Origin of the sequence: Affinundibacterium amnicola, assembly GCF_014284275.1 — a bacterium.
In the GTDB taxonomy this organism is placed as follows: domain Bacteria; phylum Pseudomonadota; class Gammaproteobacteria; order Burkholderiales; family Burkholderiaceae_D; genus Undibacterium; species Undibacterium amnicola.
On sequence record NZ_JACOFU010000006.1, the window covers coordinates 229,667 to 277,861 of the forward strand.

Below are 48,195 nucleotides of genomic sequence, written 5' to 3' on the forward strand. Positions count from 1 at the left end.
CTCTTGAAATCCCGCTTTACCGAATTGTTCTTGCGGCGTTATTGTGACCTGTACTGGCGCACCGAAACCAGTTGATAAATCAGTTTGCAATAAACTTAGTAGCGCATCAGCTCCCGCTAACTTGGTCTGATTAAATGAATTCAGATAGAGCTTAAAGGATTTTGATTCGACGATATTGGGAGAATCCGCTGGCGCAAATACGCTGACAATCGCAACCTGAGGTTTGCCACGCATATTCAGCCACGAAACTTCATAAGCATTCCAAAAATCCATGCCGAAAAATGGCAAATTGATCGCTTTACCATCGACAATTTTTAAACCAATTTCGGCGCGTTTTTCAGCACGAGGAATTGGGAAAATTAGGCTAGGGTCATACTGTGTTTGATACGCAGAAGTCTTGCCTAGTTGTGATTGTTCAGGTGAATTATTGGAAGTGCTCATAGTGCGTGTGTTTCAATCAAAAAATAAAGCTGGATAATGAATTTTAAGTTTAGGTACTCATGTAGGGCGGGTGCAACCCGCGCCGCACATAGGTCGGTTAGCGTTGCGCTACGTTTTGGCGGCGCGGGTTGCACCCGCCCTACATTTCTTAACTCAATAAGTCATACCCAGCGTCCCAGTTTTCATCCCAGGAAAAGTTTATAAACAGGATTATCGCTCTCATCCCAATAGCGATATCCGAGACCATTCAGAAATTCTTTAAACGCCTTCATTTCTTTCTTTGGTACTTGTAGGCCCACCAAAGTACGTCCATAGTCCGCACCATGATTGCGATAGTGGAATAGGCTGATATTCCAGTTCGGTGCCATGCTATTCAAGAAACGCATTAATGCGCCAGGGCGTTCTGGAAATTCAAAGCGATACAGTAATTCGTTTTCGGCCAATTCACTCTTGCCGCCAACTAAGTGACGAATGTGTAGTTTGGCTAATTCATCGTCCGTTAAATCTAAAGTCGGGAAGCCGTGCTTGACAAAATTCTTGGCGATTTTGCTGGATTCCTCGCGGTTCGTGACTTGCACGCCGACGAAGATATGGGCTTCTTTTTTGTCGCTAATACGGTAATTAAATTCAGTCACATTGCGTGCGCCAACCAGTTCGCAAAAGCGTTTGAAACTGCCTTGCACTTCTGGAATCGTCACCGCAAAAACGGCTTCACGCGCTTCACCGACTTCCGCACGTTCCGCGACAAAACGCAGACGATCAAAATTCATGTTCGCGCCGCAGGCGATCGTTACCATCGTTTCATTTTTCAAGGGTTTCTTATTCGCCTTGGCACGTTCAATATAGGCTTTGCATCCCGCGACAGCCAGCGCACCCGCAGGCTCTAAGATAGAGCGCGTATCTTGAAATACATCTTTAATCGCAGCACAGACTTCATCGGTATCGACCAAGATTACTTCGTCAACATACTGTTTCGCCAAACGGAAAGTTTCTTCGCCGACCAGTTTGACTGCCGTGCCATCTGAAAATAAACCGACATCCGTCAAGGTCACGCGTTTGCCAGCTTTCAAGCTGCGATACATACCGTCCGAATCGACAGTTTGTACACCGATGATTTTGATATCAGGACGCACGGCTTTGACATACGCAGAAACACCAGCAATCAAGCCACCGCCACCAATCGCTACGAAAATCGCATGGATAGGACCAGCGTGTTGACGCAAAATTTCCATACCGACCGTACCTTGACCAGCGATCACATCTGGATCATCAAACGGATGAACGAAAGTGAGTTTGCGTTTTTTTTCTAAAGTTAGAGCGTGGTCGTAGGCATCGGAATACGATTCACCATGCAAAACGATTTCTACTGCATCACCACCATGGGCACGCACTGCGTCAATCTTGACGGGTGGCGTGGTGGTCGGCATCACAATCACCGCTTTGCAGCCAACGCGTTTTGCACTCAACGCCACACCCTGTGCATGATTACCAGCAGAAGCGCAAATCACGCCATGTTTTAATTGCGCAGGAGTCAGATGTGCAATTTTGTTATACGCACCGCGCAACTTGAAGCTGAACACGCTTTGCATGTCTTCACGTTTAAAGTGAATTTGATTGTCCATACGTTTGGACAACGTAGGTGCTAATTCCAAAGGAGTTTCAAATGCCACGTCATAGACGCGGGCGGTGAGGATTTTTTTGAGGTAATCGGTAGCCATGGATGAATTCTTTTTTAAAATAGGACTTACGCAAAACAGACGCTGACGTCGTTGGGTTCGCCTCGCCGTACAACCGTACTGTCTTCGGCTCCCCGCCTAGTCAGCGCAATTTTGTGTAAGTCCTAAAACTATAGTCAAATGTCAAATTCGGACATCATGCAACAGCGCTTTTTTAGCGGATGTAGCGATTCTGCGTTGATAAGTACAGAATCGACCGTGTTGCCAGCGCGATGGCACTGGCTTTCAACCTATTTCGGCCTGCTGGCAAGGGTAGTGCACGGCAATGGCGATGAAATAAGTGCAAATTATTTAAGTCCCGTTCGAACCATTATAATGTATCCCTCTTCATCCTTAATGAAAAAGCCATGATAGAAGCGGCTATTGCCTGGTTGTTTAGTGTTTTCGCTATTTCCAAAATCGGCTTGACGGCGGTTTTTGTGATTAGCTTTGTCTCAGCCACACTGCTGCCGCTTGGTTCGGAGCCAGTCGTATTTGCAATGATTAAGGCGAATCCAGAATTATTTTGGTTAACCATACTTGTAGCCACGGTCGGCAACACTTTAGGTGGAATGCTGAACTACTTCATTGGTTATGAGGCGAAACAAACCTTTGCGAAAGAACGCAGTAGTCGTTGGTTTGGCTGGTTAGAGCGCTACGGTGCCAAATCCATGTTGCTAGCCTGGTTGCCAGTGATAGGCGATCCGATTTGCGCATTGGGCGGGTGGTTAAAGTTGCCAGCTTTGCCTTGTATGTTGTATATGGCAATCGGCAAATTTTTACGTTATGTCACGATGACCTATTTGCTCCTAAGTGTTCCAGAGGGGTTCTGGCATGGCATTTCTTCATGGTTGGGCTGAGTCGATTGTGTTTGTTAGTTACAAAGCGGCTTTGAAAATAACTCATTAGTTGTTCTGCCGCGCAAAAAAGTCCCAAATTATTGCAGGACCATTTGGTGCCATAGGGGATGGACCAACTAGTCGCGGACGTTTCCAGTAGGGTTGCGGCATGCCGTGTCCACCGCCGTAGATCGTAACAAGCTCCACTTCCGTTTTACTCACATTTTTCCAAAGTGCGCGCTCAAATTTTGTTTTATCTTCACCATTCAGCAAGTCCGAACTTGTCACTGGATTGATCACAGGATCGCCGTCAATTTTATTCAGATCGGCAAAAAATTTTGCGGTATCTTGCGATGATCTGAGAATGCCGCCCTTGTAGAACAGACCCAATAGACTGGTTTCACCACCCTCATAATGAACGATGGGATCTTCCGTGCCATTCATAATCATGACCGATGTGCTCTGCCCGGTAATGGTGCATTTGAAATTATCAGCGACTGGTAAATTAGCCGAGACCGCGGCCACCGAGCGAAAGCGAGCAGGTGCTTCTATGGCTAGGCGCAAGGACATAAAACCACCGGACGACACCCCCGTTGCAAAAACGCGTTGCGGATCGAATCCATTTTCTTTAATCAGTTTATCGGTGAGCAGCGTCACAAATTTAACATGATCAAGCTCGTGCCCATCGACTTTAAAATCCCCGACTTTGCTACAGTCGTTCCAATCAAATGAACCTGCACTGGGGTAGACCACGCCAAAACCATATTGATCCGCTAAGCGGTCAAATCCATATCCAGTCTCCAAGCGAATCTGTGATCCATTTTGGCCTGAACCATGCATGACGATGATTAGGGGTGCACCTTTGGTCAAGTCTTTCGGCAGATAGGTGCGGTAAGTACGCTCTTTACCATCGATCTCAATGGTCGCTTTCGTCAGTACGCCAGACAGTTGTGGCATGTCGGGATCTGGCGTATAGAGGAAATAAGCGAACAAGCCAGCCGCTAGCGCGACCAAACCAAGCAAAGTAAACAAACTTCTGAGTAGGATTTTTTTCATGATTCTATTTCTTTAAATTGCAGGACTTACGCAAAATTGCGCTGGTTAAAGCTTCATTGCGTAGGGTGCGCCGTGCGCACCACACACATTAGCTGCTTCGGTGCGCGCGGCGCACCCTAGCTTATTCCACTTATTTTTGAGCCTCTCCTTTATCGAGCACTACAAAGGAACACAACAACGCCAGCGTCTGTTTTGCGTAAGTCTTAAATTGGATGAGTTATGGAAAAATTGCTTAAATTTTTTACTTCACTTTGCGCCACTGATCACCCTGCTTTTTGACGTAGTGACGATACACATAAGGCCAAGGTATGGCGGCATACACAAGAATCACCAAACCAATCGCAAATACATTGGGCAATAACTTATCATCGAAGGTTCCGTTTAACCAGAGTGGCAAAGGTACGGCAATGAGCCAAACGGTTTTCCATATTAATTCCCACATCAGTATAGGTAATAACTGTAAGGGATAACGAATACCCAAGACACACAGCAACCAAAACGCCGCCATCATAGCCGTTTCAACGCCACGGAAAAATTCCCAGGCTGCGAACGGTTTTTTGGATGCGATTACGTCTGGCCATAAGCTGAGTGCGAGCCCAACTACCACCAACAAGTACATCGCACGTAATACATAAAGACGGGTGAGTGAAACTTCATTCATCATTGTTCTCCAAGTGTTTTTTCATTAAATTCTGTGGAATAGAAATTACTTCAGTAGCTTCAATTGATCCTCTGCGTCAGCACGGGTTTTTGTGCCCAACGCTGGTGTGAAGGCCAGTGCTTTTTCGAAGAATGAAATAGCTTTGGCTTTATCGCCTAAAGCTTGCCATGTTTTACCGAGTCGATAAAACGCAGCGCCAGTTACTTCCATACTTAATGATTTTTCTAGATATGGCAGCGCCTCTTTCGCTTTTCCTTGCTCTTGCAATGACCTGCCAAGTCCCAGATAGGCGACTGAAGAATCAGGAAAGCGTTGTATCACTTCGCGAAACATTTTTTCTGCATCAACGAATTTTTTCTCTTTGATAAACGACTGTGCAATTTCTACAGCGATCTCGTTTTGTAACTGTGCGATGACAGCATTGCCGCCGCTATTGACTGCCAAAGCACCGCTTTTGGCTTTTTCTACATTCTCATCCTTGAGATCAAACTTCGCTTGCAATAAACTAGCCGCCGCTGGGCTAACTTTATGCATTTCAGCAATCACGTCTTTGGCTTTTGAATTGCTCCCGCCCATTAAACCAGGCACTTCCAAATAAAAGGTCATCAAAGAGTTCGCTGTATTAAAATTTCTTGGATCTAATTCGAGAGCTTTTTTGAAAGAATCACGAATTTTCCCCAGTGAACTAATGCCCGCCATCATGCCGCCTTTTTCTGCTTTGATGCCGAGCACATTACCAAGTGCTTCATGACATTCTGAGTTCTTAGGATGGCTTGCAATGCACTGTTCCGCAAGCTTGACGCCTTCATCGAGTCGAGCGACTTTTCCCTCGACTAGAATCAAATCGACTTTGGCTACTAAAGCATCGGCGTAATTCGCATCCGTCGCCAGTTTTGCTCCGATTGCGCGTTCTACCTCAGCATATTTTCTTGCCTTGATCAGCGCGCTGTATTCATGAGCTTGCGCTGACTGCATGCCAAGCAAGGGCGTGAACAATGGAGCGATCAAGATTGAAGCCGTGATGGCCCGGCGAATACGGGATGTTTGGTGAGAAAGGACAGTCATTTCATTTCCTTATTTAATTGGTCGGTATCAAGTGATCGAGACGATTTAAGCCGCAATCGATGATGAAGTATCGGCTCTACCACTCTACGCTTTCTATCAAAATCGGACGGATTACGGTCTGATCACCATGACTTGCGGTAGAAGTGCGGTGAGTTACATACGGAAATTGAATTGCGGGGGAGGATGAGAGACTGTTGGTGCCTGAACTTTTCAGTGTTGTTTGGCAGATGAAAATTTGCAATTCAATAAAGATCTCAATCCTCAGCACACCAGTATCTGAGTAAATTCATTGTTAGCGAATGGACTTTTGACGTAGGATGACGGGAGTCTATTTTCACATGCTAGTAAATGAGATTTAACGAGTTTTCTAGCCAATTAAGAATTGGAGTCCTCATGATGTATCACCGTGTTTTTTCTCTGTCTGCATTGCTGTGCGTACTGACAGCGCCATTCTGTCTTAATAGTGTTGCCGCGCCAGCAGTCGCTGCCAAACAAAGTTTTCATGCTGCGCGTTTACCTGCTAGTTTCTTCGCTGGAAATCGTGCACGTTTATTAGACGAACTCAAGAAAATGGGACCCGGCACGATTGCGGTGATTAAGTCGATGCCAGAGCAAAATCGCAATGGTGATAGTACACACATGTACCGGCAAGATTCTGATTTCTACTATTTGACTGGTGTCGAAGAAGCTGAAGCTGTGGCAGTTTTGGATGCTGATAGCAATCAAGCCTACACCTTGTATGTGCGCAAGCGCGACCCGCGTCGCGAAGCTTATGATGGCGCGCGGCTCGGCGTTGAAGGCGCATTAAAACTCGGCGCGAATAAAGCAGAATCATTCCCAGCAGCGGAAGCGAATCTAAAAAATCTTGTCAACAAAGCGCAGCGCGTCGTACTGGTGTCCAATTTTGATGAGGACTTCCGTAAAAAGATGTTGGATTGGGTCTACCCTTTCGGCAGCGACAATAATCACTCGTCTCACAAGCGTATCTTGGTCGATGGTCGCCACATCGTGGCAGAAATGCGCCTCATCAAACAAGCGGCAGAAATCGACATGTTGCAACGCGCAGTCGACGTCACTACTGCAGGGCATTTGGCCGCAATGAAAACGTCGCTCACTGCGACTAACGAGGGCGAAGTGGCTGGCAGTTTTCAAGGCACTGCCCGCAGCATGGGTGCGAGATTTACTGGCTACGACACCATCGCAGGGGCGGGGCGCAATAGCTGTGTTTTACATTATCTGACCAACGATCACGACATCGAAGCAGGTTCACTGATGTTGCTTGATGCTGGTGCGGAAGTGGGCTACTACACAGCCGACGTCACGCGTACCTGGCCAGTGTCGGGTCAATTTTCTAAGGAACAAAAAGCGATCTACGAGCTAGTTTTAAAAGCGCAAAATGCCGCTATTGATTTAGTTAAACCTGGTCGCGTACATCATGAAGGCTTTGATGCCGCGATGCGGATCTTGAGTGATGGCTTAGTCGATCTTGGCGTACTCCAAGGTGATAAAGACACCGTCTACAAAAGTGGTGCTTACAGCCGCTTCACCATGCATGGCATTAGCCATTGGATAGGTCTCGATGTGCATGACACGGGCGATTATCAAATGGAAACTGGCAAACGCGGAGGGCGACGTGTCTTGGTACCTGGTATGGCACTGACCGTAGAACCCGGCATTTACATCCCCAAAGATGCCAACGATGTAGACGCCAAATGGCGCGGCATTGGCGTGCGTATTGAAGACGTGATTTTGGTGACGCCAGAAGGTAATCGCAACATGAGTGAGAAATTGCCGCGCGCTGTGAAAGATGTGGAAGCGGTTTTGATGAAACGTAATTGATTCTCAATAGATGAGCATCCCACAAGACTAGTGGGATGCGATAAAACTATTAGCGTGCGTTGGTGCCGGTCTTTACGCACCTCGCGACTGACAGGGGCGTAATACAGGTCAAAATAGGTCGTGACGATGGTCTCATTTCGAGTGCTGGCTTGCAGTAGAAGGATAATCGGGATCACACGTTAGGCGCGCTGCGAACGAGCATTGTTTGTTTAATTACCAAATGAAAGAAACGTAGCATTTTTTTTCGAAATGGATAATTTTTGTTGCGCAATAAGATTGGCGAATTCAAATTAAAAATACCATTTACTTGCCTTTAATTCGCCAACGAAATCGCATTAATGGTGTGATCGAGACAGTTTTTTCTTTGCCATTTACATATGACTTAATTAAGACGTTCTCATCAAATGGCAGCTTCCCCTTACGTCCATTGTTAAATTGATACTCCAATTGTTTTCCATCTGAGTTTAGTGCCTCAATACCGTATGGACTTAAATCCCATTTGCTAGTTGATATTTTTGACAAAGCACATCGCAAAAATCCTTTTTTGTGAGTTGTTAGAATTCCCCACCTTGGCCAAATCGATACAAGCGTTGCCATTTGTTGGCCTGCTCCGACGACACCAACACGACTCGCATATATGTCTTCTATCGTTCGCGCTAACGTTCTCGTAGTACAAATGCAAGTATTTCTGTCCGACTCTGGTAATGTGTCAAAAGAAGTAGATGGCCCAAAGCATATAACTTTGTAAATTGGAATATGGCCTGAATAAAGTCGTTTTACTGGTACCCACGCTGCATCATTATCTATCAAGTCTTTTTTCATCCGCTCGGCTTTTTGTTGTAACTTAACTACTGGATTTGGAATCCATTTATTTGTCCGACCAGTCTGAATACATATTTTTTCGTCGAACAAATTAAAGAATGCAAAATTGCCGCCATATCGTTTTAGCTCTACAACAATCAGCACACTGTCAGTACAGCAAATCGCGTCAAATTCGCCTACGCCAGTTGGCGCGACGCGTTCTACGATGTGAATACCGAATTTGTGCTTTTTTGCTAAATCTCCCAAAATTTTTAAACCTGAATCCTCCGTTGAGGCACCTTTCTTTTCTCTCGGTGCGTCTTCAAATTCAAGGGAGTCAATTGAGCATAAATCAACTTTATTAATGTTATTCGTCATTCCACTTCTCCAAGTTAAACTTAAGGCTTCTCACCGAACGAGTAATAAAACAATTGGTCAGTAATTTCAATTCTACAAAAACAGGTGAATTGCTAAATTCAAAATATCAACAACACAAGGGATATCGACTTGGATATTTGTTCTATGTTGTGGACACTATTTAAGAAGTTGTACATAAGATAAAGTACCAAAAATCTTCGTCTTCAGCTGCGATTACTCTTTTACTTGATTGTAGACTTGCGTAATAGTTCTTTATGCGAGGTTGTATAACCTGATTAAATTCTCGATGGTGTAAATAGAGTGTTCTCGCCTGAATGGTGAACCCATGAAGCAGGAGTGTTTTGCTCACATCATCTGAAGAAGTTGCAGTATTTTTTCTACTTTCGTATATTTTTTTTGCTTCGTTGTTGAATTTTGCAATTACCAAATCGAATGCACCGATAATGCTAGGCCAAGCTGCCGCCGTGGCTTCATAAAAACGACTGTGTTTCCAAACTGTGCTGATTTGATTTAGAAATTGTGCCACATAGTCTCTTTCAAAAGCGTGATTGATAAGAAAGGCATGTATTGAATTGTCTGGAGGCTCCTTGTCGTAGAGCTTTTCCATCCATAGCTTACCAGCCTGTTGAATGAGTATTTTTTCGATGGGGGACTGTAACTTATCAATAACGTTGTCGAACAGCTGCTCAACTACGCGACGTGGTTTGCATCTTTCTGGTGATTTTGCTCGCCTTGTTTCTATTCGTGTCAACTTGAGTTCACAGAGCAACCCAATGCGGACAACGACTAATCTATGTTTTTCATGTGCTCTGGTGCCGACTTTATATTTTGCAGACGAGATCGCTTCTGCTTCAACGAACCATTTAAGAGCACTCATTGCGGCGTTCGGGAATTCGTAAACCATACAGCGTTCCGTTAGACGAAATCGCACGGTTGCAGGGGCAGTTCGAAATTCAATACATAATTCCGTAGCTATGGTAAGTGCTGACTCAGCAACGTGTTTGCCTGTGCTTTTAGCTTTCGCGTTCACCATCGCACTAAAAAAGATCTTATTGTATTTCAGAACTTTTTCGTAAGTCTCTGCCTCGGAAAAACCTATTGAGTCCCCATCGCTTAAGAAAATTTCAAGATAGCACAGAACGTAGTGCTTCATAATTTCAGCATCGATGCCAGACTGCCTCGTTGCTGCGACAGCAGCTTTGACACGTTCAAAAATCTTGCGAAGCCAGAAAACATCTTCTTCGCTGAAAACCGAATATACGAGTGCTTGGTTGAAGTGCAGCCAATCGAGTATGTCTAATGCTGCTGTTAGTTGTGGTGTTGGCCTAGCCATTGGGGTCGTTGCACGTCTCTTAGTCTGCGTAATCTTAGTAGCCTTTTTATCCTACAGAACGAATCGAATGTGCGCAAAGTTGCATATATAGGAACATGACGACGGGAAGTCTCGCAATCCTAAATAGCGTGGACTCCCTTCTTTCTTCTTGTGATTATCTCGCTAATTTTTCAGCCATTTATACAAACCGTAGGCTGCTGCGCCGACAGCTACAGGGGCGGCAGCGGTTATGATCAATCCCATTCCCATTCCTCCACCAACCACCGAACCGACGGCGGCAAGACCAGATGTAATCCCTGTCGCGCCCAACCCCGGTACGCCTAAGGCGGCTACAGCACCAACAGCCCCTACTCCACCAGTTGTCGCGCCGGCACCAACTACTTTTGTCTCGTTTTCCATATATTTCCTTTTGTGTCGTGAGTTGTTAATTGCAATACGTAAGTTAATTTTGTTGCTGAAAACTCGTTGTCAAAACAATCGCTCGATTGGCAACTTGGCGATTGAGATGTATTCTAATAAAAAAAGTAATGCTGCACACAATTAAATTTGTACGTACTTTTTGTGTACCAGTTCAAATTAGCGAGTCCATCATTTTCGCAACGTTGGTCGTAAAATGTTTTAGCGCAGGCAAACTATGCTCGCTCTTCCGAGTTCTTCGTATAACTGAACTCATTTATGTCGACATCTTATTACCACATTCGGGGCAAAACTTAACCGTAGTGTCTGGCAATATCGCACCACATTCTTTGCAACTCAATGCATTTAATTTTTTTCGCAACATTGCGACATGAATTACACACGGGATGGTAACCTTGAACGCTGGACCCGCCAGATCAATTGCTGTCCAAATACCTGAGATAGCCCAACCAATTGGCCCAGTTAATACTGATGCCCATCTTGCTATTGCAGCATTAGCTCCGATGCGTAAACCATGCCCTAAAATCATACGCGCAATTTGATTCGCAATAATTAATGTAAGTTGATATGAATAAAAACCACCTGCTCTGAATATAGCAATAAACGCTGCGGTACTAATTCCACCGCTATCAAGCCCACCTTTACTTCCCATCTCTTTAAGTAATTCTCTTTTTTCACCATCACTCATGTGATCAAGAGCTTTTTTTAAAATTGTCTCTAAAATGGCGTCTTCAATCTCATCAATTGAACGGTTTTCATTAAATGGTGCTTCCAGCTTTTTCGCAACATCACAGACTATTTCATGATATGCAGGGCCTTCTCCACGTAATACATTGACAAATGAGTTGCCGCCCATATCTCTTATTTCACGTGCAATTAGATCTGCGTATTGAGTATGATCAGGGTAACGCATCTTATACGCATCACTACTAGTTAAATTCTCTGAAATCTTATCTTTGACATAATCTACTAGTGGCTCAAGATCGTCCTTATCTGCTACTTCTAGAACGGGGTTTAAATTTTTGTCGAAAATAGATGTATTTTTCATGTTTATCATTGCTATTTAAGTTAGAAATTCAGAAACTATTTTTCTGATATATTTTCTTGTTGCCAGATCATTGTCGGAAAATACTAGCTCCGAACGAGAAGCAATTTTTTCTATGATTTCAGCAGACAATTCACCACCTTTTGCTAAGCTCTGAACCGCCAAAGCAATTCTTATGCGCTCATCAAACTCGCCACTTTCTCCTCTAACTAACAGGGGAGTCATTGATTCCTGCCTGAGCTTTGCGCGCCTTTTTTTCTGTCTTTCGGCTGCTGTCATTGCCATATTACCTCCGAAAACGTGACAGTCACGAAATAATAAGTGTGACTGTCACGTTTGTAAAGAAAAATTTTTCTATTTTTGAACATTTAATCCAAGAGTGATTCTTAAAAAATACAAATTACAACTCTAAACAATGGGAGATGCAGAATTAGAAAATTTGCTATGCTAGCGCCTCGCGATTATCCGGCAGTCTTGTCTTGGATAGTCAGCACTTATTTTATGAAAGCGTATTATGGCGTCATTGCAGGATCAATTTTTAAAAGCGGGCTTAGTTGATAAAAACAAAGCGAAGAAACTTCATCAAGACAAGACCCAGCAGAAAAAAATCGAGCGTCGGACTGGCAGCGAGAGCGTCGATGAGGCGCGTTTGGCGGCGCTTGAGGTGCAGCGTAAAAATGCCGAGCGCGCGCGGGAACTCAATGCGCAACGTGATGCTGCTGCCGCGCAAAAAGCAATTTTTGCACAGATCGTGCAGATGGTGCAAACGAATCGTCAGAGCAAAGGTGTGGGTGACATCGCCTATTACTATACGCATGGCACCAAGATCGATAAGATCTATGTGTCGGCAGAGGTGCAGAAACACGTAATTGCTGGCCGATTGGTGATCGTGTGCTTGGATGGCAAGACCGAACTAATTCCTCGGGCGATCGCCGATAAAATCGCCGAGCGTGATGAATCTTTGGTGGTGCGGGTGAAGAAGACATCGAACGAAATTGATGAGGATGATCCTTACGCTGCCTTTCAGATTCCGGATGACTTTACATGGTAGTGATTTGAGAGTTCAACAAGGTGCAATTTTTTTCGTAAGGTGTATTGCGCGGTATGACGCCTAATCAAGGGGAAAGTGATTTTCTTTACTTTGTTTAATCACGACGTAAATTGCTGTGCTGTTGAGTACATGACCGTCGGACGGTGTAATACGCCTGTGGCACGCCTGTGGCTATTACAGCCTACTTATTGCATAACCATCCCTTAGAGGCTTGTGATGCAGGTACTTAAATAGGCTGACAAATACCGGTTGGAAAACTACATCTGTTTAAAATGATGTAAATAACTACGGCTCACCGGTAATTTATCAGCACGGCCTTTCATAAATACGCTGGCAGTTTCGTTTTCTCCGCGCGTCACATGACTCACCATATTGATATTCACGACCACCGAGCGATGCACTTGAATGAAGTGCGTGCCGTCGAGTTGATCTAGTAATTCTTTCAGAGAACTCCGAATTAAAGCTTCAGCGGGTTTGCCATCTTCGCCACGCCAAGCAATTAAGGTGTACTTTTCGTTCGAACGTAAAAAATCGATATCAGCGACGGGAATCATGCGTAAAGACTGACCGACCATGGCTTTAATCCAACGCAAGTGTTCAGGTGCCGCTTTCTTTTGCATTCGCGCTTCTAACTTATCCAACAACATTTCGATGTCTGGCGCTTCTTGTGATGTACCAAGACGTTCTCGTACGCGGGCAACTGTGTCAGCAAGGCGGCTTGGATCCACAGGTTTCACCAGATAATCTAAGGCACCTTGGGTGAAGGCTTCCACGGCATATTCACTATACGCCGTGACAAAAACTAAATGTACACCACGCCCCATTTGACGTGCCGCTTCTATACCCGTCATGCCTGGCATATGTACGTCGAGAAAACACACGGTTGGTTTAAGCGCTTGGTATTGTTCGACCGCTTCGCGTCCATTGCGCGCTTCTGCGACGATTTCTAATTCGGGCCAAGTTTGCGCCAACATACGGGTTAATGCGTTACGTAAGAGAGGTTCGTCATCGGCGATCAGTGCGGTAGGGTGAGTTGCGGTCATGTGAATCCCCTATGACAAATTGGTCGTTGTATTGTCCAGTTGCGCTGGAAAATTGATCTCTGCATGAAAGCCATGCGGTTTGATTGCCGTCAAACTGAGCTGTGCCTGATCGGCGAAAACTAATTGTAATCGTTCACGCAGATTTGCCAAGCCTGTGCCTAGGCCCTTACTCCCTTGACCGCCACTTAAGCCGATGCCAGTATCGCGCACTTGCGCCACACAACGATCATTTTGTAATCGCACCGTGACATCAATACGACCCCCTTCTTCACTCGGATCAATCCCATGACGCACAGCATTTTCGACTAAAGTCAGCAAGCTCATCGGCGGGCACGGTATCTTTAGCGCAGCATCATCGACATGAAATGAAAACTGCAATCGGTCCGGCATACGCATGTGCATTAATTCTAGATAAGCGCGCACTAATTCCAACTCTTGTCCCAAAGTGCTTACTGCACTATTTAAATTGGGAACCGCTGCGCGCAAATAGGCAATTAAACTACCTAACACCCGCGATGCCTGAGATGAACCAGAATCCACCAACTCTCGGACATTCGCCAAGGTATTAAAAAGAAAATGTGGCTCCACCTGCGCTTGCAATAAACGCAAACGTGAATCGAGTGCATCACGGGCAAACTCGCTTCGTTCCAATTCAAATGATAACGCTTGCCTCTGCGCCTGACCGTTGATATGACGATATAGCGCTGACATCGCGATCCATGGTGAAAATAATAGACCTGCACCAATCATCTCACCACAACCATCCAATTGTGCCTGCACTTTGTACCAAGGAATGGGCTCGCCTATGGTCGTCAATGTATAGGCGAGCGCTGCCGCAAATGGAACCACGATCGCGACCGCTGCTAATTGAAGAACCCAACGGGCTATCCAACGGGGTAAACGTTTCGGCCAACGTTCAACAATTCCAAACGCCGTTAACTGAATCATACCAATCAAGGCTAAACGAACAAAAATCGTAATCCACCAAGCCGTCCAAGTGAACTTCATCATCATACTAAGAATGAGAGTCGCCACTAAAACCACTTTGATACGCTGCCAACCGTACATTGGAGGTAGTGTCGACAAAGCGTTTGATAATTCTTTACTATCCATGATGTAAGCCTATACGAAGGATGAAAATTAGCTGCCCTTGTTGCCTTGAGTGCGAACTAAGATAGACAGAGTTTACCCTCCTTGTTTGGATAGGGCTATTTCTACTAGATGGTTGACGTTAGTCGATCGTCGAACGACGGTATAGCTTGACCAACCGCGGCTATTAGGTCCGGCAATGATTCAAAGCGATGATATCGCGGGAGGAAATTTCTTGGCTTTGTGGCTGTTGTCTCAGCTTCATTGCTTTGTTTACTGCCAAGGCTTCGCCTTTACATCGTCAATTTGGAACTCGTCTCGGCATCATCACAAGTTAAAGGAATCAGAAAACTTTCCACCTTCTTTTAACTTTGTTCATTCGATCTGAGTGGCCCTCAACTGATTCTTTAAAATTAATCCCGTAGTTCTTGTTATAGATTTAATTTGAGCTGTTGTAAGGAATTGGCGTTCAATATCTGGCAATAACAACATATTTCATACTAAACATTCAATGGTTTTGAGGAAATACGGAATTTCCTCAGGCTTTTTCACAAAAAATCAAAAGATACCCGCAAAAAAGTAAAGGCTGTTTCTGCGTGGTGCAGCGCAATACGCTAGAATGGATCTAAATAAAATCTAAGCCCATCCATCCAATACCGTCCAATCAATCGCAGATGAACGCTCCAGCCCACAATTTAGGCAGTCTTCCACCAGGCACTCCTTCATTTAATGATGATCATGCACCGCAAGCTGCTGCTCCTTCTCGTTTACGTGAAATTCCGTACAACTACACCTCGTTTTCCGACCGCGAAATTGTCATTCGTCTATTAGGTGAAGAAGCTTGGGCTTTGCTTGATAGTTTGCGCGGTAAACGTCAAACAGGGCGTTCGGCACGTATGTTGTATGAAGTGCTTGGCGATATCTGGGTCGTGCGTCGTAATCCGTACTTGCAAGACGATATGCTGGAAAACCCCAAGCGCCGCCAGGCTTTGATCGATGCATTGGATCACCGTTTGCATGAAGTCGAGAAACGTCGGGTCGCTACTGACTCGATTAATTCTGAAGATGCAGACCGTAGCAATTCAGTTGAGATTCTGGTGAATGCAGCGCGTAAAGCGGTGGCGGATTTTTCTAAAGAATTCCGTGATACCTACGACTTGCGCAAAAAAGCCAATAAGCTGTTGGCCAAATACACGGCGAAAGACAATATCAAATTTGATGGATTGAGCCGCGTTTCTCACGTGACTGATGCGACCGATTGGCGGGTGGAATATCCGTTCGTCGTGTTGACGCCAGATACCGAAGATGAAATGGCAGGCTTGGTTAAATCCTGTATCACCCTGGGTTTAACGATCATTCCTCGCGGCGGCGGCACTGGCTATACCGGTGGTGCAATTCCATTGACGCCGATGTCGGCGGTGATTAATACCGAAAAACTGGAGCAATTAGGCGCAGTTGAAATGATGCGCTTGCCCGGTGCTGATCGCGATTACGCGGTGATTTATTCCGGCGCCGGTGTGGTGACGAAACGGGTTTCCGATGCCGCGGATAAAGCGGGATTTGTATTCGCGGTTGATCCAACTTCTGCCGAAGCCTCCTGCATAGGCGGTAATGTCGCCATGAATGCTGGTGGTAAGAAAGCTGTGTTGTGGGGCACCGCGCTCGACAATTTAGCGTCTTGGCGCATGGTTGATCCGAATGGTGATTGGTTGGAAGTCACGCGCCTCGAACATAATTTCAGCAAAATTCATGATGTGGAAGTGGCGAAATTCCAATTGGAATGGACGCATCCCGGCGAGAAAACGCCGTTCAAAACCGAGCTATTAAATATCCCCGGACGCACCTTCCGCAAAGAAGGTTTGGGTAAAGACGTGACCGACAAATTCCTTGCGGGTTTGCCAGGTGTACAAAAAGAAGGCTGCGATGGTTTGATTACGTCAGCGCGCTGGATTTTGCATAAGATGCCGAAGTTTGCGCGCACGGTTTGTTTGGAATTTTTTGGACAAGCACGCGATGCCATTCCTAGCATCGTTGAGATCAAAGATTACCTTGATGGCGAAACCAAAAAAGGCGGCGCTATTCTTGCAGGTCTTGAACATCTCGATGAACGTTATTTAAAAGCGGTTGGTTACACCACCAAATCAAAACGTGGTGTGATTCCCAAAATGGCCTTGTTTGGCGACATCGTTGGCGATGACGAAAATGCAGTGGCACAAGCAGCTTCTGAAGTGATACGCATGGCGAATGCGCGGGTCGGTGAAGGTTTCGTTGCTGTCAGTCCGGAAGCACGTAAAAAATTCTGGTTAGATCGCGCAAAAACTGCCGCGATTTCTAAGCATACCAATGCGTTTAAGATCAACGAAGACGTGGTCATTCCGCTTGATCGTATGGGCGAATACACGGATGGTATTGAGCGCATCAATATTGAACTCTCGATCCAAAATAAGCTGGCCTGTATCGCCGCATTGAAAGAATTTGTCTTGCGTGGCAATCTACCTTTGGGTAAGAGCGAAGACGCCGATGGCGATGATATTCCAGCGGCAGAATTACTTGAAGACCGCGTCTCGCAAGCCGATCAATTGCTGAGTGAAATACAGGCAGGCTGGACTTATTTGTTGACGCAACTCGACCAGCCTTTGCGTGATGCGCGCGTTGAACTCAACAAGCTTGGTCTCGATAAGCTTGATTTTGTGTTTGAACAACGCTTGCAAAAGCAGCCTGATGCGACTCTATTTGATGTGGTGCAAGACCGTACTATCCGCGTCTCTTGGAAAACCGAAGTACGCGCCTTGTTGCGTCAGATTTTCAATGGTGCGGCGTTCAAATTAATCTTGGATGAATGCACTGCGATTCATAAAAAAGTTTTGCGTAGTCGTGTCTTCGTTGCCTTGCATATGCATGCTGGCGACGGCAATGTGCATACGAATTTGCCAGTCAATTCAGATGATTACGACATGCTGCAAGTTGCTCATCATGCGGTCGCGCGCATCATGGTGTTGGCGCGTTCTTTGAACGGTGTGATTTCTGGTGAACATGGTATCGGCATTACCAAATTAGAATTTTTGACTGAAGATGAGATCAAAGATTTCCGTTCGTACAAATTGCGCATTGATCCAGAAGGGCGCTTCAACAAAGGTAAGCTCTTAAATCTGCCTGAGTTTGCTGCCGATTTGCGTAACGCGTACACGCCTTCGTTTGGTTTGATGGGACACGAGTCTCTGATCATGCAACAAAGTGATATCGGTGCGATTGCGAATAGCGTCAAAGATTGCCTGCGTTGCGGTAAGTGCAAACCGGTTTGCTCAACGCATGTGCCACGTGCAAATCTCTTGTATTCACCACGGAATAAAATTCTGGCGACTTCTTTGTTGGTCGAAGCCTTCTTGTATGAAGAGCAAACGCGTCGCGGTATTTCGATTAAACATTGGGATGAATTTTCCGATGTGGCTGATCACTGCACGGTGTGTCATAAGTGTGCGAACCCTTGTCCCGTCGATATTGACTTTGGCGATGTGTCGATGAATATGCGCAATCTTTTGCGCAAAATGGGGCAGAAGAAATTTAATCCGGGCACGGCTGCGTCGATGTTTTTCTTAAATGCGACCGACCCGGCGACGATTAATGCGACCCGCCAAGTGATGATAGGCTGGGGTTATAAAGCGCAGCGTTTTGGTCATGATTTTTTTAAGAAATTTGCCAAGTCGCAGACCAAAGCACCTCCAGCGACGGTTGGTAAAGCGCCTATTAAAGAGCAGGTTATTCATTTTATCAATAAGAAAATGCCGGGCAATTTGCCTAAGAAAACGGCACGTGCTTTGCTTGATATTGAAGACGATAAAATCGTACCGATTATCCGTAATCCGCAAACCACAACGGCGGATACCGAAGCCGTGTTTTATTTCCCTGGCTGCGGTTCTGAGCGTTTGTTCTCGCAAGTTGGTTTGGCAACGCAGGCGATGTTGTGGAATGTGGGCGTACAAACTGTTTTGCCACCGGGCTATTTGTGTTGTGGTTATCCGCAACGCGGTGCTGGGCAGTTTGATAAAGCCGAAAAGATGATGACGGATAATCGCGTGCTGTTTCATCGTATGGCGAATACTTTGAATTATCTCGATATTAAAACGGTGGTCGTATCCTGTGGTACTTGTTACGATCAATTAGCTACCTACGAATTTGATAAGATATTCCCAGGTTGTCGCATTATTGATATCCATGAATTCTTGATGGAAAAGAACGTCAAGCTCGAAGGCGTGACAGGCACGCGTTACATGTATCACGAGCCATGCCATAATCCTATGAAATTGCAGGAATCCGGTAAAACGATTAATAGCCTGATCACGACGGTCGATAATGTAAAGATAGAAAAGAACGAACGTTGCTGCGGTGAATCCGGTACTTTGGCAGTGAGTCGCCCTGACATTTCTACTCAAGTGCGTTTCCGCAAAGAAGAAGAGATGACCAAAGGCGCGGACAAATTGCGCAATGACGGATTTACTGGCGATGTCAAGATTTTGACTTCTTGCCCATCCTGTTTGCAAGGTTTGTCACGCTATAACGATGATAGTGGTACGCAAGCCGATTACATCGTGGTCGAAATGGCGCGTCACATACTCGGTGAAAACTGGATGCCAGAATATGTGGCGAAAGCGAATAATGGCGGCATAGAACGCGTTCTAGTTTGAGGTAGATTAGGGTAGAAAGTGATGACGATGAACTGTGAATTATGTACGGTCGACGGCGGCGAGCTGATCCTCAAAACCGACAAGTTGCGCGTGGTACTAATCGATGATGCAAACTATCCGGGTTTTTGTCGTGTTATTTGGAATGCGCATGTCAAAGAAATGACGGATTTAGTCATCGCTGATCGCTCGACCATGATGCAAGCGGTTTGTAAAGTCGAACAAGCGATACGCGACGTGATGCAGCCGCATAAAATTAATTTGGCAAGTCTCGGCAATATGGTGCCGCATCTGCACTGGCATGTGATTCCACGTTATCAAGATGATGCGCATTTCCCGAACCCTGTGTGGGCAGCGGCGGACAGGGTTTCTGCTGAGCTTGATGCAAAACGCGCCTTATTGCCCGCATTGCGTGAAGTTCTGCGACGTGAGTTTTCGGCTTAAATTATATTCAGAAAACATTAGGTGTCGCTCCTGCGAAGACAGGAGCCCAGCGGCGTCGCTTGATTAACGCAAGACACTGGATTCCTGCTAAAAGCATGCAGGAATGACGGTAATGACGCTTGCATGAGATTCACTTAATTTCCTATCAAATAAGAAAAACATGAACCATCTACCACCCCCAATATCCCACAAAGTTCACCCAACAGCACTCAACGCCAGAACAGTATCGCGCTTGTTAGAAGTCGAGTTCGACGACGGCAAACGTTTTGAGCTGCCGTTTGAATTAATGCGCGTGTACTCACCTTCTGCTGAAGTGCGCGGTCATGGCGAAGGTCAGGAAGTTTTGCAAATCGGTAAGCGCTTAGTCAGCATTACCGGCATAGAACCCGTCGGTAATTACGCGATTAAGCCGATTTTCACCGATGATCACAGCACAGGCATTTTTACTTGGGAATATTTGTATTGGCTGGGCACCCATCAAGCAACTTTATGGCAAGACTATTTAGTACGCCTGCAAGCCGCCGGTTATGCTGACGAAGAGGGGCGTGACGCAATTCCTGCACCTAAAACGGGATCAAAATGCGGTTCATAGGTAATTTTCAGAAATTTCTACCGCAGAAATATTGCGCTAAGTCCTGATCAGATTCCCGATTCAGCTCTATAATCGCGCCTGTCGATTTCTCACAACGCGGTTTCAGTCTCGTCGACAAGTCTGAAGCAAAGCGTAGAAATCATAATCTTTCATTCTCTGCAGAGTATCAAGATGAGCGAGCAAGCTAATAAAGTAGATGGGTCGACTACCCATTTCGGTTACACCACGGTGGCCGAAGAAGAGAAAGTCCATAAAGTCGCCGAGGTATTTCACTCTGTTGCAGCCAAATATGATGTGATGAACGATCTGATGTCAGCTGGTTTGCACCGTGTGTGGAAGATATTCACAATTGCGCAAGCGGGCGTACGTCCAGGATTTAAGGTGCTGGATATCGCTGGGGGAACTGGCGACCTAGCAAAAGAATTTGTCAAACAAGCGGGCAAGACGGGAGAAGTTTGGCATACCGATATCAATGAATCGATGTTGCGCGTGGGTCGGGATCGTCTCTTGAATAAAGGTTTGATTACCCCAACCTTATTGTGTGATGCGGAGAAATTACCGTTTCCAGATAATTATTTTGATCGCGTGAGTGTTGCCTTTGGATTGCGCAATATGACGCACAAGGATCAAGCACTGGCAGAGATGCGCCGGGTTTTGAAGCCGGGCGGTAAATTGTTGGTATTGGAATTTTCTAAAGTACCAGAAGTTTTGCAAAAACCGTATGACGTGTATTCATTCAAGGTACTACCTTGGTTGGGCCAAAAAATCGCGAATGACGCGGATAGTTATCGCTACTTAGCGGAATCGATACGCATGCATCCTGATCAAGAAACCCTAAAAAGCATGATGCAAGAGGCTGGTTTGGAGCGTGTTGAATATTTTAATTTGACGGCTGGTGTGGCGGCCTTGCACACAGGGATTAAATTGTAGGGCAGTTGATTGAAACGAATTGATTGCTCGATATTTTTCAATAGTTTAAAGACGGTTTGTATAAAGTTTGCAGTATAAAAAGGAGATTTGCATGAAACATATTTTATTAAGTATCGCTTTGTTGTTCGGTGCGACAACCATGATTGTTGCCGATGCGGAAGCGCAACGTATGGGCAAGCGCGGTTCTTTTGGCCGTCAATCAAATAACGTCACGCAAAAAGCACCAGCAGCAAATGCTGCGACGCCAGCGCAGGCCGCTAAGCCAGGTGCTGCAAACGCTGCGACACCTGCGGTTCCTCCTAAACCAGCTATGCCTTGGAAAGGTATTGTTGGCGGCTTGATCGGTGGTGCACTGTTAGCTGGTTTGTTTTCTTCCTTGGGTATGGGCGGTGCTTTGGCAAGTGCCTTGGGTTCAATGTTAACTTTTGCAGCGATCGGTTTGCTTGCATTCATGGCCTATCGTTTCTTTATGCGTAGAAAAGCGGGCAACGCAGCGGCGAATGCGCCATCGATGTTTAATCAACAGCCAGCTTATGCCGGTGTGCCAAACAATAATGCCTTACCTGAAATCGGTTCACGCGTTGACTCATATACAGATAATGCACCAAAAGCATTTACGCCAGCTTCTGTCAGTACAGCAAACTTTGGCGGTGGTGATGCAGCTCCAGCTCCAGCTCCAGCGGCAAATCAGGGGAACTGGACAATTCCAGCGGATTTCGATGTGACAGGTTTCCTGCGTCACGCTAAGTCAAATTACATTCGTTTGCAGGCCGCTTGGGATCGTGGTGATATCAACGATATCCGTGAATTCACTTCACCAGAAATGTTTGCAGAAATGAAGTTGGAATTGCAAGATCGTGGTGCAGCGAAGAATGAAACGGATGTGGTGACTTTGGATGCAGAATTGTTAGGCATCGAAACACAAGCGTACGACTATGTAGCTAGCGTTAAATTCACTGGCATGATCAAAGAAGCCGGTGCGACTAATCCAGAAGCATTTGCTGAAGTTTGGAACTTAGCGAAACCAGTGAATGGTCAATCTGGTTGGTTGTTGGCTGGTATTCAGCAATTGAATTAATTGGTTGAATGTCGGTACAGCCTTGTTTTCGGACAAACTTGTATCTGATTAAAACGCTTGAAATTGGCCAGATTGAAGGTCTTTTAAGGGTTTGCTGTTAAACTAAGAACCGCGCATGATGTCATGCGCGGTTTTTTATTTTATACCTATGATTGCCACCCCCTTTATCCTGTTTGTGAATCACTTGTTAGCACAAGAACCTTGGGCTGCGGCACGCTTACAGAAACATGCCGGTAAGACTGCCTGTGTTGATGTTGAGTTATTTCAGTTGCGTGTGAAAATTGGTGCTGATGGCTTGTTGCAAGCAGCCGCCGATGAAACAGAAGCAAATGCCGATCAGGTCGTGCTGAGGATCAAGGCAGCCGATTTGCCTTTGATTGCGCAAAACCGCGAACGTGCGGTGTCCTATGTCAAGATAGAGGGCGATGCTGATTTCGCGAATGCCTTATCGCAATTAAGTCAGGATTTACGGTGGGAAGCAGAAGAAGATTTAAGTAAATTGTTTGGCGATGTGGCCGCTGTGCGCATGGTCGCAACGGGTAAAAGTTTGCTTGAAAACGCAAAACGCACACACCAAAACCTACAAGAAAATCTAGCTGAATATTTTTTAGAAGAAAACCCTATGTTGGTACGCCCACAAGCTGTGCGTGCCTTTGGTGAACAAGTGAACAAAACTCGTGATGATGTAGAGCGTTTGATGAAACGCTTGGAACGATTAGAAAAGATGAAGGTAGCAAAGCAATGATCCTAGATTCCTCAGTTGACCGCTCAATGTCGGCTTGAAAGTCGCATGAATATTAACTTTTACCCTGTTTTTACAGATCACCATTTGGGTGAGACCGCTACAGGCTCGATTACACATTTTTCCGCGCCGCTGGACTTCGTTGTTCCTCCTATCAACATTAAGGTTGCTTCGTCGTCACGCCTCGCCAGCAACGCGGAAAAACGCACACTCGAACCTGTCCAACTGAGGAATCTAGGATGATTTTAAATTCTCTACGCTTGTTTAAAATTGTTCGCATCGTTCTGAAGTACGGCATCGATGAAATTGCGATGTCGGGTTTGCGTATTCCACGCACGGCAAAGCTCATCAAAGCACTATTGTTTTGGCGCGACTTGTCCGCACCGCGTGGTGAGCGTTTGCGCAAATCCTTAGAGGATTTGGGACCAATTTTTGTTAAGTTTGGACAGGTACTGTCAACAAGGCGTGACCTGATGCCGCCGGATATCGCAAATGAATTGGCGCTGTTGCAAGACCGCGTGCCCTCGTTTGATCCTGATTTGGCGGTTGCACAAATTACTAAATCCCTCGGCGCCCATCCTGATCAATTATTTGCCAGCTTCGAACGCGTGCCAGTCGCTTCGGCGTCGATTGCGCAAGTGCATTTTGCGACCCTAAAAGATGGTCGTGAAGCCGCGGTGAAGGTGCTGCGTCCTGGTATGAAAGAAACCATAGACCGTGATGTTGCGTTGATGAAAATCGCTGCTGGCTGGTTAGAGTTTTTGTGGGCGGACGGCAAGCGTCTAAAAGCCAAAGAAGTCGTTGGTGAATTTGATAAATATCTGCACGATGAGTTAGATCTGATGCGCGAAGCTGCGAATGGTAGTCAATTGCGTCGCAACTTTGCTGATTCCGATTTACTGATCGTACCGGAAATGTATTGGGATTTATGTTCATCCTCCGTGATCGTCATGGAACGTATGAAGGGCATACCGATTTCCCAAATCGATAAGCTACAAGAAGCGGGTGTTGATCTGGCGAAGTTGTCGCGTGATGGTGTGACGATTTTCTTTACCCAGATTTTCCGCGATGGTTTTTTTCACGCCGATATGCATCCGGGGAATATTTTGGTATCGACCGAACCTGCTACTTTAGGGCGTTATATCGCGCTCGATTTTGGCATCGTTGGTACTTTGAATGATTACGACAAAGATTATTTATCACAGAACTTCTTAGCCTTCTTCCGCCGTGATTATAAGCGCGTGGCAGAGGCGCATATAGAATCAGGCTGGGCACCAAAAGAAACTCGCGTCGATGAGCTGGAAGCCGCCGTGCGCGCTTGTTGTGAGCCTATCTTTGATCGTCCATTGAAAGATATTTCTTTCGGTCAGGTCTTATTACGTTTGTTCCAAACTTCACGTCGCTTCAATGTTGAAGTGCAACCGCAACTGGTGTTGCTGCAAAAGACTTTGCTCAATATCGAAGGACTGGGACGCCAGCTTGATCCTGATCTAGATCTGTGGAAAACCGCGAAACCTTACCTTGAGCGCTGGATGAGTGAGCAAGTTGGTTGGCGCGGTTTAATGGATAAGCTGAAAGCGGAAGCGCCGCGTTACAGCCATATCTTCCCGCAATTGCCACGCCTCGCACATCAAGCTCTGAGTCGGGCAGCTGATGGTGGAAATAATGAAGCTTTGTTGGCGAGTTTGATTGCGGAACAGCGCGCAACGAATTCTTTATTGCGTGCGATTATCTATATCGGCGTTGGTGTATTGGCAGGCGTGATTTTAGCGTTTTCCTATGTGAATTTTTTCATGCTTCCAGTGGTATGACACCGCAATTTTCTCATCGTGATCCAAATGATCCTGAGTTTTGGGACGAGCGTTTTCAACAAGGTTTTACGCCATGGAATCTCGGAGCTGTGCCACTTGGATTGCGTGATTTTGTCCATAAGCTTGAGAGAGCGCAGAAAGCCGTTCCAAACTGTTTAATTCCTGGTTGTGGTCACGCACACGAAGTGGGATTTCTATCAGAAGCAGGATGGCAAGTGACTGCGATCGATTTTTCGCTTGCTGCGGTGAATACAGCAAAAGCCCAGTTGGGGCAGTCGTCAGAGCGTGTGCAACACGCAGATTTCTTTCAATTTACACCAAATGCCCCGTTAAGTTTGATTTATGAGCGCGCTTTTTTCTGTGCGTTACCGCCAGCTATGCGTGAAGCTGTGGTTGAGCGGTGGGCGAAGCTTTTGCCTTCTGGTGCGCAACTGATTGGGTATTTCTTGTTAAATGATACCGACGACCTTAGCAAAAAGGGGCCACCTTTTCATACCCATGTTCAGGAATTTTCTGCATTGATGCGCCCTTATTTTGTTTGCTTAGAAGATGCCGATGTAAGTGATTCACTTGCGGTATTTGAGGGCAAGGAGCGTTGGCAGGTTTGGCAGCGCATTTAGGATTTGCATCGACGACGTAAAAAAAGCGGATAAATTATCCGCTTTTTTCTTTCGGGTAAGCGCCGAGCTTACGCAATCATTACCAAACGCGAATGCGCTTCGCTGGCTCTACGTACATCTTGTCCCCGGCCTTTACATCAAATGCCTGATAGAACTCTGGCATGTTGGTGAGCGGACCATTGGCTCGGAACATTCCCGGTGCGTGTGAATCGGTTGAGAGCAATCGCACGGTTTCCTTGTCACGTGCCTTGCCACGCCAAACCTGTGCCCAACCCATGAAGACGCGTTGATTACCAGTATAACCATCAATCACAGGTGGTTTCTTGCCATTGAGTGACAATTGATAGGCTTTGTAGGCAATCGACAGTCCAGCGTTGTCACCAATATTTTCACCCAAGGTTAGTTTGCCATTGACTTTATAACCTTCGAGCGGACTATAGTTGGCATATTGTGCGACCAGCGCATCGGTTACTTTTCCAAAGTTTGCTTTGTCTTCGGCGGTCCACCAATCACGTAGGTTACCATCGCCGTCAGATTGACTACCAGAGTCATCAAAACCATGGCCAATTTCATGTCCTATGACGGCACCAATACCGCCGTAGTTGACCGCATCATCTGCTTCAGGATTAAAGAATGGTGGCATCAAAATCGCAGCAGGGAAGACGATTTCATTTTGACGTGAATTGTAATACGCATTGACCGTTTGCGGGCTCATGCCCCATTCGCTGCGATCAACTGGTTTGCCCAGTTTATCAACTTGACGTTGATAAGCGAATGCGCGGCCTGCTTTGATATTGCCAATCAAATCACCCTTAACGATGGACAATTGACTGTAATCGCGCCATTTATCGGGGTAACCAATTTTCGGTGTGAACTTCGACAATTTAACTAGCGCTTCTTTTTTGGTTGCTTCACCCATCCAAGGCAGAGTTTCTATGCTTTGTTTGTACGCTAACATCAGGTTATTCACCAATACTTGCATGCGTGCTTTGTTTTCAGCTGGGAAGTGTTTTGCTACATACAATTGTCCCAAGGCTTCGGACAGACTTTCTTCAACGCGACTGACACCACGTTTCCAGCGCGGTTGATTTTCTGGGATGCCACGCAGGGTTGCATTAGAAAATGAGAAATCCTGATCAACGAAGCGTTTGCTCAGATAGGGAGCATAGGCATTTAAAACGCGCCAATTGAAATAGGCTTGCCATGTTTCGACCGGCGTATCTTGGATGACTTTATTGAGGCCCGTTAAATAGCTAGGTTGACGGACGATGACAGAATCGGTTTTGCCGCCAGTTCCCATTTCAATAAAGTATTTGTTCCAGTCAAATCCTGGCAGTAAGTCGCCGAGTTTAGCGATTTCTACTTTATTGTAGGTTTTTACTGGATTGCGATTTTCAACATTACTCCATTGGATTTTCGCGATTTCTGTTTCCAAAGCCATAATCGCGCTAGCCGCTTGTTGCGCATTGCTATTGCCAGCCATGGTCAACATCTTCTCTACGTGTATTAGATAGGCATCGCGTACCGCTTTAAATTTGGCATCATCGAGTTTCAGATAGTAGTCGCGATCTGGCAAACTCAGGCCACCTTGACCGACAGTGATTGTATATTTCGATGAGTCTTTTGCATCTTGTGTGACGCCAGAACCGATAGGAGTACCAATGCTGATGCGTGACAGGTAAGCAAGCATGGCTGGTAATTCTGCTTTATCTTTGAATTGTTGAATCCGCGCAAAGTCAGCTTGTAGTGGTTTGATATCAAGTTCTTCTAAGCGAGCTTCATCCATAAAACTATTATAGAGATCCGCAATTTTTTGCTGATTGGTACCCGGTTTTAATTCTGTTTGTGTTGCCAGGCTTTGTATGATCGCCGCAGATTGTTTTGCCGACATTTCAGCCAATTGATCGAAGGCACCATAACGTCCGCGATCTGCTGGAATCTCGACGGTGTCTAACCATTTTCCAGACATGAAACGGAAAAAATCATCTTGCGGCCGTACGCTTTTATCTATCCACTGCAAGTCGATACCCGATTGTAATTTCTTGGCGGCGGCTTTCGTTTTAGTTGCTTGTTTGCTCGTTTGTTTACTATCAGGTGCTACTGATTGCGCAATGACTTGTGCACTGATTGATGACGCAAACAGTCCAGAAATAACAGAAAATAAGATTCGTTGACGCATAGTGTTCCTCTTTAATTTATTGTTTAATTTGTCGCGTGATTATTATGTTAATACGCACTAGTTCAACACGTTCTAGGAATTAGTGTGATGATTTGTGACTTATTTCAGACCATTGAGTTCATCCATAGTTCCAAATTCAATGAGCATCATTGGCTGTTTCGTTTCTTATTTAACTTGGTAATTGGTCGCTGGATTAGTGCTTGAAATGGCGAGGTTCATCGTTGCTAAATTGGGGAAGCCCAAATAGAAAAAGCCCCGGAAAAATCCGGGGCTTTTTGATCTTGCTACTTGTAGTCTCTATTTTTACAAATTAGAACTTCAAGTTGCCAGTCATGTAGACCGTGCGTCCCAAAGGATCTGTATAGCGGCCATCATATCCAACTTGATTACCACCCCCAGTATTGCGGATTGATAGTGGAGGATCTTGGTTCAATAAATTGCGAACCCCAGCAGTTAAAGTCAAGTTCTTAGACGCGTTTGCTTTGATTTGCCAGTCCAGTGTGATGTATTTTTTTACACTTCGTTCTAGGCCAGCTAAACCACCAATTGAACCATCGTCATTTACAAAACGTAACTGCGCATCGGAAGCATTAATAACTTTGTCACGATAGCCTGAACGATAGTTCATCGTCAGAGAGTTAGAAATCATATCGCTGGATTTCAATGAGAAAACCATTCTCGAAATTATCTTGAAAACGACATTATCTGATGAATCAAAGCGTCCAACACTCTTCTCTAAACCAACGCCTGGCACATCTTGCTCAGCTTTGAGCATATATGTACCAGACCAGTTAACTGATAAAGCACCGATTGGTGTGGCAGTTCTGTAAGTACTATCCCAATCGATACCTTGATAATGAGATGTCGCTAAATTCACTGGAGAAAGCTGGGCAACGATCACTTTTGAACCTTGAATCGGATCAAAATATAATTGAATGTACTTGTCCGCCAGTGCAGGTGTCGTGTAGATTTGATCTTGCGATAGTGATTGAATCTGATTCTTCAACTTCACATCCCACCAGTCTAAACCGATGGTTAAGCTCTTCATTGGTTCGAAGCGAACACCAAATGCCATTTGATCAGACTCTTCAGCCTTCAAACCAGTCGCACCCTTGTTCGCATTACCTTTAGTTAATAAGCCATATTCCTGAGCACCGCGGCAGTAAGGGAAACGATAATCTGTTGGATTTGTAATCGGGCATGGGAAGAAGCTTGAAGAGCCAGCATTTTTAACTGGATCAGCAATATTGTTCATAGTTGGTGCTTTGAAGCCTGTACCATACGATGCACGCAACAACACTGATTCTGTTGGTTGGAAACGAGCGGACAGCTTATAAGTTGCTTTTGAAACAGCATTTCCTACTTCGCCAGGTGCAGCAGCGCTACCATCCGTGTTGTAAGTAGTATTGTTTTTCTTCACTGCATCATAGCTATCATAACGAACCGCTGCTGTGATATCTAAATTTTTGATGACAGGCATTAACATTTCACCAAACGCCCCCCAGCTTTGACGGCTTGCATCTAAGTCTTGCGCTCCTGTGCCGCCACCAATCTGGGTATCGGTCCAAGATGTGTCTGGATTTTGTGGTCCTGGACCTTTGGAAATGGAACTGTATTGATCTTGATATGACTGCTTAGTGAAGTCCATTCCCATACCTAGGGATGCTTGGCCTCCAGGCATCGCGAACATTTCCTTAGAGGTATTTGCACTTAAGACGTCTATTTTCGATTTGGTGGTTAGCAAATTTTGATTCAACACCGCAGGCGCTAAAATCGAAGATGCATTAGGGTTCATGATGAATGGGTTAAATGCACCAGATTTGACTAGGGCGTTAAACTTGTTCGAGCTCATGTAGCCAGAAACAGCTTGATCTGTTTGAGTATTTTCTGAGTGCGTATAAGACGCTTTGTAATCCCAGCCCATCAAATTACTGTCAACACCTAAGACCAAATGATTGGCATCTGTTTTGTATTCATCTGCGCGACCACCCGCATCATATGCACGGAAATAGAAGAACGCATCAGTGACATCGGACGCTTTAATGCCACGTGCTGCTAACAAAGGAACGACGGTTGTATTGTAAGCACCAATATAGTTCTGGTTTACAGTTTTTGCCTTTGTAATAGGATCCATGCTGAATATCGTCAGCGGTTGAGCTGGCGCTGCATACTGTGCTCGATTTGTGAATCGTGACATCACTGCTTCGCCGAACAATGTTGTTTCATTACTTAACTTCAAACTACCATTTGCAAATATGCTATCGCGTGTTAATTTTGGAATTAAGTCAACAGTGGCAGCATAGTCATAGCGACAGAATTCACCGCGCTGAAAGGTATTTGGTCCATTACATTTGCCAGTTTTAATGAAATCTGGTGAAAATGCATCGATATTTGCGTCGTCAGGTGGCAGGTTATTGTTATAAATATCAACAACAGCAGGGATCGAATTAATACTTGTTTGGAAAATTGCGTATTTCTTTCCGCCTTCATTGAAGCGTCTTACACCCGATTTCGCGAAGTCACGTTGAGTCGCTTTTAAAGCGTCTTGCTGATCATGGGCATATGAGACCTGTAAGTTGTACCCGTCTGTTGCTAAGTCGCCAAATCCTTTGGAAATAGAGAAGTTAGAGCTACGACCACCGGCTTCTTGCGGCGCATTTAGAGTAGCTTCTACGACGAAATCTTGTTGATTTTTTTTCAGAATAAAATTGATTACGCCTGCAATTGCATCAGACCCATATAAAGTTGACGCTCCATCAGTCAATATTTCAACACGTTCGACAGCAGAAAGTGGAATACTTGCTAAGTTGACCGCACTACCAGTTCCGTATGGCGCCATGCGACGACCATTCAATAATACCAATGTGTATGCTGTTCCAATTGCGTGGATAGATGCTGTTTGTACGCCACTGCCGCCACCATTCACTGACGCGGACGAAGTAATGAAGCCCTGCATAGCTGGTAATGCCGCGACCAAATCGGCTACATTAGTAACACCACTTTGTTCGATATCCTTACGACTTAAAGTTTGTACTGGCAATGCACCTTCTTTGGCGATACGCTTAATCGATGAGCCTGTAATTTCAATACGTTGTGGTGCAGTATCTTGTGCGAATGCTGGTTGTGCGAGCATGCCTGCTCCCATTACGACGCCGCCGACAAACATCAGGCGTACTGAACGGGATAAGATTTTTTCTACCATGTTAACTTCCTCCAGTTAATGAACAACAAAATGAGTTTTTAAAACTTTTCTTGGTTTTGGGACTAATTTGGGACTAGGTTGAGATGCAACTCGATAGTGACAACAAATTAAATAAGTCTTTGCTTGCGTTATATGTTTGATAAAACCCCATTATTTTTTTCTCTTACCAAACAGGCTTTATAACGACGACAAAAGTGCTATTTAATCAACTACAGAAAAACACTCATTTGCGATAAGACCATTCGCCATGCTCCAGTGTCAAGCTGGTAAAGTCTTGTAAAATTGAAAATGTGAAGCAAGTTGAATAAGTCCAGAATAATACCAATCTGGCATTGCGTTCTATTTTATATTTTCAATAATGAAATTAAATAAAGTGCTAGTCTTATCATTGATTTCCTCTCTAATTACCGATATTTCATACGGTACTCGAAGCTAATAGCCGCGTTGAGTTTTGTTCAGAGCGGGCTTTTCTTTGCTTGTTCTTAGCATGATTGAAGAAGGTTGAAATAATATATTGGAATAATTAATTAATAACTTTAATTAATATATTTAAGTGCCTAAAATGTCGCTTTTAATAGTGTGCAGTGCGGCATTTTTACAACATCCAGTCTGTATCTAGATATATTTAATGATGTTGTAGGACATTTAGAAGGGATCTTGGCGATGTATAAATGGTATGTTTTGGCAGAATTGAAATCTATATTTTAGTCAGTTTCAACAATGTGGCTGCTAAAGTAGGGTGCTCAATTGATAGTTGTTTCTTGTACATCGATTTAAGATAAATCTTAGTAAACGACAAAGGCATGAATTTAGTTTTCCTAAATTCATGCCTAAAAAGTGAAATTGTTGATTTGTGAACGTTACAGTTCAGTACGAATCGAAAAGAGTTCAGGAAATAGCACGACATCCAGCATCTTGCGCAAATAACTGACACCCGCAGTTCCACCAGTTCCCGTCTTAAAACCGATAATTCTTTCCACCGTTGTCACATGGCGGAAGCGCCAAATACGGAAAGCTGTTTCCATATCGACCAACTTTTCAGCTAATTCGTAAAACGCCCAATGCTGTTCAGGTGCTTGATAGACTTGCTGCCACGCCATTTTGACCGAATCATTTGCGACCACTGATATGGTCCAATCTAGCTGCAGACGTTCTGCGTCAATCTTGAAGCCATTGCGCGCCATGTACATAATGGCTTCATCGTAGATCGATGGCGAGTTTAGTGCGGCTTCCAAACTCGCGTGTGCTTCTGGCGTTTTTTCGTGCACTTGCAATAAGCTGGCGTTCTTATTACCTAATAAATATTCAAGCTCACGGTACTGATGTGATTGAAACCCTGAGGAGTTGCCCAGATACGGGCGAATTGCTGTGTATTCACTAGGCGTCATGGTGGCCAATACATCCCATGCATGAACTAACTGATCCATGATGCGCGCTACTCGCGATAACATTTTGAACGCAGGTGGAAGATCGCCTAGGCGAATTTGTTGGCGAACTGCGTGTAACTCGTGCAGCATCAGCTTAATCCAGAGTTCACTGGTTTGATGCTGAATAATAAACAGCATTTCGTTATGATTTGGCGAGAGCGGATGCTGCGCTGAGAGAATTTGATTGAGACCAAGGTAGTCTCCATAGCTCATGTCTTTGCTGAAATCGAGTTTGGCGCCATGCCAAGACATCGGGCATTTTCCATCGTTTTGTGGATGATCTGTGGTCATAAATATCTCGTCTTTAGGTGTTTGTTCTGAACTGCAATTTAATGTACTTGTTGTCGTTTCTTATTGTTTCTTTGCCCTGTGGCTCAGGTTACGGCATTGCGTTGTATGTTGGCGTCATAACTTTGTGTATCGAGAGTGTCGCGCAGAATTTCTACCGCATCCCAAACTTCAGTGTAGCTGGTGTATAGCGGCGTGAAGCCAAAGCGCATAATGCCTGGTTCGCGATAATCGCCGACGACACCACGTTCGATCAAGGCTTGAATGACCGCGTAGGCATGTGCATGTGTGAAGCTCACATGGCTGCCGCGTTGTGCGTGGCCACGAGGTGTGACTAATGCTAGTTGGTGTTGCGCGCAGCGGGTTTCTACTAATTGAATAAATAAATCAGTTAAGCCTAAAGATTTTTGGCGAACTGCAGACATCGATGTTTGTGCGAAAATTTGTAGTCCAGATTCAATCATTGCTAAGGATACGATCGGCTGTGTACCGCAGAGTGCCCGGCGTATGTCTGGCGTAACGTTGAACGAAGCTTGCATTGCGAATGGTGCAGCGTGACCCCACCAACCAGTCAGCGGGTGATGAAAATCTGCTTGATGACGTTTTGGTACCCAGATGAATGCCGGTGCCCCTGGACCACCATTTAAATATTTATAGCAGCAGCCAACAGCGAAATCGGCATTCGCTTGATGCAAATTGACTTCAACCGCGCCTGCTGAGTGCGCCAAATCCCATAAGCATAAAGCGCCTTGTGCGTGCGCGATTGCAGTAACTTTTGTCATATCGTGCAGATACCCGCTGCGATAATTGACATGGGTCAGCATCACTAAGGCAGTGTCTTGGTTGATGGCACTGCTTAATTCCTCTGGACTATCTACCAAATGTAAGCGGTAGCCACGGTCTAGCCATTTGGTCAGACCTTCTGCCATATAAATATCCGTCGGGAAGTTGCTGCGCTCTGTGATGATGACTTTGCGTGTGCTGGCATCTGCTTTCTGTGATTGAATTTGTAGTGCTGCAGCGATGGCTTTAAATAAGTTGATCGACGTTGAATCGGTGATCACGACTTCTTCTTGATCAGCACCAATGAGTGGCGCAAGTAAATTACCTAAACGCGACGGCAGATCGAACCAGCCAGCTTTATTCCAGCTTTTGATGAGATCCATGCCCCATTCCTCTTCAATCACTTGCTGAGCTCGTTGAAATGCGACTTTAGGCTGCGCTCCAAGTGAATTGCCATCCAAATAAATCATACCCGCAGGGAGTTTGAATTCAGAACGTAGGTCTGCAAGTGCATCGGTTTTATCCAGCGTTAAGCAATATTGTCGGTCAATTGTCGTCATAGTATTTTTTCTTAGAGGTTAATCTGCGCGCAAAATTGCGCAAAGTGGTTTGGCTACTTGGCTAGATCATTGAAATGGCAAAATAATGAATTGGCGGATGTCGACTGTATTTGATAGTTTGCTTCATGTGCACTAGCGCATGTTTTGTTAGTTAAGCATGCAGAGTCGATTAAGTCGATATTTTATGTTGAAAATCCTGATAATTTATTGCAAATATCTTCGATATTCTTGTGAATATTAGAATATTATGGCGATTCATAGATAAAAAGTGACGGAAAAATCCATATGCAACTCGATGCCGTAGATTTAAAAATTTTGCAACTCTTGCAAGCTGACGGACGTATAAGTAATCAAGACTTGGCAGAGAAAGTATTTCTTTCGCCTTCCTCATGCTTGCGTCGGGTTCGTGCCTTGGAGGAGAGCGGTGTCATCAGCCATTATCGTGCGGTTCTCGATACGAACGTTTTAGGTTTAGAAGTTGATGCTTTCGTGCAGGTCACTATGCGGCGCGATGTTGAACAGTGGCATGAAAATTTTTCTAAGGCTCTACAAAGTTGGCCGGAAGTTGTTGGTTCTTACATCATCACAGGTGACGCCAATTATTTGTTGCGCGTACGCGCGCGCAATTTAAAACATTATTCTGCATTTGTCCTTGAGCGTTTGTATAAAACTACTGGCGTACTTGATATACGTTCGAACATCGTTTTGCAAACTTTAAAAGAAAGCACAGAACTCGCAGCCGAACTATTGAGTGAATAAGTTTGTACGTGCTTAAAGAAAACTAAATGAGATCGATAATTTATCTCGTTGTTCTCGGATCTAAGAATTCGGTACACTGCTAGCAGCTAATATCAACACGTCCTAGTATTTATCCACTCTGAGTTTATTTTCTTATGCGCTTATCCGACTACTTTAATGAACTCCCATTGATTGCGATCCTGCGCGGAATTCAAAATCATGAATGTGTAGAAATTGGACAGGTGTTAGTGCATGCAGGATTTCGTTGCATTGAAGTGCCAATGAATTCGCCGAATGCGCTTGAAAGTATTTCTCTATTGGTTCAACACTTGCCGAAAAATTGCTTAATTGGCGCTGGTACCGTGATGAATGAGCAGCAGCTTGATCAGATACATCAGCTTGGTGGGCGTTTAATCGTGATGCCACACGCTGATGTAAAGTTGATTCACGCAGCAAAGCAACGTGGCATGATTTGTACGCCCGGTGTTGCTACGCTGACGGAAGCATTCGCTGCCTTAGCGCATGGAGCCGACGCACTAAAGTTATTTCCGGCTGAAAGTGTTCCTCCCTCAGTTTTGAAAGCATGGCGTACAGTGTTGCCCGCATCTACTTTATGTTTGCCTGTTGGTGGCGTGCGTCCTGACGGTATGTCAGCTTATCTCAATGTCGGCGCGAATGGTTTTGGACTGGGCTCGAATTTATACCAAGCTGGCGACACTGTGGCACAGGTCAAAAATCGTGCAGATGCCTATGTGAATGCTTGGAAATTAATGTCCTCATGATGCTGTGTGTGACGTGATAAATATACGAAATTTTTGATGAGAAAAATGACTGCGTAATTTTTTCTACATCAAATTTTTTTGTCTGCGAGCCACTACTTTTATTTTTTCATCACCCTGTATTTCTCCATGATTTGCGTGGTCAAATCGTCGGATACTTACGTCCATATTATCGACACTATCTTCATAAAATTTTACTTGATGTGCGCTTAATTATTTGTCGCTGTTGGCTTTTTCTATTCCCATTTATTCTTTGACTTGTCGGCACTTTATCCATGCTTGCCGCCTTATGTGCACCGGTTTGCTATGTGTAACCGAACAATGCATTTCAATAATTGATGATGAGATGAAGTAACTAAAAAATAGGAGATACCAATGAGATTAACTAAGCTTGCGGCTGCCTTGTTCGCAGTCGGATTTGCATCGAGTAGTGTTGCGGCCGAGGATGATGACAAGAAGCAGGAAAAAGTACAGAAGGTTGAAGTAACAGGCTCTAGCATTAAACGTGTGAATGCAGAAACGGCATCGCCGATTCAGATCATCGATGCTAAGCAAATTGAAAGTATGGGGGCACGAACGCTGATGCAAGTGTTGGATAACTTACCAGCAGCGCGCCCGGCACAGCAAGATTTTCGTTCGATGTTTACTGGCTCTGATGGTGCTTCGCAAGCGAATTTACGAGGCTTGGGTGCGCAAGGAACTTTGATTTTATTGAATGGTCGTCGTTTGTCTTTTTATGGTGCACCAGAAGGATTTCAAACGCAATTTGTGAATATCGATGCGATTCCTGCTGCAGCAATTGAGCGCATGGAAGTGTTAACCGATGGTGCATCGGCAGTCTATGGTTCAGATGCTGTTGCCGGTGTCATCAATATCATTACAAAAAAATCTTACAACGGCTTGCAAGCGAGCGCCGCGATTGATAGTTCGCGAGATGTTAAGTCCTACGGCGAACGTCAGGCCAGTGCTTTATTTGGTTTCGGTGATTTGGCGAAAGATAATTACAACGTGTATGGTTCCGTCAATTTGTATAAACGTGATCGCATCGCATTGGAAGATACCTATCTCAAACGGCCTGCACAGTTTTATAAAAACAATCCATCTTACATTAGCAATTTCCGGATCGCCGAAGGTAGTCAGCCAGGTGTGTTAAATACCGGAACACTTTTTGTATTCGACAAAAACGCAAATAATAAACGCTATCAACAAGCGGCTTCTGGTTGTTCGACATTTATTACTGAGGGTGCTGGTACGCGCTGTATTTGGAATACTTTGCCCTATTCTTTAGATACCGGTCCGACTTCAGATCGCGCGACTATTTTTGTTAGTGGCCGTATGAATTTATCGCAAGATTGGGAAGGATTCGCTGAAGTCGCTTATACCGATATCGACATGCGTGGCGAAAATGGACCACGTTCTTTTAGCAGTGGTGGCGGGACGGCAAACTGGTATTCGCGTAACACAGGTACGACACTGAACACTTTCACGTATCCTTATTTGGGCCCGAATAATGTGTACTTGAAAAATATGAGCCAAGATTTAAAAGATAAGATGGGCGGGGCTGCTGGTCTGACCTATTTGATGCAAGATGCGCAAGGCCATTTTGGACAACAAAATACTGACAAAACTTATCGTGCAATGGCTGGGGTTCGTGGTACTTTAGGACAGTGGGATGTCGAATCCGCGCTTGCGGTGGCAGGTAGTCATTCAACTTTGTTCCAAACCATCAATGTCAATAAAGATGGCTTTGAAAAAGCTTTCGGTCCCTTCACCGTCGATCCAATCACAAAACGCACTTATATTGCGGACAATCCAGCTTATCAGTTCGGTGTCATCAGCGAGAAAAATGCTGAGTTGTTGCGACAAGCCTATCCCACTTTTGATATTCAATCGTGGACTAAATTGATTACTTGGGATGCGAAGTTAGAGGGCAGCTTATTCAAAATGTCCGGTGGCGATGCACGTGCGGCCTTTGGTGTTAATTTGATGCGCGAAGAATTTGAGACCCCCGGAAATCAAGACGCTGCTAACGGAAAAATCACCCAACAAGGTGGCTCTTGGTTTGATGGATCGCGTACGATTTCAGCGGTCTTTGCTGAAGGAATTTTTCCATTCGCTAAAAATCTTGAAGTGAATACCGCAGCGCGTATTGATAAGTATCCGAATTTTTCTGCGAACATTGCGCCTAAAGTCGGCGTCACCTATCGTCCTGTCAGTGATTTGTTAGTTCGTAGCACCTATTCACAAGGTTTCCGCGCGCCTAATTTGGCTGAATCTGGTGTGGGTGGTGTGTATGCGCAACGTGGTGGGATGCGTGACAAAGTGCGCTGTGATGAGACCAATGCAATCGCCAATTTATTGATCAAGTCAGTGACGACTACCGATCAAGATCTTGGAAAATCTTTGTTAAATTCAAACTGCAGCATCAATATCGGCGGATTGACGCCGCCAAATCCGAATTTGCAACCAGAAAAAGCCAAGATTAGTACGCTCGGTTTGGTCTACCAAGCCAGCAAGCAATTTGACGTTTCCTTAGACTATTGGTTCGTTTATCGTCGCAACGAAATTGTGCGTCAAGATTTCACCGAAGTTTATGATCAAGCTGTTGAAAAATATGGTCCTGCATTGATAGGTGCACCGAACGCTGTACGTGCACCGATCACTGATTTCGATAAAGCAAATATGGCTGCTGTGGCTGGCATGTGTGCAAATCCAGCGAACGCGACAGCATGTGCTGGCGGTGTACCAAAGTATTCTGTCGGTATTTTGGCTGGCTTAACGAACAAATACATGAATCGTGGCCGCACCATGATAGATGGTTTTGACATTGATGCACATGCACGTTTTGATCTTGGTGGATATGGCAAACTCAATTTAGGATCGTCTGCAACCATCATGAACCGCAATGCTTACAATGGTGATGATGGGTACGGATTCTCACAAAATTATGTCGGTTATTATGGGAATCCAAAATTGCGGGCGAATTTGAATGTCGGTTGGCAGTATGGTGACTTCAGTAGCAACTTGTTCGTGAATTACACGGGTGGTACAAAATGGGCTTACGACAAGAACGATGCACTGAGCAATAATCCGCAAACTTGTACGGCGACAGGAGTGGCAGTCGCACCGAATCATTGTGGCGGAGCACCTGCGTTTAAAACGGTCAATTTGAGTTTGGCTTGGACGCCAATCAAAGACTTGCGTTTGGGGATGAACATTAAAAATGTTTTAAATACCAAACCATTCTTCGATCCCTATGGCTGGGAAGGTTACAACCATAGTTTGAACTTATTTGGTCGTGTAATTAGCGTGTCGGCGAGTTATAAGTTCATGTAATCCTCGTGTTGATTCCTGTTGGGTTTCGTTTCACTCAGTCTCGATCTTCAGTCTGTGTAGGTTGAGACTGATTTAGGCGAAACTCAACAACTAATTTAACAACTAATTTAACAACTAATTCAACAAGCCATCAATTCTCAAGCACCAAGCCAAGGTAAGTCTGCCGAGCACCAGCCGCCGACAGTTTTACGATGACCGTGTGCATCTTTATCTCCCTCAAAACCTTGCAAGATATCGAAGCAAGCCGTGTAGCCGTTGTCAGTTGCTAGCTTTGCGCCATGACGCGAGCGCACGCCAGAGCGACACAAGAACAAGATCGTCGTGTTTCGATCGGCAATCACACTTTGCAATTGCGTCATAAAATCAGGGTTAGGGGTGCCACCAGGGTATAGGCTCCACTGGACAGCTTTGTGTTGTTCTTCGTTGATATTGACGCGACCAACCCAATCGCGCTCAGCATTAGTACGGACATCTACCAGTACAATTTGACTGTCTGTTTGTAGCAAAAGATGCGCCTCTTCTGGAGTCACGGCACCCGCATATGGCAAGTTTTGCTCTTGCCCGCGTTGTTTTGCCTTGCTGATGATCTCATTCATAGTATTCCTTTGTGTGATCGTAAGTTTTCAATTGGATGTTTGTGATGCTGAGTAGCGAGCTGTTCGGTTTGGATGCACATTGGGTAAGCGCAAGATCTTACCAAAAGGATAGCGTGCTGCGTTGTTCATTTGAGCGATCAATTCGTTTTGGTGTTTTGATTTGGTCGACACGCCCTAGCTCTCAATATCGATGTTTTCTATCGCACAGTTAGATTTCATGCTTAAGAAATGTCAGTGAAGCACATGCACCAATTTATCGCACTACTTTTGCACTAAAATGGTGCTTTTGAAAAAATAAGCCCAGTTTTGGTGCGTAAGGTGTTTTATGGAATTGTTAATGAAGTATTGCGAACTTGATTTTTCCATATAAAACAAAGACTTAATTAAGTCGTTTTACTTGCTTAGTTTGCCTTGTACATGGCACGCTTTCTGCTAATATCCTCGTCGTGTTCTGTATTCTCTTTTGCATTGTGATGGTGCATTTCGACATCGCTGCGTCATAAAGCGAAGTGAGAATGGAAATAGATTGCAGTAATTTTGCATATTTTTTGCGCATTTTTGGTTTGATGTAGTAGTTCCTAAACTTATTTTTGAACGATTGAAGGAGTTTCAAATGGCAATGACCCCAGCAGAAGTGTTGAAGATGGCGAAAGACAACGAAGTGAAGTTCGTTGATTTCCGTTTTGCTGACACACGCGGTAAAGAACAGCACGTCACTGTGCCTATTTCTCACTTCGATATCGATAAATTCGAATCTGGTCATGCATTTGACGGTTCTTCTATCGCTGGTTGGAAAGGTATTGAAGCATCTGATATGTTGTTAATACCAGATCCAAATACAGCGAATATCGATCCATTTATGGAAGAAACAACATTGTTTATGCAATGTGATGTGATCGAACCAGCAGATGGTAAAGGTTATGACCGTGATCCACGTTCCATCGCTAAGCGCGCTGAAGCATATTTGAAATCTTCTGGTATCGGTGACACCGCTTACTTCGGCCCAGAGCCAGAATTCTTCATTTTCGATAGCGTACGCTGGAAAATCGATATGTCTGGCTGTTTCGTGAAGATCGATTCTGATGAAGCTTCATGGACTACAGGTGAGAAACTCGAAGGCGGCAACACAGGTCATCGTCCTACAGTAAAGGGTGGTTATTTCCCAGTGCCACCAGTCGACAGCTTCCAGGACATGCGTTCTGAAATGTGCTTAATCTTGGAATCCTTAGGCATTCCAGTCGAAGTGCATCATCATGAAGTTGCTGGTGCAGGCCAAAATGAAATCGGTACGAAGTTCTCCACTTTGGTCGAGCGTGCTGACTGGACGCAAAACTTGAAATATGTCGTATGGAACGTAGCACACACTTACGGTAAGACAGCGACTTTTATGCCTAAACCTATCGTTGGCGATAACGGTTCTGGTATGCACGTGCATCAATCTATTTGGAAAGATGGTAAGAACCTGTTTGCAGGTGACGGCTATGCAGGTTTGTCTGAATTTGCCTTGTTCTACATCGGCGGTATCATCAAACATGCGAAAGCATTGAACGCGATCACTAATCCAGGTACGAACTCTTACAAGCGTTTGGTACCAGGCTATGAAGCTCCTGTGAAATTGGCATATTCTGCGAAGAATCGTTCTGCTTCTATTCGTATTCCTTATGTGGCTAATCCAAAAGGCCGCCGTGTTGAAGCACGTTTCCCAGATCCATTGGCGAATCCATATTTGTGTTTCTCTGCATTGATGATGGCTGGCTTGGATGGCGTACAAAACAAGATTCACCCAGGTGAGGCTGCATCGAAAGATTTGTACCATTTGCCACCAGAAGAAGATGCATTGATCCCAACAGTTTGCGCTTCTTTGGAAGAAGCCTTGGATGCATTGAACAAAGATCGTGAATTCTTGACGCGCGGTGGCGTGTTCAGTGACAGCATGATCGACGCTTACATTGAATTGAAGATGCAAGAAGTTCAGCGTATGCGTATGACGACACATCCTGTTGAGTTTGATATGTATTACTCTCTGTAATTTTGCTAAAAAAAGCGGGGCTAGCCCCGCTTTTTTATTCAAAGTAAGATGGGTAATTGTGCAAAATCAAGGCTTGGCATACACTAAGCTCTTCTTGACTACTTTACTTTACCCACTATGAAGCAATATCTGATCGGTCTTGGTTTGATTTTTACGTGCTGCGCTCCGGTGCTGGCGCAGTCCGATGTGTATTTGTGTGTTGATGCGAATGGCAAGAAAGAATACAAAAATACAGGTATTACAAAAGGTTGTAAGTTGGTAGATTTGCCGCACGTAAATACGATATCAACCCCAGCGTCAACAAAAAAAGCCACTTCAAATTCAGCCTCTAAACCTGTGGCAACCCCAAGTAATTTTCCCAAAGTGGATGATAGTACACAAAAAGCACGCGATTCAGATCGTAAGCAGATTTTGACGGATGAGTTAAAGGTTGAAGAGCAAAAGTTAGTAGCGATTAAGAAAGAATATAACGGTGGTGAAGTTGAGCGCCGTGCTGATGAGCGTCAGCCATCAAAATATGTAGAGCGGGTGAATAATTTAAAAAATGATTTGGCGCGTACGGAAAAAAATATCGAAGCGTTGAAGCGTGAAATTAGCAACCTGAAATAAGGCCTGACATACGGGTACATCAGAAAAGGTCGCTATTGCGGCCTTTTTTTAATCCAATTTCAAATCTGTTCAATATCAATGAATAAATTCGCAGGATTAGAGTTATTAGCCTCAGCGGTATTGGTGATGGATCCAGAGGGATGCATTGTTTATGCCAATCCGGCTGCTGAAAATTTGTTGGAACGACCGTTTAAATTACTCTACAAGTTACAGCTTAAAGATTTATTTTTGAATGGTGATGAACTCTTAAGTGGTTTTGAGCAAGCAGTTGCACAGCAATTTGCGGATCGACGTCAAGACATGATTTTGCAGAGAAGTGGACATGAACCATTGCATGTACACAGCATTGTGACTGCGCTTGATCATCCTGAGACCCCGGTTCTGATTGAGCTACGTGAAAACGTACAGCAGCTCAAGCTTGATCGTGAAGAGCGCATGCAAGATCAAAACAAAGAGAACAAAGAATTAATCCGTAATTTGGCGCATGAAATTAAGAATCCGCTGGGCGGAATTCGCGGTGCTGCGCAGTTGTTAGAGTTAGAGCTGCCTGAGCGAGATGCAAAAGAATTGCGTGAATATACCCAAGTCATTATCAAAGAGGCGGATCGTTTGCAGGTATTGGTTGATCGCTTATTGGCACCAAATCGTTTGCCACAAGTGATTGCCGATGTGAATATTCACGAAGTATGTGAGCGTGTGCGTAGTTTGATCATGGCTGAGTTTCCGAAGGGCTTAACGATTAAGCGTGATTATGATTTATCGATTCCAGAATTTCGAGGTGATCAGCAGCAACTGATTCAAGTGGTGTTAAATATTGCACATAATGCTGCCCAAGCGCTACGAATGCGTATGGCCGAAGGTGATGCTGAGATCATTTTTAAGACACGTGTCGTGCGCCAAATTACATTAGCGAAAATTCGCTACAGACTGGCATTAGACTTGCATATCATTGATAACGGTCCGGGCATTCCACCGAATATTCGTGACCGGATTTTCTATCCGCTGGTTTCAGGGCGTGATGGTGGTAGTGGATTGGGATTGACATTGGCACAGGCATTTATTACCCAACATGCGGGTGTCATTGATTGTGAAAGTCGACCTGGTTGTACGGATTTCCGAATCTTGATCCCACTGCCGTGAACCATAATCGCGCATGAATTGCCTGGTTGTATGCGCTCAAACGGTGCGTATGACGAGAAAACCTTAATTTATGAGATGCTGATCAATGAAGAAGAATATTTGGATTGTAGATGATGATGATTCGATACGCTGGGTGTTAGAAAAAGCACTGGCGCGTGAAGGATTTGTCACACGTAGTTTTATGAATCCAGACGATGTGTTGTCGGCGCTAGATGAAGAATCGCCACAAGTATTGGTGTCAGACATACGCATGAATGGCGCTTCTGGTTTGGATTTACTGCAAACAATTAAGCAGCGTTTGCCAAGTTTGCCAGTGATCATCATGACCGCATTTTCCGATCTTGATTCAGCGGTTGCTGCATTTAAGGGCGGCGCGTTTGAATATTTGGCAAAGCCATTTGATTTGTCAAAAGCGGTTGAATTAATTCGTCGCGCGCTCGAAGAAAGTGCGCGTGAAGCGACCGTTGAATTGGTGACTGACGTCGAGACGGAAATTCTCGGGCATGCTGCAGCAATGCAGGAAGTTTTTCGTGCCATCGGTCGTTTGTCGCAATCTAGTGTGACGGTCTTGATTACAGGTGAATCTGGTAGCGGTAAAGAACTGGTGGCGCGGGCTTTGCACAAACATAGTCCGCGTGTTAATCAACCTTTCATTGCCTTAAATACCGCAGCCATTCCTAAAGATCTGTTGGAGTCGGAGTTATTTGGCCACGAGCGTGGTGCGTTCACTGGTGCGCAAACCGCAAGACGTGGTCGGTTTGAGCAGGCTGAAGGCGGTACTTTGTTTTTGGATGAAATCGGCGATATGCCGTTTGATCTGCAAACGCGTTTACTGCGAGTGCTTTCGGACGGACATTTTTATCGGGTCGGTGGACATCAACCCTTAAAAGCAAATGTGCGCTTGATCGCGGCTACACATCAACATCTTGAAGAGCGCGTCAAGGAAGGTGTGTTTCGTGAAGATTTATTTCATCGATTAAATGTAATTCGCCTGCGAGTTCCGAGTTTGCGCGAAAGGCGTGAAGACATTCCTCTTCTCGCGAAGCATTTTTTAATCCAAAGTGCGAAGCAATTAGGTGTGGATGCAAAGCGATTATCAGAAGCTGCATTAATGTATATCTCCGGGTTGGATTTTCCAGGAAACGTGCGTCAATTGGAAAATCTGTGTAATTGGATTACCGTGATGGCGCCAGGACAGGTCGTTGAAGTCGCCGATTTGCCAACTGAGTTGTTGCCTTTGGCTGCCGCTACTTTGGTGTCCGATGGAAGTATTCCTGCGCTTGATCGACTGCTGATGGCTTCGCAGCTCGAGCTGCTTTGGTTCGCGTCGTTAGAGCGTGAGGCTGATCGATTATTACAGCAAGGGGTGCAGGAAATTATGTCTAAGCTCAGTCGTGATTTTGAAAGTGTCGTGATTAAAGCGGCGTTACGGCACACGCATGGTCGTAAGAATGAAGCGGCAATACGATTGGGAATTGGGCGAAACACGATTAGTCGGAAAATTCAGGAATTGAGTATTGATGGGGTGAAGGACGAGTAAGGTGTCGTTTTTTCTATGCCAGCGCATTAAAATATTTTCTTAGTACACTTATCGGAGTATTATTTCTTTACGTAAATTGATATTGAATTTGATGCAAAGTTGCAGTTGCAGATAAATGAAATTTGCGTTCAGAATGAAAATTCACCAAATCACTTCTAGTTTTTTGGTGAATGATTCAAATAGTCTTGGATGCTGTAATACTTGGGAGATATTTATGAATTTCGACGCACTATTTCAGCAACAAACTGCACTACCCACTATTCCAAAAGTTGTACAAGAAGTGATTGATAGTTTTAACGACGATAATGTGTCAATTGATGATATCGCACGCAAGTTAGCCGCAGATCAGGTATTGAGTGCAAAGATTTTGCGTCTGGCTAATTCGTCTTACTATCATTCATCCAGAAGTATTGGAACTGTGGATGATGCAGTGTTAATGTTGGGCTTTATGACAGTGCGAACTTTGGTAATCAGCAGTGGTTTAACTGGGGGTTTTAAGGCGATGCCTGGCGTCGATTTGAAACAATTCTGGCGTTACAGTATGCATACTGCAGTGATATCAAAGTGCCTTGCAAAGAAAATTGGTGGCAATTCAGATTTTGCTTTCACGGTGGGATTGATGCATGCGATTGGTCAACTAGTGATGCATGCCGCGATGCCAGAGCAAACACTGCAAATTGACAAAATAGCAGGCCTTTTGGATGCGCGTCGACTTGATGTTGAACGTACCTCGTTTGGATATGATTTTTCTGATGTTGGTGCCGAATTGGCGCGGCGTTGGCGCTTCCCAGATAATTTTGCATCGGTAATCAAAGGATTTCCTCAGCCTTTAGCATCCGCGACATTTGAACCAATGGCTGGTGTTATTCATCTAGCGGTATGGCGCGCTCGAGCAGAAGAAAATAAATACTCGAAAGAAGAAATGGAAGCAACTATACCCACTGAAGTGTTGGCAAAAGCGGGAATTTCTGTCGATTATATGCTCAACGAAATGCCACCAATTTCGGAATTGGCGGCCGGCTTGGAAGACTTGGTAAGCTAAATGTGAAGCTGAGTTTGAATGTGGATTTGCGTTGTGAAGCCGGGTTATTCAACCCGGCTTTTTTACGCATATTTTTTGTTGATGCTTAATGCTACTGCCTCGGCAACTTTGATTCCATCGATTGCTGCGGATAAAATTCCGCCAGCATATCCAGCGCCTTCGCCTGCTGGGTAAATCCCTTGTGTATTAATACTCTGTAAATCGTCATCCTTGCGTTTAATGCGGATTGGTGACGAGGTGCGAGTCTCAACACCCGTTAAGATGGCATCTTTTAATGAAAATCCTTTGATTTGTTTATCGAATTCGGGAATCGCTTCACGAATTGCATCGATTGCAAATGCGGGCAATACGTCCGCCAGATTGCATAAAGTGATTCCAGGTTTGTAGGATGGCACAACCTCGCCGAGTTCAGTGGATGCTCGATTAGCTAAAAAGTCACCGATTAGTTGGCCTGGCGCATTGTAAGTTCCACCACCCACTTCGAATGCTTTGCTTTCCAGTTTTCGTTGAAAATCGATACCGGCGAGAGGATGACCGGGGTAATCAATTTCAGGTGATATGCCCACGACGATTGCGCTATTGGCATTGCGTTCATTGCGCGAATATTGGCTCATGCCATTTGTTACCACGCGTCCCGGCTCAGAGGTCGCTGCGACCACTGTGCCGCCCGGACACATACAAAAACTGTACACTGATCGATCATTTTTCGCGTGATGTACTAACTTATAGTCTGCTGCACCTAAAATTTTGTTTCCTGCGTTTGGCCCAAAGCGCGCCTTGTCGATAATCGATTGTGGATGTTCGATTCTAAAGCCTACAGAAAATGGTTTAGCCTCGACATAGATGCCTTTGTCATAAATCAACTGAAAAGTGTCGCGTGCACTATGTCCGACAGCCAAGACGACGTGATCAGTTACTAGCTTCTCGTGATCATTGATAGTAAGTCCGCAAATTTGCCCATCTTTGATATCAAAGTCAGTAACTTTCTGTTGAAAGCGAATTTCGCCGCCTAATTCTATGATGTTGCCGCGCATCTCCTCAATCATTTTCACCAGACGGAAGGTGCCAATGTGTGGCTTGCTGACGTACATAATCTCTTCGGGGGCGCCAGATTTAACGAATTCGGTTAATACTTTGCGGCCATAGTGTTTTGGATCTTTAATTTGACTATAGAGCTTGCCGTCTGAGAACGTGCCAGCACCACCTTCACCGAATTGCACATTAGATTCTGGTTGTAACTCACGCTTACGCCACAGACCCCAAGTATCTTTGGTGCGTTCGCGTACCGCTTTGCCGCGTTCTAAGACAATAGGGCGGTATCCCATTTGTGCCAGAATCAGTGCCGCAAATAGGCCACAAGGCCCAAATCCAATCACCACTGGTCGTGGAAAATCATGCTTATTCGCGTGGGCGACAAATTTATAACTGGTATCTGGCGTTTTGCTGACTTTTGCTTGACCCTGTATATCTTTAATTCTATGTAGTAGCGCATCGTCATCTTGTACGGTGACATCAACCGTATATATCAAGACGATGGCGGTTTTTTTGCGAGCATCATAACTACGCTTAAATATGTCGAAGTTGAGTAGATCATCGGAGTCGATTTTTAATCGCTTTAATATAGCGTTCTTTAAATCGGCTTCAGTATGGTCAAGTGGGAGTTGTATGTCGGTAAGGCGTAACATAATAAAAGAGCTCAATAAATCAAAGGTGTATTTTAACTGCTACTGAATAAATGCCCCAAATAATCTAGGCTTGCACAAATGGGAGATTCTTTGCTATAGTTCGGCTCCCGCAGAAATGCGGGTGTGAAATAAGAGAAATGCGAGTGGCTGGTCGTTAAGTTCCTGATGTTTGAATTAAGGTTGAAGAAACTCAAATTTAAACGGTAGTAAAAACAGGGGGTTGACGGAAATAAAGAAGTGCTGCATAATCTCGTTTCTCTGCTGCTGACGAACACAACGCTTCGTAGCAAAAACAAAATCCTCTGGGTGAGTTTGAGTAGAAAAAAATAAGATCTTTAACAATTAACAGTCAATAAATGTGGGCACTTGATAAAGAGGCGACTAGCTACTTCGGTAGTTAGGAAACTTAAAAAATATCAAATGTTCACAAGAAGTAAAGATAAGACGCGATAGTGAGCAATCATGATCGCAACTGTCAGTATTTTGAGTGAGCGACTCGTTCGAAAGAACGAATTCCAGAAATGGAAACAAGTAACAGAGATTAAACTGAAGAGTTTGATCCTGGCTCAGATTGAACGCTGGCGGCATGCCTT

The 48,195-nt window shown here is 44.9% G+C and carries 37 protein-coding genes (1 of these 37 running past the window's edge); 19 read left to right on the forward strand and 18 right to left on the reverse strand.

Features of this window, described 5'->3' with window-relative positions; genetic code table 11:
- Positions 1–441: the 5' portion of an NADPH-dependent 7-cyano-7-deazaguanine reductase QueF gene (gene queF / locus H8K33_RS15200; RefSeq protein WP_186891897.1), read on the reverse strand. The gene continues 420 nt to the left of window position 1, outside the view; 441 of the gene's 861 nt are visible here — the first part of the coding sequence; the start codon lies at positions 439–441; its stop codon lies beyond the left edge, outside the window.
- 182 nt (positions 442–623) lie between these two features.
- The gene (ilvA, locus tag H8K33_RS15205) at positions 624–2,180 is read right to left on the reverse strand and encodes a threonine ammonia-lyase, biosynthetic (RefSeq protein ID WP_343043835.1); all 1,557 of its coding nucleotides are present in this window, start codon (positions 2,178–2,180) and stop codon (positions 624–626) included.
- Between the two features lie 344 nt (positions 2,181–2,524).
- Here ilvA and H8K33_RS15210 point away from each other — a divergent pair, with 344 nt between their 5' ends.
- Positions 2,525–3,016, forward strand: a complete 492-nt coding sequence (locus H8K33_RS15210) for a YqaA family protein (protein ID WP_186891899.1) — start codon at positions 2,525–2,527, stop codon at positions 3,014–3,016.
- 45 nt (positions 3,017–3,061) lie between these two features.
- Here H8K33_RS15210 and H8K33_RS15215 read toward each other — a convergent pair whose 3' ends face one another.
- The 3 genes from H8K33_RS15215 to H8K33_RS15225 all read right to left on the reverse strand — a co-directional run bounded on the left by H8K33_RS15215 (position 3,062) and on the right by H8K33_RS15225 (position 5,777).
- The gene (locus H8K33_RS15215; protein WP_186891900.1) at positions 3,062–4,051 is read right to left on the reverse strand and encodes a CE1 family esterase; all 990 of its coding nucleotides are present in this window, start codon (positions 4,049–4,051) and stop codon (positions 3,062–3,064) included.
- A 241-nt stretch (positions 4,052–4,292) separates the two neighbouring features.
- Positions 4,293–4,715, reverse strand: a complete 423-nt coding sequence (locus tag H8K33_RS15220; RefSeq protein WP_246443647.1) for a hypothetical protein — start codon at positions 4,713–4,715, stop codon at positions 4,293–4,295.
- A 42-nt stretch (positions 4,716–4,757) separates the two neighbouring features.
- Positions 4,758–5,777, reverse strand: a complete 1,020-nt coding sequence (locus tag H8K33_RS15225; RefSeq protein ID WP_186891902.1) for a tetratricopeptide repeat protein — start codon at positions 5,775–5,777, stop codon at positions 4,758–4,760.
- 393 nt (positions 5,778–6,170) lie between these two features.
- Here H8K33_RS15225 and H8K33_RS15230 point away from each other — a divergent pair, with 393 nt between their 5' ends.
- Positions 6,171–7,616: an aminopeptidase P N-terminal domain-containing protein gene (locus tag H8K33_RS15230; protein WP_186891903.1), complete on the forward strand. Its 1,446-nt coding sequence runs from the start codon at positions 6,171–6,173 to the stop codon at positions 7,614–7,616.
- A gap of 303 nt (positions 7,617–7,919) precedes the next feature.
- On the opposite strand, the gene H8K33_RS15235 is transcribed toward H8K33_RS15230, so the two are convergent.
- The 5 genes from H8K33_RS15235 to H8K33_RS15255 form a co-directional block, all read right to left on the reverse strand.
- Positions 7,920–8,795, reverse strand: a complete 876-nt coding sequence (locus H8K33_RS15235) for a nuclease-related domain-containing protein (protein WP_186891904.1) — start codon at positions 8,793–8,795, stop codon at positions 7,920–7,922.
- A 160-nt stretch (positions 8,796–8,955) separates the two neighbouring features.
- On the reverse strand, positions 8,956–10,128 hold the full coding sequence (locus H8K33_RS15240) for a hypothetical protein (protein ID WP_186891905.1): 1,173 nt from the start codon (positions 10,126–10,128) through the stop codon (positions 8,956–8,958).
- Between the two features lie 162 nt (positions 10,129–10,290).
- Positions 10,291–10,527, reverse strand: a complete 237-nt coding sequence (locus tag H8K33_RS15245) for a hypothetical protein (protein ID WP_186891906.1) — start codon at positions 10,525–10,527, stop codon at positions 10,291–10,293.
- A gap of 274 nt (positions 10,528–10,801) precedes the next feature.
- Positions 10,802–11,593, reverse strand: a complete 792-nt coding sequence (locus tag H8K33_RS15250; protein ID WP_186891907.1) for a ubiquinol-cytochrome C chaperone family protein — start codon at positions 11,591–11,593, stop codon at positions 10,802–10,804.
- Between the two features lie 15 nt (positions 11,594–11,608).
- The gene (locus H8K33_RS15255) at positions 11,609–11,875 is read right to left on the reverse strand and encodes a hypothetical protein (protein WP_186891908.1); all 267 of its coding nucleotides are present in this window, start codon (positions 11,873–11,875) and stop codon (positions 11,609–11,611) included.
- A gap of 229 nt (positions 11,876–12,104) precedes the next feature.
- Between H8K33_RS15255 and H8K33_RS15260 the strand changes: the two genes are divergently transcribed.
- A complete protein-coding gene (locus H8K33_RS15260) occupies positions 12,105–12,641 on the forward strand; it encodes a DUF2058 domain-containing protein (protein WP_186891909.1) in 537 nt (178 codons plus the stop codon).
- A 257-nt stretch (positions 12,642–12,898) separates the two neighbouring features.
- Here the strand turns inward: H8K33_RS15260 and H8K33_RS15265 are convergent, their stop codons facing one another.
- Both H8K33_RS15265 and H8K33_RS15270 read right to left on the reverse strand, forming a co-directional pair.
- On the reverse strand, positions 12,899–13,684 hold the full coding sequence (locus tag H8K33_RS15265) for a LytR/AlgR family response regulator transcription factor (protein WP_186891910.1): 786 nt from the start codon (positions 13,682–13,684) through the stop codon (positions 12,899–12,901).
- Positions 13,685–13,693: 9 nt separating this feature from the next.
- The gene (locus H8K33_RS15270) at positions 13,694–14,797 is read right to left on the reverse strand and encodes a sensor histidine kinase (protein WP_186891911.1); all 1,104 of its coding nucleotides are present in this window, start codon (positions 14,795–14,797) and stop codon (positions 13,694–13,696) included.
- A 650-nt stretch (positions 14,798–15,447) separates the two neighbouring features.
- Here H8K33_RS15270 and H8K33_RS15275 point away from each other — a divergent pair.
- The 8 genes from H8K33_RS15275 to H8K33_RS15310 all read left to right on the forward strand — a co-directional run bounded on the left by H8K33_RS15275 (position 15,448) and on the right by H8K33_RS15310 (position 25,669).
- Positions 15,448–19,455, forward strand: coding sequence for a DUF3683 domain-containing protein (locus tag H8K33_RS15275; RefSeq protein WP_186891912.1), 4,008 nt, complete (start codon positions 15,448–15,450; stop codon positions 19,453–19,455).
- Between the two features lie 21 nt (positions 19,456–19,476).
- Positions 19,477–19,896, forward strand: a complete 420-nt coding sequence (locus H8K33_RS15280) for an HIT family protein (protein WP_186891913.1) — start codon at positions 19,477–19,479, stop codon at positions 19,894–19,896.
- 160 nt (positions 19,897–20,056) lie between these two features.
- A complete protein-coding gene (locus H8K33_RS15285; RefSeq protein WP_186891914.1) occupies positions 20,057–20,488 on the forward strand; it encodes a gamma-butyrobetaine hydroxylase family protein in 432 nt (143 codons plus the stop codon).
- Between the two features lie 171 nt (positions 20,489–20,659).
- Positions 20,660–21,418 carry a bifunctional demethylmenaquinone methyltransferase/2-methoxy-6-polyprenyl-1,4-benzoquinol methylase UbiE gene (ubiE, locus tag H8K33_RS15290; RefSeq protein WP_186891915.1) on the forward strand — a complete coding sequence of 253 codons (759 nt, stop codon included), beginning with the start codon at positions 20,660–20,662 and terminating at the stop codon, positions 21,416–21,418.
- Positions 21,419–21,509: 91 nt separating this feature from the next.
- Positions 21,510–22,496, forward strand: coding sequence for a TIM44-like domain-containing protein (locus H8K33_RS15295; protein ID WP_186891916.1), 987 nt, complete (start codon positions 21,510–21,512; stop codon positions 22,494–22,496).
- Positions 22,497–22,644: 148 nt separating this feature from the next.
- A complete protein-coding gene (locus H8K33_RS15300) occupies positions 22,645–23,241 on the forward strand; it encodes a ubiquinone biosynthesis accessory factor UbiJ (protein ID WP_186891917.1) in 597 nt (198 codons plus the stop codon).
- 236 nt (positions 23,242–23,477) lie between these two features.
- The gene (gene ubiB / locus H8K33_RS15305) at positions 23,478–25,049 is read left to right on the forward strand and encodes a ubiquinone biosynthesis regulatory protein kinase UbiB (RefSeq protein ID WP_186891918.1); all 1,572 of its coding nucleotides are present in this window, start codon (positions 23,478–23,480) and stop codon (positions 25,047–25,049) included.
- Entirely contained in the window at positions 25,046–25,669 is a 624-nt protein-coding gene (locus H8K33_RS15310) for a methyltransferase domain-containing protein (protein WP_186891919.1), read from the forward strand. The genes ubiB and H8K33_RS15310 overlap by 4 nt, the downstream gene beginning before the upstream one ends.
- Before the next feature lie 79 nt (positions 25,670–25,748).
- Here H8K33_RS15310 and H8K33_RS15315 read toward each other — a convergent pair whose 3' ends face one another.
- The 4 genes from H8K33_RS15315 to kynU all read right to left on the reverse strand — a co-directional run bounded on the left by H8K33_RS15315 (position 25,749) and on the right by kynU (position 34,108).
- A complete protein-coding gene (locus tag H8K33_RS15315) occupies positions 25,749–27,848 on the reverse strand; it encodes a M13 family metallopeptidase (RefSeq protein WP_186891920.1) in 2,100 nt (699 codons plus the stop codon).
- Positions 27,849–28,158: 310 nt separating this feature from the next.
- Positions 28,159–31,050 (reverse strand): TonB-dependent receptor domain-containing protein, encoded by a 2,892-nt coding sequence (locus H8K33_RS15320; RefSeq protein ID WP_186891921.1) that lies wholly within the window; start codon positions 31,048–31,050, stop codon positions 28,159–28,161.
- Positions 31,051–31,910: 860 nt separating this feature from the next.
- Positions 31,911–32,768: a tryptophan 2,3-dioxygenase gene (gene kynA, locus H8K33_RS15325; protein ID WP_186891922.1), complete on the reverse strand. Its 858-nt coding sequence runs from the start codon at positions 32,766–32,768 to the stop codon at positions 31,911–31,913.
- An 83-nt stretch (positions 32,769–32,851) separates the two neighbouring features.
- Positions 32,852–34,108, reverse strand: a complete 1,257-nt coding sequence (gene kynU, locus H8K33_RS15330) for a kynureninase (protein ID WP_186891923.1) — start codon at positions 34,106–34,108, stop codon at positions 32,852–32,854.
- A 285-nt stretch (positions 34,109–34,393) separates the two neighbouring features.
- Here kynU and H8K33_RS15335 point away from each other — a divergent pair, with 285 nt between their 5' ends.
- The 3 genes from H8K33_RS15335 to H8K33_RS15345 all read left to right on the forward strand — a co-directional run bounded on the left by H8K33_RS15335 (position 34,394) and on the right by H8K33_RS15345 (position 38,961).
- Entirely contained in the window at positions 34,394–34,867 is a 474-nt protein-coding gene (locus H8K33_RS15335) for an Lrp/AsnC family transcriptional regulator (RefSeq protein ID WP_186891924.1), read from the forward strand.
- A 134-nt stretch (positions 34,868–35,001) separates the two neighbouring features.
- Positions 35,002–35,628 carry a 2-dehydro-3-deoxy-6-phosphogalactonate aldolase gene (locus tag H8K33_RS15340; protein WP_186891925.1) on the forward strand — a complete coding sequence of 209 codons (627 nt, stop codon included), beginning with the start codon at positions 35,002–35,004 and terminating at the stop codon, positions 35,626–35,628.
- A gap of 372 nt (positions 35,629–36,000) precedes the next feature.
- Positions 36,001–38,961 (forward strand): TonB-dependent receptor plug domain-containing protein, encoded by a 2,961-nt coding sequence (locus H8K33_RS15345; RefSeq protein ID WP_186891926.1) that lies wholly within the window; start codon positions 36,001–36,003, stop codon positions 38,959–38,961.
- 137 nt (positions 38,962–39,098) lie between these two features.
- Here the strand turns inward: H8K33_RS15345 and H8K33_RS15350 are convergent, their stop codons facing one another.
- A complete protein-coding gene (locus tag H8K33_RS15350) occupies positions 39,099–39,557 on the reverse strand; it encodes a rhodanese-like domain-containing protein (RefSeq protein WP_186891927.1) in 459 nt (152 codons plus the stop codon).
- 613 nt (positions 39,558–40,170) lie between these two features.
- On the opposite strand from H8K33_RS15350, the gene glnA reads away from it, so the two are divergent.
- The 5 genes from glnA to H8K33_RS15375 all read left to right on the forward strand — a co-directional run bounded on the left by glnA (position 40,171) and on the right by H8K33_RS15375 (position 45,917).
- Positions 40,171–41,586, forward strand: a complete 1,416-nt coding sequence (glnA, locus tag H8K33_RS15355) for a type I glutamate--ammonia ligase (protein ID WP_186891928.1) — start codon at positions 40,171–40,173, stop codon at positions 41,584–41,586.
- 117 nt (positions 41,587–41,703) lie between these two features.
- Positions 41,704–42,195, forward strand: coding sequence for a DUF4124 domain-containing protein (locus tag H8K33_RS15360; protein ID WP_186891929.1), 492 nt, complete (start codon positions 41,704–41,706; stop codon positions 42,193–42,195).
- 78 nt (positions 42,196–42,273) lie between these two features.
- Positions 42,274–43,335, forward strand: coding sequence for a nitrogen regulation protein NR(II) (glnL, locus tag H8K33_RS15365; RefSeq protein WP_186891930.1), 1,062 nt, complete (start codon positions 42,274–42,276; stop codon positions 43,333–43,335).
- An 85-nt stretch (positions 43,336–43,420) separates the two neighbouring features.
- On the forward strand, positions 43,421–44,875 hold the full coding sequence (ntrC, locus tag H8K33_RS15370) for a nitrogen regulation protein NR(I) (protein ID WP_186891931.1): 1,455 nt from the start codon (positions 43,421–43,423) through the stop codon (positions 44,873–44,875).
- Positions 44,876–45,089: 214 nt separating this feature from the next.
- Positions 45,090–45,917 (forward strand): HDOD domain-containing protein, encoded by an 828-nt coding sequence (locus tag H8K33_RS15375; RefSeq protein ID WP_186891932.1) that lies wholly within the window; start codon positions 45,090–45,092, stop codon positions 45,915–45,917.
- 62 nt (positions 45,918–45,979) lie between these two features.
- Here H8K33_RS15375 and H8K33_RS15380 read toward each other — a convergent pair whose 3' ends face one another.
- The gene (locus H8K33_RS15380) at positions 45,980–47,602 is read right to left on the reverse strand and encodes an NAD(P)/FAD-dependent oxidoreductase (RefSeq protein WP_186891933.1); all 1,623 of its coding nucleotides are present in this window, start codon (positions 47,600–47,602) and stop codon (positions 45,980–45,982) included.
- Between the last annotated feature and the right edge of the window lie 593 nt (positions 47,603–48,195).

Coding starts and splice junctions, on each gene's coding strand:
- H8K33_RS15215 (WP_186891900.1), bottom strand. CDS start 4,051: ATGAAAAAAATCCTACTCAGAAGTTTGTTTACTTTGCTTGGTTTGGTC.
- kynA (WP_186891922.1), bottom strand. CDS start 32,768: ATGACCACAGATCATCCACAAAACGATGGAAAATGCCCGATGTCTTGG.
- ubiE (WP_186891915.1), top strand. CDS start 20,660: ATGAGCGAGCAAGCTAATAAAGTAGATGGGTCGACTACCCATTTCGGT.
- H8K33_RS15350 (WP_186891927.1), bottom strand. CDS start 39,557: ATGAATGAGATCATCAGCAAGGCAAAACAACGCGGGCAAGAGCAAAAC.
- H8K33_RS15285 (WP_186891914.1), top strand. CDS start 20,057: ATGAACCATCTACCACCCCCAATATCCCACAAAGTTCACCCAACAGCA.
- H8K33_RS15280 (WP_186891913.1), top strand. CDS start 19,477: ATGACGATGAACTGTGAATTATGTACGGTCGACGGCGGCGAGCTGATC.
- H8K33_RS15315 (WP_186891920.1), bottom strand. CDS start 27,848: ATGCGTCAACGAATCTTATTTTCTGTTATTTCTGGACTGTTTGCGTCA.
- H8K33_RS15245 (WP_186891906.1), bottom strand. CDS start 10,527: ATGGAAAACGAGACAAAAGTAGTTGGTGCCGGCGCGACAACTGGTGGA.
- H8K33_RS15230 (WP_186891903.1), top strand. CDS start 6,171: ATGATGTATCACCGTGTTTTTTCTCTGTCTGCATTGCTGTGCGTACTG.
- ntrC (WP_186891931.1), top strand. CDS start 43,421: ATGAAGAAGAATATTTGGATTGTAGATGATGATGATTCGATACGCTGG.
- H8K33_RS15345 (WP_186891926.1), top strand. CDS start 36,001: ATGAGATTAACTAAGCTTGCGGCTGCCTTGTTCGCAGTCGGATTTGCA.
- H8K33_RS15320 (WP_186891921.1), bottom strand. CDS start 31,050: ATGGTAGAAAAAATCTTATCCCGTTCAGTACGCCTGATGTTTGTCGGC.
- H8K33_RS15375 (WP_186891932.1), top strand. CDS start 45,090: ATGAATTTCGACGCACTATTTCAGCAACAAACTGCACTACCCACTATT.
- kynU (WP_186891923.1), bottom strand. CDS start 34,108: ATGACGACAATTGACCGACAATATTGCTTAACGCTGGATAAAACCGAT.
- H8K33_RS15250 (WP_186891907.1), bottom strand. CDS start 11,593: ATGAAAAATACATCTATTTTCGACAAAAATTTAAACCCCGTTCTAGAA.
- H8K33_RS15310 (WP_186891919.1), top strand. CDS start 25,046: ATGACACCGCAATTTTCTCATCGTGATCCAAATGATCCTGAGTTTTGG.
- H8K33_RS15255 (WP_186891908.1), bottom strand. CDS start 11,875: ATGGCAATGACAGCAGCCGAAAGACAGAAAAAAAGGCGCGCAAAGCTC.
- glnA (WP_186891928.1), top strand. CDS start 40,171: ATGGCAATGACCCCAGCAGAAGTGTTGAAGATGGCGAAAGACAACGAA.
- glnL (WP_186891930.1), top strand. CDS start 42,274: ATGAATAAATTCGCAGGATTAGAGTTATTAGCCTCAGCGGTATTGGTG.
- H8K33_RS15210 (WP_186891899.1), top strand. CDS start 2,525: ATGATAGAAGCGGCTATTGCCTGGTTGTTTAGTGTTTTCGCTATTTCC.
- H8K33_RS15270 (WP_186891911.1), bottom strand. CDS start 14,797: ATGGATAGTAAAGAATTATCAAACGCTTTGTCGACACTACCTCCAATG.
- H8K33_RS15300 (WP_186891917.1), top strand. CDS start 22,645: ATGATTGCCACCCCCTTTATCCTGTTTGTGAATCACTTGTTAGCACAA.
- H8K33_RS15240 (WP_186891905.1), bottom strand. CDS start 10,128: ATGGCTAGGCCAACACCACAACTAACAGCAGCATTAGACATACTCGAT.
- H8K33_RS15295 (WP_186891916.1), top strand. CDS start 21,510: ATGAAACATATTTTATTAAGTATCGCTTTGTTGTTCGGTGCGACAACC.
- H8K33_RS15235 (WP_186891904.1), bottom strand. CDS start 8,795: ATGACGAATAACATTAATAAAGTTGATTTATGCTCAATTGACTCCCTT.
- H8K33_RS15340 (WP_186891925.1), top strand. CDS start 35,002: ATGCGCTTATCCGACTACTTTAATGAACTCCCATTGATTGCGATCCTG.
- H8K33_RS15380 (WP_186891933.1), bottom strand. CDS start 47,602: ATGTTACGCCTTACCGACATACAACTCCCACTTGACCATACTGAAGCC.
- H8K33_RS15220 (WP_246443647.1), bottom strand. CDS start 4,715: ATGATGAATGAAGTTTCACTCACCCGTCTTTATGTATTACGTGCGATG.
- H8K33_RS15265 (WP_186891910.1), bottom strand. CDS start 13,684: ATGACCGCAACTCACCCTACCGCACTGATCGCCGATGACGAACCTCTC.
- H8K33_RS15225 (WP_186891902.1), bottom strand. CDS start 5,777: ATGACTGTCCTTTCTCACCAAACATCCCGTATTCGCCGGGCCATCACG.
- H8K33_RS15335 (WP_186891924.1), top strand. CDS start 34,394: ATGCAACTCGATGCCGTAGATTTAAAAATTTTGCAACTCTTGCAAGCT.
- ubiB (WP_186891918.1), top strand. CDS start 23,478: ATGATTTTAAATTCTCTACGCTTGTTTAAAATTGTTCGCATCGTTCTG.
- H8K33_RS15275 (WP_186891912.1), top strand. CDS start 15,448: ATGAACGCTCCAGCCCACAATTTAGGCAGTCTTCCACCAGGCACTCCT.
- H8K33_RS15260 (WP_186891909.1), top strand. CDS start 12,105: ATGGCGTCATTGCAGGATCAATTTTTAAAAGCGGGCTTAGTTGATAAA.
- H8K33_RS15360 (WP_186891929.1), top strand. CDS start 41,704: ATGAAGCAATATCTGATCGGTCTTGGTTTGATTTTTACGTGCTGCGCT.